Raw genomic sequence first — 57157 nt, forward strand, 5'->3', positions numbered from 1 at the left:
AGATCCTCGTCGACGACGCGGCCGCCGGCGCGAAGGCCGCCCTGGCCGTCGACCTGCGGGTGGTGTACCCGCAGCTGGCCTGACGGAAGCTCCTTCGCCGACATGGTCCGGTGGAACGGCGCCCCACTCCCCCCGGCGCCGCCTGGTCATCGACATCGACCCGTACGGCGGTTGACAACGCACGGCGAGGCGAAGACAGTCATCATCTCCACCGTCCGGTGGAACTTCGCGGGGGCTCTGGAATCGATGATGATGCGTGTCCGGGCGGCGATCGCCGTCGTGCTCGCCGGTGTGCTGCTCGGGGTGTCGGGCTGCGCTCTGCGTCCCTCCGGCGCCGACGGCGACCTGCTCGACGACTGGCAGCCCCTCGCGGCGCCGAAGTTCGACGTGCCGAGCATCGGGACGTGCCTGGACAGCCCGATGAAACCGGCGTTCGACCCGACCTTCGTGCGGGCGGCCCCGATCGAGTGCGACCGCGGCCACACCCTCGAGGTCGCCCTGATCGGCACCGTGGACGGCAACGCCGCGCAGGGATCCGAGCCGCCGGCGTCCGGCAGTGAAGGCTTCCGGGCCGCCTATGCGGCCTGCGACAAGGCCGCCAACGAATACCTCGGCGGAGACTGGCACACCGGCATGCTCGGCATCAACGTGCAGATGCCGAACCAGGCGACGTGGCGGGGCGGGCTGCGCTCCTACGTCTGCTCCATCTTCACGCTGACCGACGCGTACGGCAATATGGCGTTCGGTTCCGCATCGGTGAAGGGAACGCTCACCGGGAGCGCCCCGAACGCGATCAAGTGCCTCGAGGTCAACGGCACCAAGGACGCCGAAGGCTGGTGGGACGACGTCAACGGGCTGACCCCGATCGACTGCACGAAGCCGCACGAGGCCGAGTTCATCGGCACCGCCCAGGTCGGCACCGCCGGCGGCCCGTTGCCTGCCGCCGAGACCATCCGCAAGTCGATGCTCGACCGCTGCTGGACCTTGGGGGCGGCGTACCTGGGCATGACCGAGGCGCAGATGGACGCCCGCACCGAGCTCGGCGTCGCCTGGGACGGCATGGAGAAGTTCCAGTGGGAGGCCGGCGACCGCAACCTTCGCTGCTTCGTGCTGCTGAGCCCGGGCAAGAAGGTCCGCGCCTCGATCAAGGGGCTCGGCAAGAAGGCCCTGCCCTACTGATCGCGGCACCACCAACGACGAGAGGCCCGACGGCTCCATCCGCGCACAGGCCCGGGCGGCGGCTGAGCACGGTTGCCGCCGCCCGGTGCGGGCTTGCGGCTCACTGCCCCCAGTAGAACGATTCGACGTTGGCCCAGAACGACGGGTCGAACGTCCAGTCGTCATTGGGTGCGAGGATCCGGCAGACGCCGCTGTAGTTGATGCCCGAGCAGAGCACGACCGGGTGGGTGGCGTTGTAGTTCGAGGCGCTGCGGGTGTTGTTCGTCGCCGACTGGCCCTGACCGGCACCGCTCGGGGTGAAGATGTTGTCGGCGAGGTTGGCGTCGTTGACGCCGGGCTGGAAGAAGACGTAGCTGCCCTGGTTGAAGCTGCCGTAGAACAGGCACAGGTTCTGGGTGGTGAAGCAGTTCCAGGTCGCGGCGGCGGACCGCGCTGAAGCCTGGGCGGGCGCGGCCGAGGCCAGGACGGCACCGATCGCCAACGATGCCGCCAGCAGCAGCTTGACTCGACGCATGTGACACTCCTTGATCAAAGGGGGCAGGTCGCCCGCCCATGGTTATCGACGGCGACGCCGCCGTGGCACCATTCCGATCGACGCCGGACAATGGCGAACATCGGCGCACAACGATGCGAATGCGAGATCGGAGATGCGAGGCGATGACCCCGCGTGCTCAGCGGCAGCCGCACGACTCCCTGGTGACCAGAACGGCCGGCGTCCAGACCCTCACGGATCTGGCCGGCCTGCTGCGGGCGTTACGGCGCCGGCACGCCCGCGAGCGCCAGGCCAGCCCGCTCACCTACCGGGAGCTGGCCGGCCGCACCGGCTGGTCACAGACGGCCATCGCCGAGTACCTGACCGGCCGCACGCTGCCGCCCACCGACCGGTTCGACGCGCTCGCCGCGCTGCTCGGCGCGACCGCCGCCGAGCTGGGTGCGCTGGCCACCGCCCGCGACCGGGTCGAGGACCAACGCCACCGTCCGGACTCCGCCGGGCCCGCGCCGGTCGTCCCGCGCCAGCTGCCGGCGTCGCCGCACCATTTCGTCGGCCGGAGCCGCGAGCTCGCCATGCTGACCGACTGGTCGCAGCGGCCGTCCGCCGGCGGACCCGTGGTGGTGGCGGCGGCCGGCACCGCCGGGGTCGGCAAGACCACCCTGGTCGTGTTCTGGGCGCACCAGGTCAGCGGGCGGTTCCCGGACGGCCAGCTCTTCCTGAACCTGCGTGGCTTCGAACCGTCCGGTGGCGCCCTGGACCCGGCGGACGCGCTGCGGCAGCTCCTGGACGCCCTGCACGTCCCGCCCGAGCGGATCCCGGCCGGCGTGGCGGCCCGTTCGGCGCTGTTGCGCAGCCTGCTCGCCGACCGGCGGATGCTGGTGGTCATCGACAACGCCCGCGACTCTGCGCAGGTCCGGCCGCTGCTGCCCGCGGCGCCGGGCTGCCTGGTCGTCGTCACCAGCCGCAATCAGCTCGCCGGCTTGGTCGCCACCGACGGCGCCCGGCCGCTCCGGCTGGACCTGCCCACCCGGGACGAGGCCCGGGACCTGCTCGCCGGCCGGCTGGGGGCCGACCGTACCGACGCGGAGCCGGACGCCGTCGACGAGATCGTCACGCGCTGTGCCCGGCTGCCGCTCGCGCTGGCCGTGGTCGCCGCCCGCGGGGGCGTCAACCCGCACTTCTCGCTGCGGGACCTCGCCGCCGAACTGCACGGCGCGCACGACCGGCTCGACGCGCTGGCCACCGACGACGCCGGCAGCGTGGTCCGCACCGTGTTCTCCTGGTCCTACCAGGGCCTCACGCCGTCCGCTGCGGCCATGTTCCGGCTGCTCGGTCTGCACCCCGGCCCCGAGCTGTCACTGGTCGCCGCCGCTGCGCTGGCCGGGCTCGCGCCGGCACAGGCCCGTGCCGTCCTCGCGGAGCTGACCCGCGCGAACCTCGCCGCCGAGCCGGTGCCGGGTCGCTTCGCGGTCCACGATCTGCTGCACGCCTACGCCGCCGAGATGGCGCACGAGGTCGACAGCCCGGCGGACCGGTGGGCGGCCACGGACCGGATGATCGAGCACTACCTGCACACGGCGCGCGACGCCGACCGGCTGCTCCTGCCGCACCGCGAGCCGAGCATCGCGCTCGAACCGCTGACCGACGGCGGCGCCACCTGTCCGCTGGCCGACCGGGACGAGGCGATGGACTGGTTGACCACCGAGCACCACACGTTGGTCGCGCTCACCAGGCTGGCCGCCACCGGCCGCGAACCGCTCGCCATCCGGCTGGCCTGGGTGCTGTGCACGTACTTCCAGTGGCGCGGGCACTGGCACGACCAGGTGACGACCCAGCACCTCGCCTTACAGGCGGCGCAGCGGCTGGGCGAAAGCAGCGGCCAGGCCCACGCGCACCACCACCTCGGCCGCGCCCATGCAAAACTCAGCCAGCAGGACGACGCGTTGATCCACTACGCGCAGGCGCTGCGGTTGTTCGCCCGCGACGGCGACCATGACGGGCAGGCCCAGACCCACCTCGGGCTCGGCGCCGTGTTCGAGCACCGCGGGCAGCATCGCACCGCGCTACGGCACGCCCGCCACGCCCTCGAGCTGTTCCGGCTCGCGCGGAATCTGCCCGGCCAGGCCAACGCCATGAACTCCGCCGGCTGGTGCCACGTGCAACTCGGCGAGCACGCCCCGGCCATCACGGCGTGCCGGCAGGCGCTCGTGATCCAGCAGCGGATCGGCGACCGCGACGGCGAGGCCGCCACCTGGGACAGCCTCGGCTACGCCGAACATCACCTGGGCCGGTTCGCCGAGGCGGTGAGCTGCTACCGGCGGGCCGTCGAGCTGCGGCGGGAGCTGGGTGACCGGTTCTACGAGGCCGCCACGCTCGACCGCCTCGGCGACACCCAGCTGGCCTCGGGCGACCCGGCGGCCGCCGCCGAGGCGTGGCGCGACGCCCAGTCCATCCTCCGCGACCTCGGCCACGCCGACGCCGACCGCATCAACGACAAGCTCGCGGGCACCGGCCCGCACGGTTGACGCGGGAACACACCAGCTCCGGTGCCGGGCGGCGGCAGCCTCGCACGGTTGCCGCCGCCTGGTGCCGGTGGTCAGGCGTTCATGGCAGCATCGCCGGGTTCGCGGCGACGGCGGCCAGCTGCTCGACGCCGAGGAACGCCGCGCCGAGGCCGGGCTTGAGGCTCGGCTGGCGCTGCGGGGTGCCGATGCCGTACTCGGGCACGGTGCGCTGGGCGATGACCGTCAGGAAACCGCCGTGCAGGTAGCGGCGGGCGATGAGCACTTCGCCGCCCACCTCGTCGTCCTCGACGTTGACCCGGACCGGCACGCCGGCGACGTCGATGACGCGGCAGTCGCGGCCGGCGTCGGGCAGTGCGCAGAGGTCACCGGTCGGCAGGGGGTTGCCGTCGTCGACGACCGCGGCCCAGAGCAGCCCCTCGCCGCGCCCGTCGGAGACGACGACCTCGATGTTCGCCCGGATGTACACCGGGGTCGCCGGCGGCGGCGAGTCGATGCGGATCGGCGGGCGGGACGGCTCCGCGAACGGATACCGGGTGCGACCCTCGTAGCCGGCCGGCAGGGCCGCGACCAGCAGGTCGTACATGCGGCGGTCGTGGGACGCGGGAGCGCTCGCCGACGGTACCGACACCGCAGCGGGCGAAGTCGCGGACGCCGCGGGCGCGGGTGCGGCCACGGCGGGCGCCGGCACCGGGGGCGGTCCGGCAGCAGCGCGGGGGTCACCAGCCCCGCGACCACGGTCACTCCGGCCAGCCCGACGGTGGCGGCCACGACCCGGTCGCGGCGGGCGGCACGGGACGCGATCGCGAGGACCTGCTCGGCCTCCCGCAGCGGGGGCGCCTCCACGTCGAGGGTGAGCTCACACAGGTGTCTGACGTCGTTCATGGTTGTCCTCCCGGGATGGTGGGTTCGAAGGCGTCGCCGAGCACCTGGCGCAGGTTGTCGAGGCCGCGGGCGGTCTGGCTCTTGACGGTGCCCGGCGAGCAGCCGAGGATCTCCGCGACCTGCTCGACCGACAGGTCCGCCCAGAACCGCAGCACGAGCACCGCCCGCCGCCCCTTCGGGATGCGCAGCAGCGCGGTCTTGAGCACCTGCCGGTCCTCGGTGCCCCGGTGCTCGGGGGCGATGCTGTCCAGCGCGTCGTCGTGCGGCCCGATCGGCCGCTCCCGCCGCCACGGCCGCCGGTGCTCGTCGAGGAACGCGCGCAGGAGTATCCGCCGCGCGTACTGGTCGAGCACGTCGTGCCGGTCGATCCGCGTCCACGCCCGGTACAGCTTCGTGAACGCCGTCTGTGTCAGGTCCTCGGCGAGGTGCCAGTCGCCGCAGAGCAGGTACGCCGTATTTCGCAGGTGGCCCGCCCGGGCGGCGTAGTACGCGACGAACTCCTCGTCGTGTTCCCGCCGCCCACCGAGCCGCAGCATTCGCATCATCATCGGGTAAGACACGTACACCACCCCGCAACAGGTTGCCCGGCCTCTGCAACCATGACCGGGTGCCGACGACGCCACCGGTCCTCGCCATCGCCGGCGCGGCAGGATCCGGCAAGAGCACCCTCGCCGACGCCGTCGCCGCGGCGCTGGGGGCGCCGGTCGTCCGGCTCGACGACTGCTACCACACCGACCCCGGCCTCGCGCCGAGCGTCGCCCGGTACGACGGTCCCGGCCGCGTCGTCAACTTCAGCGATCCCGCGTCGATCGACCTGGCGAAGGTCCGCCACCACCTCGAGGCACAGCCAGGCCCGGCCCTCGTCATCGTGGAGGGCATCTTCGCCCTCACGCTCGACGCCGTGCGCTCCGCCGCCCGCTGGACCGTGTTCGTGGACACGCCGCCGGACGTCAGCATCGCCCGGAAGACCTTGCGCAAGATCGGCGAGGGGCGCGACCCTTGCCTGGTGTTACGCGGCTATCTCGAGCACGGGCACGCGGCCTACGCCCGGCACATCGCACCGGCCAGGGCTCACGCGGGCCTGGTCGTCGACGGCTTGCGCCCGCCCGCCGAGCTGTCCGCCGAAGTCTGCCGGTACGTCGCGGAGGGCGCACCATGACGCGGGCGCGACGGACGGCGACCGCAGCCAGCCAGGTGATCCTGGGCGCGGGCCTGTGCTTCGCGGGCACGACCCACCTGACGGTCGCCCGCACCGAGTTCCAGGCGCAGGTGCCGTCGTGGGTGCCGCTGGAGGCGGACCTCGTCGTCGTCGCGTCCGGCGTGGTCGAGGTCGCGCTCGGCCTGGCCCTGCTCGCGGTCTGGCGGCAGCCGGCCCGCGGCATCCTCGGCGCGATCACGGCGGCGTTCTTCATCGCCGTCTTCCCGGGCAACATCGCCCAGTTCACCGAGCACAAGGACGGATTCGGCCTGGACACCGACGCCAAGCGGGCGATCCGGCTGGCGTTTCAGCCGCTGCTGGTGCTGTGGGCGCTGGGCGTCACCGGCGCCGTGCGCACCCTGCGGTCGCTGCGACGGCCGCGCCGCGTGTAGGGCCTACCGCGAGTTCCGGCGGCGGTTGCTGCGACGGGCCGCTGCGGCCGCCTCCTCCGCCTTCGCCTTGCTCCGGGCCACGAGCCAGCCGATGAGCCCGCCGATCGTCAGCAGCCCGCCGAACAGCGACAGGATCGGCACCGAGCCGACGAGACCGATCAGGTTGCAGCCCAGCCCCACGATGATCAGAATTCGCCAGACGGTGAACTTGTTGCGTGCGTCGTCCGCCATGTCGTCCTCCCCAAGATCGTGGCGCAACGGTACGCGACGCGCGGGAGCGTGAAGCCGCGGGGGCGCCGGAACACTCCCACGGCTTCACACGTTCCAGTGCGGTTTCTCAGGAGGCGGGCTCGCCTGACGGGACGGCGAGCTGGGTGCCGAGGGCGACCGGGACGCCGAAGTTCGGGGTGCCGTCGGCGTTCCAGGTGAACTTCTGGGCGCGGGTGCTGCGGTTCATGTCGCAGCCGCCGCTGGTGGAGCTGTTGGCGTGGTACACGATCCAGTCCTCGGTGCCGTCGGGCGACTTGAAGAAGCCGTTGTGGCCGGGGGCGTAGACCGAGTTGGCGTTGGAGCGCTGGAACACCGGGTTCGGGGACTTCACCCACGACGAGGAGCTCAGCGGGTCACCGCCGTTGTAGGTGAGCATGCCGAGCTTGTAGTCCGGGGTCGAGCAGTGGCTGGCCGAGTAGATGATGAACGTCTTGCCGTTGCGGGTGAGGACCTCGGCGCCCTCGTTGACGGCGCCGCCGACCGTCTCCCAGCTGTAGGTGGGCGTGGACAGGATGCGGCGGGTGCCGCTGGCCGTCCAGGGGTTGCTCAGCGGGCGGATGAACATCGGCTGGGAGCCGTTGTAGAAGGTGCCGAGCAGGTACAGCTGGCCGTTGAGCTGCAGGATGCTCGGGTCCAGCTCCCACGTGTTGTCCTGGGTCGGGTCGAGCAGGTCGGCCTTGAACGTGTAGGGGCCCATCGGGTCCAGGCCGGCGCTCTCCAGGACGTGGATGCGTTGCGTGCCGAGGTTGTAGGGCTCCTGGCCGGCCGTGTAGTAGAAGTACCAGCGCTGCCCGTTGGGGCCGTTGAGCAGGTGGAACTCCGGCGCCCACATGGTGCCGGCGCCGTTGGGCCGGGTCAGGTTGAAGATGACCGTCTCCGGCGACGTGGCCAGGCCGCCGAGGGTGCGGCTCTTGCGCATCGTGATGGTGCGGTTCCAGGTGGTCGAGGCCAGGTAGTAGTAGCCGTCGTAGTAGGTGAGCCACGGGTCGGGGCCCTGCGGGTCGAGCGGGTTCGCGAACGTGCGGCCCGTCGGCGGCGTGGTGCCACCGTTGTACGACGGCAGCCGCCACACCCGATCCGAAGCGGTACTGCACGTCAGTTGCACGAGACCCGCGGAGCCCGCCGCGATGCACTTGCCGGATTGGACGCCGACGAGGTTGAACGTGTTGGTGACGCCGGAGACGGTGACCGCCTGGAGGCGGAACTGCTGGTTGGTCTGGCCGTTGCAGGTGTACTGGATGATCGTCGCGTTGTCGGCGGTGGAGCGGCCGGTCACGTCGACGCAGGAACCCGCGGTGAGCGTGTTGACGGTGTAGGTGTCGGTCGTGTTCGCGACCGGCACGAACGTGTAGTTCTGGCTGGTCGCGCCGTTGCAGGCGGCCTGCACGAGCTGCAGGACGTTGGTGGGCGCGCCGTTGGGGACGTTCGCGCACTGGCTGCTGGCGCGGTTGACGATCGTGCTGGTGAAGGTCACGGGTGCGGCCGCGGCGGCGGGGGCGTGCAGGATCGGCACGCCCACCGCGACGAGCAGGGCGAGCACAACGGGGCGTTTCATGAGGGTCCTCCCTTGCAACATGGGTTCAGGTCCCGGTGGCGGCGAGGTCGGCGACCTCCGCAGCCGTCAGTGCGCGGCTGTAGAGGCGGAGGCTGTCGACGGCACCGTCGAGGTACGGGTCGGCGTACTGGGAGCGGCCGACCCAGTTCTGCGTGGTCGCGCCGAGGTTCGCCGGGCTGAGCGTCATCGCGGTGTTGCGGGCGGCCTCCGCGCCGTTGACGTACAGCACGCCCAGGTTGGCGTTGCGGGTGACCGCGACGTGCGTCCAGGCTCCGGCGGGCAGGGCCGCGGGCGCGTCGATGCGCTGTTCGCCGCCCGCGCCGGTGGCGGTGATGGCGAAGCGGGCCGTGCCGGAGCCGGAGCGGGCCGTGAGGAACATGTTGACGCCGGTACCGCTGCCGAAATCGAAGACACGGGCCCAGTTCGCGAGCACGTCGACGCGCACCCACAGGGCGATCGAGAAGTTCGTGGCGCCGGACAGGATGCCCGACGGCAGCGCCACGTAACCGTTGGTGCCGTTGAGGTTGACGGCGCTGCCATTGCGCCCGGTCACGTAGGTGCCGTTGGCGACCGTGGCGGTGCGGCCGTTGCCGGTGGCGTCGTTGCCGTTGCCGTCGAACAGGTAGTGCGCGACGAACAGTGGCAGCGGCGGGGTGCTGTTCACGGACCAGTAGACGCTGTAGCGCTGGCCGTGGACCTTGTAGAACGGCTGGAGGGTGACGCCGCCGGCCGTGTACTGCAACGGCGTCGAGGTGGCGGTCAGCGACGACGGGTTGAGCACCGGCAGTGCGCTGAGGTTGTTGGTGCCGAAGAGGCCGCCGAGGACGATCGGGCCGACCTTCACCGCCTGGACGCTGCTGTTGTCGTTCGTGGCCTCACGGGTCAGCGCCATCGGCAGGGTCACGTCGACCACGTCCCCGGACGCCCAGGTGCGGCTGATCGTGGCGAACGTGCCGGGCGCCGGAGCCGTCTGCGCCGTGCCGTTGACGCGGACCGTCGCCCCGGAGGCCCACGCCGGGATGCGCACCTTCATGGCGAACGTGCCGGCGCCGGTGACCGTGAGCCTGGTCGAGGCGGCCTCCGGGAACCCGGTCTCCTGCCGGATCGTGACGCCACGCGCCGACCACGTCAGCGCCGACGGGATGAACAGATTGACGTACAGGGTGCTGGCGCCGTCGTGGAAGTAGATGCTGTCGCCGAACTTGGTGCTGCTCTCCATGCCGGTGCCGTGGCAGCAGACGAAGCTGTTGTAGTCGTTGCTGTAGGTCTTGATGCCGCCGGCGCGCAGCGGCACGTAGTAGCACTGGAAGCCGTGCGCGGAGTTCGGGTCCTGCGAGGCCAGGATGTGGTTGTAGAGCGCCTTCTCGTAGTAGTCGAGGTAGTCCACTCTGGACGGGTCGGTGAAGAACAGCTGCCGGGTCAGCTTCAGCATGTTGTGGGAGTTGCAGCATTCCGCGGTCGTGTCGGACAGCTCGCTGGCGATGCGGTCCGGTGCCTTGAAGTACTCGCCGTTGGAGTTGCCGCCGATGGCGTACGTGTGGCGCCGCGTCACGATGTCCCAGAAGTTGACGGCGATGTCGCGGTACCGGGTGGTGCCGGTCGCGTGGTATTCGCGGATCGCGCCGATGACCTTCGGGATCTGGGTGTTGGCGTGGTAGTTGTTCAGGGCGTCGGTGTTCGCGGCGAGGGGGTCGAAGATCTCGGCGTGGTCGAACTGCTGTGCGGCGGCGAGGTGCGCGGCGTTGCCGGTCAGCTGGTAGAGGTTGGTGAGGACCTCGTTCATCCCGCCGAACTCGGTGTCCAGCATGTTCTGCCGTTGGGTCTGGGTCAGCCGGTCGTTGCGGAACTTGACCCAGGCCGCCATGCCGGTGAGCACGGTGAGCGCCTGGGCGTTGCCGGCCAGCAGGTGCATGTCGAGCAGGCCGGCGAAGAGCTTGTGCAGCGTGTAGTAGGGCGCCCAGACGGCCTGGCGGGCCTCGACCCGGTCGATGAAACTCTCCGGGAAGGCGCTGAGGTAGCCGGTGTTGTAGCCCGCGGTGGCGGCCCGGGACTGGCACTGGGCGAGGACGGTGACGAGTTGGTCGCCCTTGGTCTTGAAGGCGGTGTTGCCGGTGCTGGCGTACGCCTGGGCGAGGGCGGACAGGATGTGGCCGGTGGAGTGCCCGCGCAGCTCGGTGGTCGGTGATTCCCAGCCGCCGCACGGGGTGGCGGAGGACGACAGGCCCACGTTGAGGCGGAACGTGTGCAGCAGCCGGTCGTTGTCCAGGAACAGCAGGTAGGAGTGGATGCGGCCGGCGGCGGCGCTGAACGGGCTGCTGAGCAGCTGCACCGCGGTGAGCGGGAACGCGTAGGCCGAGACGCCGGTGTCGGGCCGTGCGGCCGCCTCTCCGGACAGCAGCAGCGGCGCGACGGCGGTGGCGGCGCCCGCGACGGCGGTGGTCCGCAGCACGGTGCGGCGGGTCACCGGTGGTGAGGACATGGTGCCTCCCGAGGGTATGGGGTGTCCGCGGACCGTCCCTCGTGGACGGTCCGCCGTATTTCCGAAGTCGCGCTATCCGCGCAGCGCGCCCGACATGAAGCCCCGGACGTAGCTGCGTTGCAGGACGAGGAAGAGCAGCAGGCAGGGCACCGCCATGAACGTGACGCCGGCCTCCAGGGCGGCGTAGTCGATGGCGCCGAACGAGGCGGTGCGCATGTTGACCACGGCGAGCATGACGGTGAACTTGGACGTGGAGTTGAGCAGGATGAGCGGGGCGAAGAACTCGCTCCACGAGGTGAGGAACGCGAACAGCCCGACGGTGATCAGCCCGGGCCGCACCGCGTGCAGCATGATGCGGGTCAGCGCGCCGAAGCTGTTACAGCCGTCGATAAGCGCGGACTCCTCCAGCTCCTTCGGGATCGCCTCGAACGCGTTGCGCATCATGAAGATGGAGAACGGCAGCTGGAACATGATGAGGACCAGGCTGAGCCCGACCAGCGAGTCCTGCAGGCCGATCCAGCCCAGCAGCACGTACAGGGCGATGAGGATGGTCGCGTAGGGCACCATCAGGATCGCCAGGGTGAGCAGGAACAGGGCGTTCTTGCCGGGGAACGTGAACCGGCCGAACGCATAGCCGCCAAGGGTCGCGACCAGCAGCGTGCCGCCGACGGTGAGCGCGCACACGGTGAAGCTGTTGACGACGTGCTCGACGCGGATGCCGTTGTCGGAGGTGAACAGCCGGCGGTAGTTCTCGGTGCCGAAGCCGGTCGGGGTGCGCACCGACGCCCACGCGCTCCACAGCAGCGGGAACAGGAACAGGATGGCCAGGGCGGCGCCGGTCACGCCGAAGCTCAGGTTCCGCAGTCTCATCGAAAGCTCCTACTGCGATCGGCGGCGCAGCACGCCGAGCTGGATGGCGTTGAACACGATGAGCACCCCGAGCAGGACCACCGAGATGGCCGCCGCCGAGCCGAGATCCAGCTCGATGAACGCCTCCCGGTAGATGACCATCACCAGCGAGGTGGTGCTGTTGTCGGGCCCGCCGCGGGTGAGGATCCAGAACTGGTCGAACGCCAGCAGCGACCCGGTGATCATGAGGGTGAGCACGAGCGCGATCGTCGGGCGCATGAGCGGCACCGTGATCCGGCGGAAGATCTGGAAGCGGGTCGCGCCGTCCAGCCGGGCCGCCTCGTACACGTCGAGCGGGATCGCCTGCAGGCCGGTGAGCAGGATCAGCATGTTGAACCCGGCGAAGCGCCACAGCACCAGCACCACCGCCGAGCCGAGCGCGGTGTTCGGGCTGCCGCTGGTCCAGGACACGTAGGCGTCCCCGACCAGCAGCTCGTTGACCGGGCCGATCTCATCGCTGAGCAGGCCGAGGAACAGCAGCGACGCGCTGGCGAAGCCGACCGCGGCGGGCAGGAAGAACGCGGTGCGCAGCAGCCCGACCCCGCGCCGGCGGTGCTGCACCATGAGCGCCAGCCCGAAGGACAGCGCGAACAGCAGGACCGTGACGACCACCGTGTACTTCAGCGTGAACCACACGGCGCTGCGCAGCAGCTCGTCGTCGCCGAGCCCGGCGTAGTTCTCCGGGACGTTCAGCGTCGGCGCGCCGAGCAGCGGCCAGTGGTGCAGTGACATCCACACGACCAGCCCGAGCGGCACGACGAAGAACATGCCCACCACGAACGCGGTCGGCGCGGCGTACAGGGCGCCGACCCACTGCTTGTTGCGTTTCCTTCGCGGCGGCGCCGACGGCAGGACCGTCGGTCGCGCTGGCGCCAGCAACGTCATCATCTTCTCCGGGACGGGGTGCCCGCCCTCTTGCGAGGGCGGGCCCGGGTTCACAGCTATTTCTTCAGGGACGCGGTGAGGGCGGTGGCGCCGTCGCCGAGGGACTTCTGCGCGTCGCCGAACAGCGCACCGCGGAACGCGGTGTTCCACGGGCTCTGCGGGTCGTTGTAGGTGGCGTTGAAGTTCTTCGCGTACGGCGTCTTGCCCTTGCCCATCAGGTTGTTGATGGCCACGACGCGCGGGTCGGCGGAGGAGTACTTGTTCGCGGCGAGGTCGGTGCGCGTCGGCACGCCCTTGCCCTTCGCCACGACCTCGACCTGGGCCTCGTCGCCGAGGGTCCAGGCCAGGAAGTCCCAGGCCTGCGCGGCGTGCTTGCTGGTGGCGCCGATGCCGATCGAGTCGCCGCCGACGAACGTCGACTCGCCCCCGTTGATGCCGCTGATCGGCGCGATGCCGACCTTGAAGGCGGCCTTCTCCTCGATGATGCCGAGCCACGCCGACGGCGCCGGCGCGATGCCGATCTTGCCGCTCTGCAGCGCGCCGAGCCAGGTCGGGCCGGCCTCGTCCTTCGAGGCGGGCGCGGCGACGCCCTCGTCGTACAGCTTGCGGTAGAGGGCGAAGACGTCGGCCATCTCCTTGGAGTCGATCGTCGAGGCGGTGCCCTCGGCGTTCATCACGTCACCGCCCGCGGCCCACACCGACGGCCACAGGGTGAACACGTTGCAGCCGCCGCAGTTGCCGCCGAAGTAGGTGCCGTTGATGTCGCCGCCGAGCTTGTCGACGGCGCGGGCGGCGGCGGCGAACTCGGTCAGGGTCGTCGGCGGCTTCTCCGGGTCGAGGCCCGCCTTGGTGAACAGGTCCTTGTTGTAGAGCATCACCGACATGTCGATGGTGTGCGGAACCGCGTAGTTCTTCTTGTTCCAGGTGCCGTTGCGCACGTGCGCGGGGGCGACCTTGTCCTTCACCGGCAGGGCGTTGAACTTCTCGGTGATGTCCAGCCACAGGCCCTGCGAGGCGTACTGCGGGGCGAACACCACGTCGGAGGCGAACAGGTCCGGCAGCGCCTTGGCGCCGGCGGCGGAGGCAAGCTTCGCCGGGTACTCCTCGTTCGGGTATGCGGTGACCTGCACCTGGTTCTTGTGGGTGGCGTTGTAGGCCGCCGCGTAGGCCTTCGACACGGACTCGGTGGCGGCCCGTGTCCACAGGGTGAGGGTGGCCCCGCTGTCCGGGGCCTCACCGCTCGCCGCCGGCGAATCCGAGGAGTCGCCGCAGGCGCCGAGCGCCAGCAGCAGGGTGGCGGCGACGGTGCCGCTCAGTAAACGCTTCAAGGTCGTTTCCCTTCCTGGACACATTGTTTGTGAGCGTTATCAAAAAGCAAGAGCGGAGGTGCTTTCACGCACGACGAGGTCGGGGGCGGACCGGTGCTGCCCGGTCTGCCGCACGCCCGCCGCGATCTGGGTGACGAGCAGGTGCATGCTGCGCCGGCCGAGTTCGGCGAAGTCCTGCCGGACGGTGGTCAGCGGAGGCTGCAGGTACGGTGCCTCCGGCATGTCGTCGAACCCGACGACGCTGACCGCGGCGGGCACGGGCCGCCCGGCCTCGTGCATGGCGCGCAGCACACCGATCGCCATCTGGTCGTTGCCGCAGAACACGGCGGTGACCGCCGGGTCCGCGGCGAGCGCCCGGCCGGCGGCGTAGCCGGACCGTGCGCTCCAGTCGCCGGGCAGCGCGGCCGGCACCGGCAGCCCGGCGTCCTCGAGCGCGGCCTGCCAGCCGGACATCCGCTCGCGGGCCTCCGGCCACTCGGGTGGGCCCGCCACGTGGTGCACGGTGCGGTGGCCCAGTGCGATCAGGTGCCGGGTGGCGAGCCCGGCGCCGGCGGCGTTGTCGACGGCGACCATCGGCACCTCCGGCATGGCGTGGGAGTCGATGCCCATGCCGACGATCGGGACGTGCGCCGGCACGTCGAGCAGCGAGCGGCCCAGCGCCGTCCAGGCCGCGGCGACCGGGGCGAGGGTGATGATCCCCTCGACCGCCTGTTCCCGCAGCCGGCGGATCGCTTCGGAGACGGAAGGCACGTTCAGCTCCCTGGCGCTCGCGATGCTGACGAAGTAGCCCGCTTCCCGGGCCGCGCGTTCGATGGCGTGGACCATGAACGACGGCCCGAACAGCGTGGTGTCGAAGGTGACCAGGCCGACGGTCTGCGACCGGTTGGTGGCGAGGGTCCTGGCCGCGACGTTGGGCTGGTAGTCCAGCGCCCGCATCGCGGCCAGGACTCTGGCCCGGGTCTCCGACCGGACGCTCGGGTGGTCGTTGACCACCCGGGACACGGTCTGGTGGGACACCCCGGCGAGGTGGGCGACGTCCCGCATCGCCGGGGGCCTTCGTACGCTGTGCATGACCTACGGACCGAATGCTTTGACTTCGAGAAGGCCGACCGATGCGGTGCCGCTCTGCAGCAGCACCCGCAGCCTGGTGGTGCTCACCGCGGTGAACGTCACGTGGTTGTACTGGTTGATCCCGAGCGGGTAGCCCGAGGCCCCGGCGACGTCCACGTAGGCGGTGCCGTTCCAGTACTGCAACTTCCACGAGGCGGGCAGCCGCACCCCGCCGTTGTCGTCGAAGAAGTAGACGTCGGCCGAGTTCAGCGTCTGCGCGCTGCCCCAGGTCAGCAGGCCCCACTGCTCCCCCGTGTTGGGCCAGGTGCCCCAGCGCGGGTTGACGGTGTCGTTGGAGCTGGGCGGGTCGATGCCGTCGTTGAGGGCGGCGACGCTCTCCCACGCCGAGGTGTACGACGCGGTCGGTGTGGCGCCGATGGCGAGGTTGCCGCCGCCCGTCGGTGGTGGCACGGTCCCGCCGCGGTTGTAGACCTTCACCTCGGTCAGGCCGGTCTTGAAGCCCGACGCGTGGGTGACCTGCACCCGCAGCCTGGTGGTGTTGACCCCGGTGAAGTTGACGACGTTGTAGTTCGCCCGTGGCGTGCCCGGCGTCTTCACCGCTCCCGCCACGTTCACCCAGGCGCTGCCGTTGTAGTACTGGATCTGGTACGAGCTGGGCTGCCGGTAGCGGTTGGTGGCCCGGTCGTTGCGGAACCACAGCCGCACCTCGTCGACCGTGCGGGCCTGCCCGAGGTTGAGCTCCAGCCAGTCGGTGGCGTTGGGCGAGCCGTAGGTGCCCCACAGCGGTTCGTTGATGGGGAACCCGTCGACCGCGTTCGCGCCGGCGGTGCCGCTTGCCGTGTAGGACGCGGTGGTGGCCACGCCCTGGGCGTAGTTCGGCAGGGTCGAGGTCAGGTCGACGCCGGCCTTGTTGAACATGTCGACCAGCTGGGTGCTGCTCTGGCTGACCTGGGTCGGCGACTGCAGGCCGGAGTAGGCCGCGCTGAACTGCACGGTCGCGCCGCCGCCGGCGGGGAAGGTGACCGCGCCGGTGGCGGGGTTCCAGACCAGGCGGACCAGCTTGTCGACGGTCGCCACGCGGGTGCCGTTGACGAAGATGGAGTAGCCCTGCGGGATGCCGCTGTACTTGACGACGCCGTCGGCCGGGTCGTCCCACACGACGCTGAGGTCGGCGTTGCGGTAGCGCAGGTTGTTGGCCGCGAAGTTCGGCCAGCCGATGTTCAGCGGGCTCAGCTCGACCTGGTTGTCGTTGCGCGGCCGCAGGCCCATCACGTCCTCGATGACGGTCCAGTTGCTGCTGCCGAGGATGTTGTGGTGGATCCAGGACCGGTAGTCGATGTTCTTCGTGCCGGCGTTCCAGTCGGCCCAGAACTCGTTGGCGTCCGGCCATTGCGTGCTGCCGCCGATGTACTGCGCCCAGGCGTTCCAGTAGAGCAGCTTCTTGTAGTCCTCTGTGGACATCCACTGGTTGGGGTAGTTGCGCAGCACCGAGGAGTACAGCCGGAACTGCACCGTGGAGTTGATGGTGGAGAAGTTGTTGCTGCCGGGTGAGCCCGCCGCGGCGGCGGCCGCCTTGTCCTTCTGGTTGGCCGTGAAGAACGGGAACACCGGGTATTCGGCGGGGTCGGCGAACAGCCGCAGCGCCTGCTTGTACTCGTCGGTGTTGGGCATCGCGCCGACCGAGTACGGGTAGTAGTTGTTGATTTCCTTCCACGGCACGAGCGTGTTGGTGGACACGTGCCGGTGCTCGATGAGCTTGTTGGTCGAGTCCCACAGCGTCGACACGATCGCGTTGCGGATGCGGTCGGCGATCACCTGCATCTCGGCGGCCTTCGTGGTGTTGCCGATCGCCGTGTACGCCTGGACGGCGGCGAGCGCTCCACTGTAGACGTACGCCGACTCGGCCCGGTCCATGTTGCCGGAGCGCCAGTGGAAGGACACCGCGTCGGCGTCGTTGCCGGTGAGGGCGCCCCAGTCGTACTCGATGAGGCCGTTGTTGTTGTGGTCGTAGTAGGACAGCTGGCCCTTCACGTCGCCCTCGGCGTACTTCGCGAGGTTGCCGGCGATCGCGGGCTGCCCGCCGTGGATCTGGTAGCTGCGCCAGGCGGCCTCGGCGATGTACTGGGTGTAGCTGTTGGACCAGTTCTCTGGGTCGCCGGGGTTGTCCATGAACCGGCCGCCCTTGGAGGTCTGCCCGACGGACAGCCAGGGGCCGTAGGAGTAGGCGGCGTTGCGCAGGTACTTGAGGTCGTCGATGTGCATCGGCTGGGTGAGCGCGATCGCGTTGTTGTAGCCCAGCGCGCCCTCGACCGACACCGGGAACTGGAAGTCCTGCCCGGGGATGTCGACGTCGAGGTAGTTGAAGCGCATCAGCCACCAGCGGTAGTAGATGTTCTTCTTGATGGCCGGCTCGGGCACGTCGAGGTAGGGCACGTTGGTCGCCCACCAGCGGTTGTACTCCCGCACGTGGGTCGAGAACGCGGTCGCCGCGCTGTAGCCCTTGTAGGCGTTGTACTCCGTCAGCGAGTCCGGGATCTCGTTGGCCACGAAGCCCAGCAGCACCTTGGTCGTGACCGTGGCGCCGGCCGCGATCGTCACCGACCGGTTGAGCCCGCCGCTGGTGGCGGTGAACCCGTCGGCGGACAGCCGCGGGTACAGGGTGGTGAGGTTGTTCTTCACGTTCACCTGACCGGTCAGCTCGTTGCCGCTGCCGGAGGTGGCGTAGGGCGAGGTGACCCGCAGCGCGATCGTCTGCGACGCGGTGCCGGTGTTGGTGATCGCCAGGTTGTCGACCGCGACGTTGTTCTGGGTGATGAACTTCGTCTGGTTGATCCGCAGGGATCCGTTGGTGTGCACGCTCTTCCAGTGGCTCGGCGCCTGCCAGCGCTGCGAGACCTGCTCCGACCAGGTGCCGGTGCCGGCGGTGACCGTGAACGCGCTCTGGCCGTTGATGCTCTCCCAGTAGGCGACGTCGCCGCCGAAGCCGAGCGTCGACGGGGTGTGCGTCTTCATGAACACGCCCCGGCCGCGGCTCATCAGCCAGGTGCCGGCGGGGTCGTTGCCGGGCCGGGCGAGCAGCCGGTCCATCCAGAAGTCGGTGCCGCCGCTCTCCGCGTCGAAGATGGCCTGCATCGTGTTGCCGGTCGTCATGGCGACCGGTGGAGCGGGCACGGCGGGCCCGCCGAACGTCGGGTAGCCGATGGTCTGCGCCGCGGAGGCCGGTTGGGCGGCCAGGATCGCCGCGGCGGTGGAGCCGGTCAGGACGGTCGTCAACGCGAGTGCCAGCCTGAGTTTCCAGCGGGGGTGTGGCATCGCGTCACCTCCATTCGGGTGGGGGCCAGTGGGTCGCCGGGTGGTGGGGTCAGAGGGTGGCGGTGGGCAACCAGATCCGCATCGTGGACGGTCCACGCCGCGCCCAGCGGTGGTAGGGCACGAGGGTGACCACGATCGGTTCCGAGCTTTCGGGGGTTTCGTTGCGGCCGTGGTACGGCCAGTCGCGCTCGACGGGCCGGATCAGGCGGCCCTTGACGGCGGTGGTCTCGGGCGCGACGGACGTGTCGACCTGGAGGTCGTCGAGGGTGACGCCGTCCTCCTGGTCGACGGACTCCGCGCACATCACGACCGGGCCGACCTCGACGGCCGCGCAGCCGCGGGTGGCGTCGACCCGCGGGTCGGGGAACGTCCAGCGCGGCTTCATGGGCAGTTCGAGGCGCACCTGGTCGCCGTCCTGGGCCGGCGCGGTGCCGTGTGCCCAGGCCGGCACCCGCAAGGTGACGGCCGTGTCGGCGGTGACGACGACGCTGCCACCTTCGGGGTAGTCGGTGCTGACGGTGAGCCGCGTCCCGTTCCCCTCGACGGTCATCGGTGCGTAGTGGTGCACCTGAACGCCCGAGTCGTCCTCCGTCACCAGGTAGGTGCCGAGCGAGGCGAGGAGCCGGGCGACGTTGTTGAGGCAGCAGGAGACCTCGAACCACGGCGCGCGCGGCCCGCCGCCGAAGCGCAGCTGCTCCCGGTCCGGCGGCACCGCCTCGGTGGGGGTGCGCTGGTGCAGGGTGTTGGCGTAGAAGAAGGCCCGCCCGTCGTCGGCGACCGCAGTGGCGATCACGTTGTGCAGGACCCGGTCGACGATGTCGCCGTAGCGCATGTCGCCGGTCGCCAGCAGCAGGCGGTGCGCCAGCATGACGGTGGCGACGCCGGCGCACGTCTCGGAGTAGGCGCGGTCCGGCGGCAGCACGAAGTCATCGCCGAACGACTCGTCGAGGTGCCGGGAACCCATGCCACCGGTGATGTACGTGCGCCGGGCCAGGGTCCGTTCGAACTGCCCGGCCACGGCGCCGAGCAGCGCGTCGTCGCCGGTCTCCACGGCGACGTCGACGGCCCCGGCGGCGAGATACAGCGCACGGACCGAGTGCCCGTGGAACACCTCGCCGTCGCGCACCGGCACCGCGTCCTGGAAGTACCGCCACCCGAACTCGTGCTCGGGCAGGCTGCGGTGCCCGCGCCGGTCGACGAACCGGGTGGCCTGGTCGAGGTAGCGCTCGTCGCCGGTGACCCGGAACAGCTCGACGAGTGCCGTCTCGATCTCCGGGTGGCCGCAGATCATCGCATCGGCGAAGGTGTCGCAGATGTGGTCGGCGGCGCGGCGGGCCACATCAAGGAGTCCGTCGGCCCGGCCGGTGCGGGCCGCCGCGACGCCCGCCTGGATCAGGTGGCCGGCGCAGTACAACTCGTGGCCGAAGTTCAGGTCGCTGTACCGCTCCGGCTGGCCGGGCCGCCCGAACGCGGTGTGCAGATAACCGTCGGCGGCCTGTGCCCCGGCGATCATCGCGGTGAGCTCGTCCAGCCGCGCGTCGTAGTTCGTGCCGCCGGGGCGCACCGACTCCCAGCACATCGCCTCGACGTGCTTGTACACCTCGGAGTCGGAGAACTCGCGACCGCGGCGGCGAGAGGTGCCGGTGCCCGTGGTGGCGAAGTTGCCGGTCCAGCCGAGCCGGTCGAGCCAGGTGCGGCAGTGCTCGATCGTGGCGGTGCCGTTCACTGCCTGCCGCTGCGCCCAGAACCCACCGGTGATGCGGACCCGCCGCGGGTCGATGGGCCGCAACGCCCCACGGGAAGGGAACACCGGCCCTCCACTGCCCACCGTCACCGCGGTACCGTCCTTCCGTTCACGAAAACCTTTTCGGAAGGATGGCAGCAGCACATCGTCGTGTCAACGGTCGATTTCCAAAGCGTTCCAAGCAGCTTCTGACCTGCGTGTCGGGTTGTGACAGTTGTGACACGCAACCGGGCGTGTGTATGCTCGCCGAAAAGTTTTCGGAGTTCGGGAAGGACGCTGGTGAGCAGGAAACGCGCGCAGGTCACCCTCACCGATGTCGCCAAGCTCGCCGGCGTCTCGGTCGCGACCGCCTCCAAGGCGCTCAATGCCCGCGACGAGGTGGCGCCGGCGACGCGGCGGCGGGTCCAGCAGGCCGCAGAGGAACTTTCATTCCAGCCCAACGTCCTCGCGCGCGGCCTGATCTCGGGCAACACCCGCACGATCGGCCTGCTCACCGACGAGCTGTCGGCGGCCCGCTTCGCGATCCCGGTCCTGCTCGGCGCGGAGAACGCGCTGGGCAACGAGCAGATGAGCGTGCTGCTGTGCGACGCCCGCGGCGACTCGATCCGCCGCCAGCACTACATCCGCACGCTGCTCGCCCGGCAGGTGGACGGGTTCATCATCCTCGGCGACGCCAACGACCTGCGCCCGTCGCTGACCCGCAGCATCCCGGTGCCGGTCGTGTACGCGTACTGCGAGTCCGACGACCCGGCGGACCTGTCCGTCGTGGCCGACGACGCCGGCGGCGCCCACCTGGCCGCGGAGCACCTGGTGTCGCTGGGCCGCAGGCGCATCGCCCACATCACCGGCGACCACGGCTACCGCGCCGCCCGCGACCGCGCCCTCGCCTTCGCGTCCGGCCTGTCCTCGGCGGGGCTCTCCTTGGTCGGCGAGCCGCTGTTCGGGCAGTGGTCACAGCGCTGGGGGCGGCACGCGACGTCCCGGCTGCTGGCCGCGCACCCCGACATCGACGCGATCTTCTGCGGCAACGACCAGATCGCCTCCGGCGTCACCGAGGCGCTGCGCGACCTGGGCCGCACCTGCCCCGACGACGTGGCCGTGGTCGGCTACGACAACTGGGAGGTGTTCGCCACCGAGTGCCGCCCTCCGCTGACCACCGTCGATCTCAACCTGGAGCAGCTCGGCGCGACCGCGGTGCGGCACCTGTTCGCCGCCCTCGACGGCGACCAGCACTCGGGTGTCGTGCGCCAGCCCGGCCGCCTGGTCGTGCGCGAGTCCACCGGCGTCGCCCCCGCCGCCCGCTGACGGCACGCTCCGGCGGCTGCCGCGGGCACGACCTCAGCCGCCGGCCGCGTGGCGGCCAGCGCCGCCTCGACGATCCGCAGCGCCTCCCCGCGTCGACCCCGACGCTCGCGGCCACGGCCGCGTACTCGGCGGCGGCGCGGCGGACCCGCTCGCGGCCCGCGTCCCCCGTCGCCGACACGAACGAGCCGGCCCTCCCCCGGGTCTCGATCAGTCCCGCCTCCTCCAGCTCCCGGTAGGCGCGGGCGACGGTGTTGGCGGCCAGGCCCAGGTCGGTCGCCAGGCTGCGGATCGTGGGCAGCCTGAAGCCGACCGGCAGCGTGTGGTCCTGGATCTGCCTGGCGTACTGGATGCGCAGCTGCTCGAACGGCGGCACGGGCGAGGACGCGTCGATGACGATCACCGGACGATCATCGCCTGTCGCGCCGCCGCGACACCTGCCGGTGTCCTCGAACGGATGACGACCAGCGCCGACGCGCCGATCACGACGACGGCGACCGAGGCCGCGTTCCACCAGCCCGGCGCGATGCCGAGCAGCAGGACCACCGGCAGCGACCACAGCACCGTCGGCGCGGCCACCTCCCGGGCGTCCTCGATCCGCATGATCACGTCGGCCGTCAGCGACACCTCGTCCTCGGCCACGACCGGCCGCGCCAGCAACCGGCGCAGCTGCAGGCCGGCCCCGGCGGCGACGCCGGCCAGGCAGACCAGCAGGACCACCGCCCCTGCCGGACCGCCGGCCGCTCGACCGTCAGCGCACCGGCCGCCAGCCCACGGCGGCGGCGAAGGCGGCGACCGTGAACGCCGCGTACGCCCGGCCGAGCACGGCCCGCCAGCTGTGCGTGGTCTGGGCGATGCCGGCGCTGTTCCTCATCGCCGGGCTCGGGTCGTGGCATTCGATGCGCCGCCGCGGTGCGGGCGGTTTCGTCCGCGAACGGCTGCTGCGCCTCGGTGTGCCGCTGGTGTTCGCGACGCTGACCATCCTGCCGCTGCCGCCGTGGCTGCGCCTGAAGGCGGCCGATCCCGGCTACGACGAGCCCTACCCGCGGTTCCTGCTGCGGTTCTTCGATGTCCACCTGAGCCTGTCGGACTTCCCGTTCGTCGTGCGGGGCGAATACTTCGAGACCGGGCACCTGTGGTTCGTGGTGCTGCTGCTGGCGTTCTCGTTGCTGCTGGCGGCACTGACTGCGGGGCTGCCGGCCGATCGCGTGCGGCGGATCTGCGACGCCGCCGCCGGCGCGACGGCACGGCGGGGGGTCGTGCTCCTGCCGGCGTTGCCGCTCGCGGTGATCGGCGCGGTCCTGGGCATGGAGGAGTCGTTCGCGGGCTGGAGCCGCTGGGCGTACCTGCTGTTCTTCCTCTACGGATTCGCACTCGCCGCCGACGACCGGTTCCGGGCGGCGATGCGCCGCGACGCCGTGCCTGCGGCGGTTGCCGGGGTCGCGCTCTTCGCGGCCGCCGGGGTGGCACTGGACACTGCCGGCGGAGACCCGTTCACGGACATGACGGCCCACGCGGCCGCCGCTCGGGTGCTGTTCGCGCTGGCCGGCTGGTGCTGGCTGGTGGCGATCCTCGGCCTCCTCGACCGCCCGGCACCGGCCTCCGCCGAACCCGCCCCGGATGGCCGGCGCGGACGAGCATACGCCCACCTGGGCACCGCCGCGCTGCCCCTCTACGTGCTCCACCAGCCGATCGTCGTGGCGGCGGCGTTCGTGGTGGTGCAGTGGCACCTGCCGTCGCCGGTCAAGTACCTGACGATCGTCGCGGCCTCCTTCGCGATCATGTTCGCCGTCTACGAACTCGGCGTGCGGCGCACCCGGCCGACCCGCCTGCTGTTCGGCATCCGCAGCTGACGGCCGTCAGCCGTCGGCGTCGTCGGGGAGACCGCTCACATCGCCGACCGGCGTCGCGAGTACCAAGAATTAACATCCTGACGGTGGTGTTGACAACGATCATGTGATCGCTAACATTCGCTCGGAGCGGAGGCGGTCAATGGGAGCACGCAGATCGGGGTGGCGCTGGGCGGCGGCCCTCGCCGTGGTGCTGACGATGTCAGCCTGCCAGCGCGCCCACGTCGGGCCCGCGCCGACAGGCACCGCCGCCGTCGATGACGCCACCGTCCTCACCATGTGGACGCGGTCGCTGACGGGGGCGTTCAGCCGGGCGCTCATCGACGAGTACAACCGGACCCACCGCAACAAGGTCAAGCTCACGGTCATGCCGGCGGACTCCTACCAGCAGCGCGTCGGCGCGGCCGCCGGCACCCGCCAGCTGCCGGACCTGCTGGCGATCGACGTCGTGTACGCGCCGAACTACGCATCCCAGGGCGTCTTCACCGACATCACCGCGCGGGTCGGGACGCTGGGGTTCCGTGAGTATCTCGCGCCGTCGCACATGCGTGCCGCCACCCACGCCGGCCACGTCTACGGTGTGCCGCACGACATCGACCTGGCCGCGCTGTTCTACAACAAGGACCTGTTCATCCGGGCCGGCCTCGACGGCGACAAGCCGCCGGCGAACCTGCGGGAGCTGCACGAGTTCGCGGCGAAGCTCACCGCGCTCGGCGGCGGCGTGCACGGGTTCAACTTCGGCGGCGCGTGCCCCGACTGCATGTTCGCCACGTCATGGCCGATGATCTGGGCGTCCGGGTCGAAGGTGCTCACCGACGACGGCACCGCCGCGCTGCTCAACAGCCCCGACGCGACGCAGGTGTTCGAGCTGTACCGGCGGATGTACGCCGAAGGGCTGGCGCCGCGCGCCGCCAGGAACGAGAGCGGGCCGTCGTGGACGCAGGCGTTCAGCGAGGGCCTGGTCGGCATCCAGCCGATGGGCGCCACCGCCCTGCGCAACATCGAGGAGGCGTCGCAGTTGCAGGTCGGCGTCGCCGCCATCCCCGGCCTGGAGGGCGGGGCGTCGTCGTTCCTCGGCGGTGACGTGCTCGGCATCAGCTCCAACAGCCGGCACGCGGACCAGGCGTGGGACTTCATCGCGTGGACGCTGTCGGAGCAGGCTCAGGTCGAGGTCGTGGCGAAGAACCGCTACGTCACCGTCCGCAGCGACCTCGACGGCAACGTCTACGCCCAGCAGGACCCGCGGCTGGTGACGTTCACCCAGATCGCGCGCAAGGGCCAGACGCCGTACGCGGTGGCGTTCGGCAAGACCTTCAACGACCCGAACGGGCCGTGGATCTCCGCCGTCGCCGACGCCGTGTTCGGCACCGGCCCGGTGTCGGCCGCCCTGGACCGGCACAACGTGAGCATCACCGCCTCGTTGAGCGGAGGCTGAGCGTGCGGCGCCCAACCGGATTCCTGTACGCACTGCCCATGGCCATCCTGGTGGCGGTGCTGTTCGTCGTCCCGCTCTGCCTGATGGTGTGGATGTCGCTCAACGACTGGCCGCTGCTGGGTGATTCGGCCCCGAACGGGGTGGCGAACTACGACGCGCTGCGCGAGCCGCTCTTCGCCCGCGCGATCGTCTTCAGCCTCAAGTACACGGTGATCGCCACGGCACTCGTGTCGCTGATGGCGTTCGGGCTCGCCCTGCTCGTGCAGCGCCCCGGGCCGGCGGTCGCGGTGTTCCGCACGGTGTTCTTCCTGCCTGCCGCGGTCGGCCTGGCCTCGGCGAGCCTGCTGTTCTACGGCATGTTCAACCAGGACTCCTCGCCGCTGAACGTGCTCGCCCGGCTGTCCGGCGACGACGGCCTGGACTGGCTCGGCGACGGCAACCACGCGCTGTTCTCCACGGCGCTGCTCATCACGTGGAAGTTCGCCGGCTACTACATGGTCATCATCATGGCCGGACTGCAGTCGATCAATCCGCTGCTGTACGAGGCGGCCACCCTCGAGGGCGCGACGCGCTGGCAGATGATGCGCAGCATCACGCTGCCGCTGCTGCGCCCCACGATGGCGCTGGTCCTGGTGCTGCTGGTGACGAGCTCACTGCTCGCGTTCGACCAGTTCTTCATCCTCACCGGCGGCCGGCACGGCACCGCCACGGTCGTCATCGGCATCTACCGCGAGGCGTTCACCTCCCAGGACCTCGGCCGCGCCGCCGCCATCTCCGTGGGCATCCTCGCGGTGCTGTTCGTCGTCAACGGCGCACAGGTACGGTTCCTGCGCGGCCCCGGCACCGACAGGAGCGCCGCATGAAACGGTCCCGGACCCGCGCCGCCGGTTTCCACGCGACCTGCGCGGCGCTCGCCGTGCTCTTCCTGACCCCGATGCTGTGGGCGCTGTACAGCTCGCTGCACGGCCGCACCGGCACCGGCGCGTTCGGCCTCGGCAACTACCGGCGGCTGCTGGACTACGGCAGCGGCCTGCCGGTCTACATGGCCAACACCGCCTTCGTCGCGGTGGTCACCGTCGCGGTGACCGTGGTGGCCACGACCCTCGGCGGCTACGCGGTCGCCAGGTTCACCTTCCCCGGCAAGAACCTGCTCTTCATGCTCACCCTGACGATCCTGATGGTGCCGCACAGCACGATCCTGATCCCGCTGTACATCATGCTGGACTGGCTCGGCCTGCAGAACTCGCTCCTCGGCCTCGCCCTGGTCCTGGCCATGTTCCAGCTGCCGTTCGGCCTGTTCATGATGCGCAACTCCTTCGAGGCGCTGCCCGTCGAGCTTGACGAGGCCGCCCTCATCGACGGCTGCGGCCCCGCCGGCGTCCTGCGCCACATCCTGCTGCGCGGCGTCATGCCGGGCATCGTCACCGTCGCGCTGTTCTCGTTCCTGGCCTCATGGAACGAGTTCGTCGCCCCGCTCATCTTCATCACCGACGACGAGAAGTTCACGCTGCCGGTCGCCTTGTTCAACCTGCAGTCCGGCAGCCTCGGCGCCGTCGACTACGGCACCCTCCTGTCAGGCGTCGTCACCGCCGCCATCCCCTGCGTGCTGTTGTTCCTGCTGCTGCAGCGGTACTACGTCCGCGGCTTCGTCAAGGGCGCCCTCAAAGGCTGACCCGGACGGCCGGTGCGCATGTCCCATCAGATGACGGTGTGGGTCCAGTAGGCGATCCACAGGGCGAACAGCACGCCCTGCAGGCAGGCGAGGACCGGGGCCAGCGCCGTGTCGCCCTCGCGGCGGGCGGTCGCGCCCGCCAGCGCCGCGGCGAGGGGGAAGGCGATCAGCAGATACCGCAGCAGGCTCCGGTACACCACGGGGCCGATCGTCATCGAGGCGAGCACCAGCACGACGGTGTACACCGCGTACGCCGGGTGCAGCCACCACAGGCCGGCGACGGCGAGCGCCAGCACCACCAGCGCGACGTAGAGGCGGGTGCGGTCGATCGGGGCCACCTCTTCGCACAGCCCGGTCCAGATGGTGCGCAGCGGGCTCTGCGGCTCGATCTGCCAGCCGCGGCGCTGCTCGTGCTGGTAGTCGAACCAGTCGCCGGTCCGCCAGCGGGCGTAGGCCATGAACGTCAGCCAGCCGGCCGGGACCAGCAGCAGCGGCCAGCCCACCCGCAGGTGGGCCGCCAACGCCCGGGGTCCGAGCCGGTAGCCGCGCTCGCGCAGCAGCAGGATGGCCAGCGGGATGACGACCAGGAAGCCGACGGACCGGCTCATCGACAGGAAGTAGCCGATGACGCCGACGAGCAGCCACTGCCGGCGCTCCGCGTGGTAGAACGCCGCCACGGCCAGGCACACGAACAGGGACTCGGTCAGCGCGGCGTGGAACAGGAACGCGGCCGGCATGAGCGCCAGGTACCGGCAGGCGCGCCGGGCCGCCGCGTGGTCGTCCGGGTCGCCGAGGACGAGCAGAGTCCAGCGGTACAGGTAGGACAGCAGCACCACGTAGGCGGCGGCGCTGATCAGCAGCATGGCGAGTTCGGTGTCGCCGCCGAGCGGGATCGCGACCGCCTTGGCCAGCACCGGGTACAGCAGGGGAAAGCCGGTGTGCGTCCAGCTGCCCCAGGGCACCTCGGCGAGCTGGCGGTACTGGAAGGCGTCCCAGGCGAACCACATCGAATACCAGACGTGTGGTGAGACCCCGGCCTGGTCCTGCAGCATCTGCGCCTCGGCGGGCGGCGGGCCGACCCCTGCGCCCTCGAGGGCCTGGCGCACCAGGACGCCGAGCACGCTGAGCACGACCCTGGACACGGCGAACACCAGCAGGGCGTACCGCCAGTGCGGCGGTACCCGCGAGATTGTCCGCGCCAGCCACTGCCTCATCGAGTCCGGACCGTACCCATTCCGGAGGCACCGGACACGTCCCATCCGGGGCTTTTGCACTGAGATGTGTCTCACCGTCGATGCCGGCAACCTGCGGCGGCACCATGGCGCTCCGCACCGCTGAGATCACCCCGGATCCCCGGACCGGGGCAGGTGGACGCACTGCCGAATCGCCGGCACGTCCCACCTTTTGATCAAGACCTGACAGTGCCGCGGTCTGACTTGATGCTGCGATGATCGACATCGAAGTGGACGGCGGGGGTCGGCGTGGATACACGGCTTGCATTGGTTGGGCGGGCACCGGAGCAGTCGGCCATCGGCCGGCTACTGGACGGGGCCGACGAAGGCGGCGCCGCGCTGGTGATTCGCGGTAGCCCGGGCGTGGGCAAGTCGGCGCTGCTGGAGTGGGCCGCCGCGACGGCCGGCGACACGTTCCGGGTGCTGCGCGCGGTCGGCTCGTCCACTGAGTTCGGGCTGCCGTACGCCGGACTGCACCAGGTCATGCGTCCCGTCCTCAGCCACAGCAACCGGTTGACTGCGCACTATCGGCAAGCCATGGAGGTCGCGTCCGGCCGGACGTCGGGCGCGCCACCGGACCTGTACACGGTTGCGATGGCGGCGCTCGAGCTGCTGGCGGAGGTGGCGGTGCAGCGGCCGATCCTGCTGCTGGCCGACGACGCCCAGTGGATGGATCCGGCCAGCCAGCAGGCCCTTGCCTTGCTCACGGGAGGCGAGACGGGAGCCGCGCTCACGGGAGGCGAGACCGGGGCGGTGCTCATCGGCGGTGCGGAGAACTGCCCGGCTGACGGCGACACCGGCGCGCTGCCCGCCCCCGGCGAGACCGGCGCGGCGCTCACCGGCTCGGCGCTGACCGGGGAGGCGGCGAACGGCCCGGCGGGCGTCTGTTCCCACGGCGACGGCGTCGCCGGCTGCTCGAACGTCGACGGCACGTCCGAGGACGGCAGCGTGTACAACGGCGCCGCCGGGCCCGCCGCCGCGCCCTGCGCGTTTGCCACCGCCGCGGCGGCTGACGGCCCAGCGACCGGTGACACGGGCACCATCGGCGACACCCCGGCCGCCGGCATCGACGCGCCCGGGTTATGCGATCGTCCACTGCTGGGCGTTGTTGCCGTTGCAGGTCCACTGCCGCACTTCGGCGCCGGGGGCGGTGCCGAAGTTGTAGTTGTCGAGGCAGAGGCCGCTGTGGCGGTTGGTCAGCGTGGAGTAGCCGCCGCCGACGTCGGTGACCTTCCACTGCTGGACGGCGAGGCCGTTGCAGGTCCACTGCTGCACGACCGCACCGGCGGCGGTGGCGAAGTCCTTGTCGTCCAGGCAGAGGCCGCTGTGGCGGTTGGCGATCTGCGCGTACCCGCCGCCGGCGTCGCTGATCAGCCAGTCCTGTACCGGCAGACCGTTGCAGGTCCACTGCCGCACCTCGGCGCCCGGGGTGACGACGTAGTTGTAGTCGTCGAGGCAGAGGCCGCTGTGCCGGTTGCGGATCTTCTTCGCCGCCGGCAGGGTGCCGGTCTCCCCCGACGGCGCCGCGAGGACGGTCGAGGTGGACACGGGGACGCCGAGGTTCGGGGTGCCGTCGGCGTTCCAGGAGATCTTCTGCACCCGCGTGGTGCGGGTGGTGCCGCAGCCCTGGCCGGCCGAGGAGTTGGCGTGGTAGGCGATCCAGGTCTCGGTGCCGTCGGGCGAGGTGAAGAACGAGTGGTGGCCCGGCCCGTACACCCCGTTCGCGTCGCTGCGCTGGAAGATCGGGTTGGCGAACTTGGTCCACGACGCCTGCGCGAGGGGGTCGCCGCCCTTGTACTCCAGCATGCCGAGCTTGTAGTTGGGGCCGTTGCAGTGGCTGGCCGAGTAGGTCATGAACGTGCGGCCGTTGCGCTGCAGCACGAAGCCGCCCTCGTTGACCGCGCCGTCCTGCTTCTCCCAGCTCAGCGTCGGCGCGGAGATGCGCGAGCCGAACGCGCCCGCCGTCCACGCGTTGCTCATCGGCGCCAGGTACAACGACTGCAGGTTGTCCACCGGCGAGAACGCCGAGAACGTCATGTAAAGCGCGTTGTTGAGCTTGACGAGCGCCGCGTCGATGGCCCAGCCGTTGTTCGGCATCAGGTTCAGGATGCCGCGGACGGTGTAGGGCCCGAGCGGGTCGGTGCCGGCGCTCTCCGCGACGTGGGTCCGCCGCGCGGCGTTGAAGCCCTCGACCGAGTAGTACAGGTACCAGCGGCTGCCGACCATCTCCAGGTGCGGGGCCCACATCGTGGTGCCGCCGGTCTGCACGACGACCTGCTCGGGCGCGCTCTTCAGCCCGGCGATGGTGCTGGAGCGGCGCATGACGACGTTGGAGGACCAGGTGGTGGCGACGTAGTAGTAGAACCCGTTGTAGTAGACCAGGGTCGGGTCGCCGCTGTTGGGGGTGCCGACGACCGGGTTGGTGAACGACGGGCCGGCGGCCGCGGCGGGCCGCGGCCCGGCGACGACCCCGACGGCCAGGATGACGATGCCGGCCGCCAGCGCCGACAGGGCTCGGCGTGCTCTACGCCAGTCCACGGATGCTCCTCACGTGCTCGGGGTGGGGGGCGGATCCCGCCCCGTCACCGGCGAGCACGCAAAAGAGCGCGACAAACGTCACGACGCGTCGACGGCATCGGCTGGCGGGCCGATGTGCATGCGCTGGGGTGTTAGCGCTCACATAGACTCAGCCAACGCTCTGCCGTTGTCAATGCCGACCCGCTGATCGCCAGATGTGAGCGCGATCAGTCAGCGGGCGGCGCGTAATGCTGCACGCCGAATGCGATACCCGCGGCGATGTCGTCGTCGCTGATCCCCCAGGCCCGCTGGATCACCGCGCCCCAGGCGTGGCAGCTGCGGGTGGCGAAGTCCTTCACCTCGGGCGCGTCCTCCCAGGTGGCCGGGTCCAGGTCGGCGCCGTGCAGGTGCCGGTCCAGGCCGAGCAGGCTGAGGTCCCAGCCGCCGCCGATGCCGATCGTGCCGCCGGGCCCGTAGGTGCGCAGGAGCTCGTCGACGATCTCGGCGGGCGAGGAGTGCTCCAGCTCCAGCACCGTGTCGCCGTCGGGTCCGGGCGCGAGCCGCAGCTCGACCTCGGTGTCCATGCCCCCGCCGAAGGACCAGGTCACCGCGAGCAGGCGCGGCGCCTCGCAGCGCACGATCCGCCCGCCGGCGTTGTCCTTGATCTGGTACGTGCCACCGGCCCGCAGGTCGCCGTCGACCTGACCGAGCCACCGGCCGAGCCGCTCGGGGTCCGTGCAGGCGTCCCACACGTCCTCGACCGCGGCGTCGTACGTGCGGCGCAGCAGCAGCGAGCGGCCCTCGCCGGTGCTGACCGGGTGGTTGCCGATCTCCCGGTGGATGGCGTTGATCTGGTTCACGATGTCGATCACGATGAATTCCCTCCTTCGAGTCGTTTGCGCTTGCCGCGGGCGAGCTCGGTGCCGAGCGCGTCCAGTCGCTGGCTCCAGAACCCGCGGAAGCGCTCCAGCCAGACGTCGATCTCCTGCAACGGCGCGGCGTCGACGGCGTACAGGCGCCGGGTGCCGTCGGCGCGCACGGTCGCGAACCCCGACTCCCGCAGCACCTTCAGGTGTTGCGAGACCGCCGGCTGCGAGATGCCGAACTCGGCCCGCACGGCGTCACTGACCGCGCCGGCGGGCTGCTCCCCGTCGGCGAGCAGCTCCAGGATCCGGCGCCGCACCGGGTCGCCGAGCACATCGAACGCATGCACGACCCGACAATGTCACCCGCGCCTTATATAAGTCAAGCCTGAAATATGTGCCTCAGAGTTCGAGGCGCAGCGCCACGATGCCGGCGGTGACGCCGACGATCAGTACGTTGCCGTGGGAGACGAGGGCCATCGCCTGGTGGTAGATCGGGATGGTCAGCACGGACGCGTTCAGGCGTAGGTCCCACAGCCGCAGCGTCCGGTCGTTGCTCGCGCTGGCCAGCAGGTCCTGCCCGGACGCGCGGACCACGCAGATGCTGCGGACGGTCTCCGAGTGACCCGCCAGGGTCCCGCTGTGCAGTCCGGTGAACGGGTCCCACAGCTCGATCGAGTGGTCCCGGCCGCCGGTCGCGGCCAGGATGTGGCCGCCGATCGTGACCGCGCACAGCGCCGTGACCTGGTGCGGGTGCGGCAGCCGCACGTAGCCCTGCTGGCTGCCGTCCTGCGGGTCCCACAGCCGCAGGGACTGGTCCTCCCCCGCGCTGAGCAGCCAGTCCTGCCCGTCGATGCGCACGGTCGTCAGCCGGGTGACGCGACCGGCGTGGCCCAGCAGCCGGGCGGTCCGGCCGCCGCGCAGCATCCCGGCGTCCAGCAGCCGGCGGCGGGCGACGTCCCACAGCCGGATCGCACCGTCGCTGTTCGCGGTCGCGATGACCGGGCGCCCGTGGACCAGCAGCGCGGCCATGGCGTTCGGCGCCGTGTTCAGTCCCGGCAGTGGGCGCTCGACCCGGCCGGTGCCCAGGTTCCAGATCTGCACCGACGCGTCGTGCCGGCTCGAACTGGCCAGCAGCGGCGCGCGGCCGACGTGGAACGCGCACAGGCCGCTGAACACCCGCGAGCCGGTCAGGGCGCGCTCCTGCCGGCCGCTGGCGATGCTCCACAACGTCACCGACCGGGTCGTCAGCCCCGCGACGACGGGCTCCTCGCCGGACTCGGGCACCAGCGCCAGCGCCCGCACGGTCTGATCGTCCAGGACCTGCTCCTCGCTCCACGAGGTCGGGTCCCAGACCCGGATGAGCAGATCCTCACCCGCGCTGGCCAGGTACTGACGCTGGTTCACGTCGACCGCGGTCACCGCCACGGCACCGCCGCGTTCGGTGAGCGCGCGGATGTGCTCACCCGTCAGCGCGTCCCACAGGTGCAGGGAGCCGTCCTCGCCGGCCGCCGCCAGCAGCGGCCTGCCGTTCACGACGAACAGTGAGGTGGCGGCGATCTCCTTCTGCTGGCCGAGCCGGACCTGCCGGATGGTGCGCACGCGGGCGGTGCGCAGGCGCACGCTGCTCACGTCGAGGGTGCCGTCCCGGCGCACGACGACGACGTACTCCGGCGTGCGCAGCCTGGTGAAGTCGGCGCCGGCGTCGGTGTGCACGGCGACGATGTTGTGCCTGTGCGCCGACTCCACGGTCACGTAGCCGTCGGGCATCATGGTGCCGTCGGCGGCCACGCTCACGAGGTCGGAGGGTCCCTCGAAGACCTCGCGGAGGGTCGCCTCCCGCCTGCGCACGGCGCACAGGCCCACGATCGCCGCACCGTGCGAGCGATCGCTGGACACCACGTCGGCCGCGGGGTTCCACCGCAGCACCTCGCCGCTGGCCAGGCCGATGGCGAGCTCGGTGTGCGACCCGGCATGCACCTCGCACAGCGCCGTCGCGCTCGGCTGCACCGTGAGCTGGTGCCGTTTCCGGCCGGTGGCGGGGTCCCAGACGATGACCGTCTCGTCGTCCGCGGCGGTGACCAGCAGCTGCCGATTGCTGACCGTCAACGTCGACAATGCGCGGACCTCCCGCGTGTGCCCGCGCAGCACCGCCTCCTGCATGCCGGTGACGGGGTCCCAGAGGCGGACGGTCCAGTCGTCGCTGGCGCTGGCCAGCAGGAGCTGCCCGTCGATGCGGACGCTGCACAGCGCGTTGACCCGGCTCGAGTGCCCTTCCAGGGCGGCCCGCTCCGTGCGGCGGGTGGTCGCCGCCCACACCGCGCCGTACGGCGCCTGCCGCGGCGGGACCATCGGCCGGCCGAGTCGCTCCATCGTCTGCGTGACGCTGAACAGCGCAGCGCGTTCGGCGGCGCCGGCGGAGGTCGCCCGCGGGGTCAGCTGCAGCAGCCGGGCGCGGGCCTTGGCCGCCGGGCTGCGGGCGTGGTCGGCCATCGAGATCAGCCGGAGCAGGTCGGCGTGCAGCAGGTACCGGTCGTCGACCAGCAGCTCGTCGAGCAGGCCGGTGCGGTCGGCGTGCACCGGCAACGCGGTGAGCAGGTACGGGTCGACGCCGGCCCACTGCCGCCTCCGGCCGTATGCGATCAGACCTCTGGTCAGGACCTCCTCGCCGACGCCCCGCACCTGCCGCTCCTCCCGCGCCCGCAGCAGCGAGTCGTTGAGCGCCTGGTGGAACAGGCGGAACCGGGGCGTGCCCTCCTCGTTGCTGGTCTCGACGAGGAAGTTCGCCGCCGCGGACCGGCTGAACTGCTCCAGGTGCGCCGGCCCGACGAAGGCGCTGAGCGAGCGGAGCACCTCGGACCACACCTCGACGGAGAACCCGAGGCCCTGCGCGTACGCCAGCGCCGTGAGCACGAGCTTCGCCGACACGACCCCGACCGGCGCGAGGCGCTGCAGGTAGCCGTCCAGCGCCGCGTCGACCGTCGGCGGGAACTCCAGCAGTGCCGGGTCGACCGGATCGACGTCGTGCAGGCCGTGGGTCCGCGCGACCAGCCCGGCGATGAGGAAGTTCTGCTTCGCGAGCGCGGCGATGCGCCGCGCCACCGGCAGCGCCACCGCCGGGTCCGCGTACGGGCTGCCGGGCCGTTCGTCGCCGACGAGCCGCAGGGTGCTCAGCGCGTACTCGGCGAGGTCCTCCTCGGCGAAGTACTCGGGGTCGTCGAGATTGACGTGCCGGCCGGCCCGCCCGAAGACGGCCAGCAGGTCGCCGCCGTCGTCGTTGCGGCGGGTGCCCACGACGATCTGCGCGCCGACGTCGGCGCACGTCTCCACGACGGGCACCAGCAGTCCCGACGCGATGAGCCGCACCTGGGCCGGAGTCGTCGCCTCGTCCAGCGCGTCGATCACGACGTTGAAACGCTTGCCGGGCCGGTGTTCCAGCGCGTCGCGCAGCGCCGGGACGAGGTCCTCGACCTCGCGTGGCGGCCGGATCGACGCCGCGCGGGCCAGCTCGGCGGCGACGTCGAGCGCGGTCTTGCCTTTGGCGTGGATCGCGCAGGAGACGGAGCCCAGGGGCGCCTTCACGTTGGTGTCGCGCTCGGGCAGCGCGGCCCGGATGGACGCGTCGGCGGTCGTGACGATCCTGCCGAGCACTGCCGACTTGCCGACCCCCGGCGACCCGGTGACGATCAGCACCGAGCGGTCCGGTACCGGCCGGCGCAGCCACCGCACGATCTCCGTCAACGCGTTGGTGCGCCCGCTGAACCGGAAGCCCGCTTCGCGGTCGACCGACACGCCCCGCGCCCGTGGGCGCCAGTGCCGCACGGCCTCGTCATCGTCGTCGAGCGACCAGCCCCACGCCGCGAGGGCGGGCTCGCCGGCGTCGGGCAGCCGCCACGCGGTGAGCGCGGACAGCCGCTCACCGGGCAACGCCCGGTCGACCTCCTGCAGCGTCATGGCGAGGCCGTCGCCGGGATGATCGCGGCCGATGCGGGCCTCGCCGACGATGCCGACGACCGCCTTGAACGTCGGCGACCACAGGCCCGCACCGCTGAAGCCCTCGGTGATCACGTCGTGCGACCTGGTGTGCAGTGACACCCACCCGTAGGCGAGCGGGCCGCCGATGTCGCCGCTGGCCTCGCTGCCGTACCGGGCGTTCGTCGGGAACCCGAACGCCCACCAGGGCTGGTCGCTGAGATCCCGGGCGGACGGGCTGCGCAGCGGCGCGGGCGTGACGCCCGGCGGCACGCCGTCCTCCAGCACGAGGACGGCCACGTCGGCGTCGGCGGCCGCGCGCACCTCGCGGACCATCCTGCGGGTGGTCGGCGCCGTGCTCGCCTTCGGGAAGCTCACCGAGAACGCCGCCCGGCGGCCCTGCACCACGTGCCGGCTGGTGAGGACCCGCGACTCGTCGATCACGACGCCGGAGCCGATCGGCGCGCCGTCGTGCTCCGTGTCGTGGATCCGCGCTACCCAGGGATCCGCGTTGGGACGGCCGAAGGCCGCTTCACTCATGGCCGGCGGGCGCTGTCCCGGCCTCCCGGCTCTCAGTGGGCTGCTGTTGCGGCTGCCCGGGCTGCCAGGACAGCGTCACCTCGAAGTTGCCCTCGGTGGCCGCCTTCGCCACGATCCAGTTCATCGTGCCGGAGACCTTGACGCCGAACTTCACCTCGACGCCGCTCGGGCTGAGCACCCGGACCTGGTCCAGCACCTCGGCGGCGGCGGCGACCGCCGGGCCGAGGGCGAGCCGGACGCGGCCCACCACGTCCCGGGCGCCGGCCAGGGTGAACTCGTCCAGGGGTTCCATCTCGAACATGACCGTCGTGTCGTCATCGAGCGAGTACGTCACGATTTGCGACCCGACCATGCGACCTCCTGGGTGAGCGGAACTTGACCATAGAGGTTACCCAGTGAAGTCGGCGACGGGACTGCCGTCGGCCATCAGGTACGCGACTCCGGACGGTCCACCGTGGATGGTGGGCCGTCCGGTGGTGGAGACGCTCACGTCGAGCTCGCCGCCGGCGATGCGCAGGCCGCGGACGCGGTAGGCGCCGACCGGTGACGGGGCGAGCGGGTCGAAGGTGATCCGGCCCGCGGGCACGTCGACGTCGAGGCCGAGCAGGGCGGTCAGCAGCGCCGGGCCGGCCGCCGCGGCCCAGGCCTGCGGGCGGCAGGAGGCGGGGTAGGGCGCCGGGCCGTCGTCGCCGGCGAACAGCTCCGGCAGCCGGAAGTCGAACCGCGCCGCGGCGTCCAGCAGCGCCCGGATCACCGCGGCCGCCTCCTGCCGGTGGCCGTCGCGGACCAGGCCGAGCAGGGCGATCGCGGTGTCGTGCGGCCAGACGGAGCCGAGGTGGTAGGACAGGACGTTGTACCCGGCCGAGGACGGCGCGATGGTCCGGATGCCGAACGGTGAGCGCAGCCCCGACAGGTGCCCGGCGACCCGCGTGCTCTCCCCGGGCGTGAGCAGACCGGTGCCGAGCAGGTGGCCGATGTTCGAGGTGATGCTGTCGACCTGCACGCCGTCGCCGTCCAGCGCGACCGCGGGATAGCCGCCGGGGCACCAGAACTCGGCGCGGAACCGCTCCGCGAGCCCGGCGGCGAAGTTGCGCCAGCCCGCGGCTCCCGCCCGGCCGAACGATTCGAGCAGCCAGGCGCCGTCCACGGCGGCGCGGTAGGCGTACCCCTGGACCTCACACAACGCCAGCGGGCCCTTGGCGATGCGCCCGTCGGCGTGCTGCACGCCGTCGCCCGAGTCCTTCCAGCCGTGGTTGGCGAGACCCTTCGTGCTGGACTGGTAGGCGATGAAGCCCTCGTGGCCGGCGAGCCAGGCAAGGGCGCGCTCGATGTGCGGCAGGAGCGCCTCGACCTGCGCGGCCGGCATACCCCACCGGTACGCGTCGGCGGCGGTGCTGACGAACAGCGCCGTGGCGTCGACGGTGCCGTAGTAGACCGGTGGCAGCCAGTGGGCGGCGTCGGCGGGGCGCACCTCGTGCAGGATCTTGCCGGGCTCCTCGTCGGTGTCCGGGTCGTGCCGGGTGCCCTGCCGCCGGGCGAGGGTGCGCAGGGTCCCTGCGGCGACGTCGGTGCCCAGCGGCAGGGCGAGCCGCGCCGCCCACAGCGAGTCGCGGCCGAACAGCGTGAGATACCAGGGGCTGCCCGCGGCGTAGTAGACGTCCTCGCCGTCGCTGTGGCGCAGCGCGTCGAGGTCCTCGACGCCGGTGCGCACGAGGGCGTCGAGGCGCCGGTCGTCGGCCTCGACCCGCAACGGGCTGGCGGTGCGTGCGCCGGTCGTCGTTGCGGCGTCGGTACGGCTGAAGCGCAGCGTGACGCTCCAGCTCGACCGGGGCGCGACGGTGACCCGCCACCGCAGCGGCCCGGCGTCCGGCGGCGGGCTGGCCTCGACGGACACCCGCATCCCTGTCGCCTCAACGGCATCGTGGAGGTCCACTGTGGAGCCGTCCGCTGTGGACCCGTCCTTCACCGCGCCCATGGTGGCGAAGTCGGTGCCGGCGGCCACCGCGACGTCGACGATGAGCGTGGCGTGGGACCGGTTGGCCAGGGTGATCGTCTCGGTCCCGCCGCGCGGGCCGGTGAGCCGGTGGCGTTCGAGCGTGACGGTCGGGTCGGGGCCGTCGTCGCCGAGGCCGGGCAGCACCGCGGTGAACCGCGCCGAGGCGGCCCCGGTCCGGCTGACCTGGATCGGGACCGGTTCGGCCCCGCCGACGGTGACGACCAGCCTGGACAGGACCCGGCGGTCGTCGACGTAGAGGCCGTCGGCGCCGCCGCGGAGCTGGCCCGACGGCCCGGAGAGCCAGGTGGCCGGGGCGGCGACACACGTCACGTGCTCGTGCAGGTAGGGCTGCGCCATGTGGTCCTCTTGACAAGCGGTTGGTGGGGTGAGACTGTCCGGACATCCATGTTGAACGTTCAAACCGACAATCCGCAACACCTGATTTGAACGTTCAACACACCAATCGGGAGGGCAAGTGCATCCGCCGACCGTCGAAGACGTCGCACGGGCCGCCGGCGTGTCCCGGCAGACCGTGTCCAACGTGCTCAACGCGCCGCAGCGGGTGCGCTCCGAGACGCGAGCCCGGGTCGAGGCGGCGATCGAGCAGCTCGGCTACCGGCCCAACCGGGTCGCGCAGTCCCTGCGGGCCGCCACCTCACGCATGATCGGCTACCGGATCGAGCCGATGCACCCGCACGCGCTCGGCAGCATCCACGACCGGTTCCTGCACGCCCTCGCCGAGGCCGGCCGGGCCGCTGACCATCACCTGCTCCTGTTCACCGCCGACGGCGCGAGCGACGAGGTCGCCAACGTCATCGCCCTGCACCGTGCCGGCGCCATCGACGGCGTCGTGCTGTACGGCATCCAGTTCGACGACCCGCGGCCCCCCGGCCTGCGGGAGGCCCGCATCCCGTTCGCCGCGTTCGGACGGACCGGCGCCGACGCGGGTCACCCGTGGGTCGACATCGACAACGCCGCCGGCACGTCCGCCGCGGTGGAGCACCTGGTGGCCGGCGGCCACCGGCGCATCGCGTTCGTCGGCTACCCGGAGGGGGCGGCGGTCGGCGACCGGCGCGCCGAAGGGTGGCGCACCACGCTCGACAAGCACGGCCTGCTCGACGGCTCCCGCCACCTGGACCTGCGCGGCGAGGACTCCCTCGCCACCGGGTCACGCCTGGCGGAGGCACTGCTCGATCACTCCACCCCACCCACCGCCGTCGTCGCCGCCACCGACACGCTCGCCGCGGGCGTGCTGCGCACCGTGCAGCAGCGGCACGCCCGGCTGGCCGTCGTCGGCTTCGACGACACCCCGACCGCCGGCGCGCTCGACCTGTCCAGCGTCCGGCAGCCGATCGAGGCCGTCGGGCACGCGATGATCCGTGCCCTGCTGGGCCCGGTCACCGGCGAGCCGACCGGGCAACTGCTGGCACCCGAGCTGATCGTCCGGGCCTCCAGCGCCCCGCACTGAGTTTCTCCGACCCCCTGGGAGCGACCGCCATGATACGAACACCCCGCCTGCTGACCGTCCTGCTGTCCGCCCTGCTGCTCACCGCCGCCTGCGGCGACGACGGCAGCGGCTCCGGCACCGAGGGCAACGCCACCGGCGCCAAGCTGACCATGTACGCGTTCTCCTCCTCCCCCGCGGAGGACGCGGTGCTGCGCAAGGCCGTCGAGGACTACAACAAGCAGGGCCGCAACACCGTCGAACTGAAGGTGCTGCCCGAGTACGACACGGCCCTCACCACCGCGCTCGCCGGCGGCGAACCGCCGGACGTCTTCTACGTCAACGACAACAAGCTGCCCGACTTCGGCAAGAACGGCGTCCTGGAACCGATCGGCGACAAGGTCGACAACCCCGGCGACTTCTACGAGACCCTGAAGCAGTCCTTCACCTACAAGGGCACCTACTACTGCGCGCCGAAGGACTTCTCGACGCTGCAGCTGGTCTACAACACCGCCGACTTCAGCGCCGCCGGGCTTCAGCCGCCCAAGACCTGGGACGAGCTGACCGCGGCGGCGAAGGCGCTGACCAAGCCGGGCCACCCCGGGCTGGTCATCGCGCCGGAGTTCTACCGCTGGGGCGCGTTCATGGCCCAGGCCGGCGCCTGGCCGACGAACGACGACGTCACCAAGATGACGATGGACACCGCCGAGATGCGCACCGCCCTGCAGTACGTGACCGACAACCACAAGGCCGGCTGGTTCGCCACCCCCGCGTCCGTCGGCGCCGGCTGGGGCGGCGAGGCGTTCGGCAAGGCCACCACCTCCATGACGATCGAGGGCAACTGGATCGTCGGCGCCATGAAGAACGACTTCCCCAACACCAAGTACGCCGTCGCCGAGCTGCCCGCCGGCCCCAAGGGCAAGGGCACCATGTCGTTCTCCGTCTGCTACGGCGTGGCCAAGGCGGCGAAGAACAAGGCCGCCGCGCTCGACTTCGTCAAGTTCCTCACCTCCCCCGACGAGCAGTTCGCCGTCACCAAGGAGTTCCCGGTCATGCCGTCGCGCAAGTCCCTCGCGGACAAGTGGCTGGCCGACAAGCCGGAGCTCAAGGCGTTCGTCGCCGGCGGTGACTACGCGAAGAAGTCGGTGTTCGTGCCGGGCTTCAGCACCGCGATCGACACGTTCAACGACGGGATCCAGGGCCTCGCCAAGGGCAACAAGCAGGTAGGCGACGTCATCACGAGCACTTCCAAGGCCGGGACCGACATCCTCGGCTGATCTTCTCGACCGGGGCCGCCGCCGTCCCCCCGTGGCGGCGGCCCCTCCCCCTGGGAGTCCCGCATGTCACGCATCCACGGCAGGCAGGGCCTGGCCGGCTGGCTCTTCGTGTCCCCCGCGCTCATCGGCCTCGGCGTGTTCATGGTCGCGCCGATCGCCCTCGCCCTCTGGGTCAGCTTCCGCGACTGGAGCGGGCTCACCCCGCTCGGCCTGTCCGAACCGGCCGGCACCGCCAACTACGCCGACCTGCTCACCGACCCCGGCGTCGTGCGCGGCGACTTCGCCAAGAGCCTGCGCAACAACCTGTACTACGTGCTCGGCGTGGTGCCCGCGCAGACGTTCCTGGCGTTCCTGCTCGCGATCGTCGTCAACGCCCGGCTGCTCAAGGGCCGCACGTTCTTCCGCACCGCGTTCTACTTCCCGTCGGTGACGAGCTCGATCGCGGTGGCGTTCATCTTCATCTTCCTGTTCAGCCCGTCCGGCGTGGTCAACACCGTGCTGTCGGCCGTGCTGCCCGGCAAGGTCGACCTGGTCTGGCTCGACGACGCCGACGGGCTGCTGCACCTGCTGCTGCGCGCGGTCGGCGTCGACGCCCCGCCGCCGGCGCTGCGCGGCGAGTTCATGGACCTGTCGTGGTGGGACTGGCTGTCCGGCCCCAGCGTCGCGCTCAGCTCCGTGATGATCCTCGCCACCTGGACCACCACCGGCACGTTCATGCTGATGTTCCTCGCCGGGCTGCAGAACGTCCCGGAGGAGCTCGACGAGGCCGCCGCCATCGACGGCGCCTCGGCCCGGCAGCGCTTCTTCCGCATCACGCTGCCGCTGCTCAAGCCGACGCTGTTCCTGGTGCTGACCCTCGGGGTCATCGGCACCTGGCAGGTCTTCGACCAGGTCTACGCGATGACGTCCGGCGGGCCGCAGAAGACCACGCTCACCCCGGCGTACCTGATCTACCGCGAAGGCTTCCAGAACAGCGCGATGGGCCGCGCCGCCGCCATCGCGTTCATCGTGCTCCTCATCATCCTGGTCTTCACCGGCGTGCAGCGTCTCGTGCTGCGGAAGGAGCGCTGACGTGCTGGTCAGAAAGGTGCTGCGCTACGGGCTGCTCATCGTGTTCGCGTCGTGTTCATCTACCCGTTCGTCCTGTCGCTGGGGACCTCGTTCAAGTCCCGCCCCGAGGTCGCCGCGCACTCCACGACCCCGTGGCCGCGCTCCTTCGACCTGCGGGCGTGGACCGACGTCCTCCTGCACAGCGACTTTCCACTGTGGACGTTCAACTCGATCCTCGTCACCGTCACCGCGACACTCGGGCGGGTCTTCATCGACTCGCTGGCCGGCTACGCCCTGGCCCGCCTGCAGTTCCGCGGCCGGGGCATCGTCTTCGCGGGGATCATCTCCGTCCTCGCGGTGCCGCCGATCGTGCTGACCGTGCCACGGTTCCTGGTGCTCAAGGAGATGAGCCTGCTCAACTCCTACACCGGCATGATCCTGCCGCTCGCGGTCGACGCCATGGGCATCTTCCTCATGCGGCAGTTCTTCGTCGAGCTGCCCCGGGAGCTGGAGGAGGCCGCGCGCATCGACGGCGCGTCGATCTTCCAGGCCTACTGGCACGTCGTGCTGCCGCTGGCCCGCCCCGCGCTGCTGACCCTGACGATCCTGTCGTTCCAGGGCGTGTGGAACGAGTTCCTGATGCCGCTCATCGTGGTGCGGGCAAGCCCCTCGCACTGGACGCTGCCCTTCGGCCTGTCGACCCTGGGCCGGGGCGGCGCGGGCGGGCAGAGCTTCGACTACCCGGTGATGATGGCCGGCTCCATCCTGACCATCATCCCGGTGGCGATCGTGTTCGTCATTTTCCAGCGGTACTTCGTCCGCGGCGTCGCCAGCAGCGGCGTGAAGGGCTGACGGCCGCTACAGCAGGCCCAGCGAGGCGGTCACGGGGTCGACGTCGGCGGGGACGGCGGGGCCGATCGCGCAGCAGGTCGCCGTGCCCGCGGCGACCTGCGTCCGGCCGGCGTCGCGGATCACCTGCACCGGCAGGCCCGCGGCGCCGGCCCGGGCGCACAGGTCGGCGAGGTCGGCCTCCCCCGCGATCTTCAGCACGACCTTGGGCTGCCCGGCGCGCAGCCAGTCACCGAACACCGCACCGTGCGGTCCCTGCAGGACCGCGGCGACCGCCGCGTGCGCGACCTGCGCCGCGATCTTGCCCTTGCCCATGCCGAGGTCGGTGCGCACGACGAGGACCATCTTCGGTTCGGTGTTCACGAGCAGCGATGCTAACCGGTGGTGAGACCGGCGAGCATGCGCATCGCGGCGGGCAGGTCGCCGGCGCGGCGCTGGCGGTCGGCGCCGGTGCCCTCGGTGCGCAGCCGGGCCAGCTCCAGCGCGACGACGGCTTCGTCGCCGTGCCGGCGCAGGGCGGGTCCGGCGGTCTCGGTGAGCAGGTCCACCATGTCCCAGGCCGGCACGGCGCGCCGCCCGCGCAGATCCATCAGGGTGCCGCCGAGACCCTGGTGCGCCGCGTTCCAGTGGGCCGCCCGCAGCAGGTGCTCCGGCGGCCGGACCGCCGGGCGGCCGGCGGCGATGTCGTCCAGGACGGTCGCGACGAGTGCCCGCACCAGCCCGGCGACGAGGACCGTGTCACCGGCGGCCGGGCACACGTCGGCGACGCGCACCTCGACGGTCGGATACCGCCGCGACGGCCGGGCCCACCACAGGACCATCGAGTCGTCCAGCATGACGCCGCTGCCGACCAGTTCCGCCACGGTGCGCTCGTAGTGCGCGACCGACGTCAGGAACGGCGACGGCCCGAGGCTCGGCCAGCGCTCCAGCTGGATGCTGCGCCAGCTGGCGTGGTGGGTGTCCGCGGCGGCGTGGAACACCGAGTTGGCCGTCATCGCCTGCACCACCGGCAGCCACGGCCGCAGGTGGTTGCAGACCTGCACGGCGACCTGCGGGTCGGGCACGCCGACGTGGATGTGGCAGCCGCACAGGGCCGGGTCGTGGGCGATGGGGCCGTAGTGGCGGGAGATCGCGTGGAAGCGCGGCGTGTCCTCGACGGTGCGGTCCGGCTCGGCGACCGGCGTGGCGGCGACCGCGACGAGCCGCGCGCCGGCGGCGTGCGCGGCCGCGGCGGCCGCGGACCGGTTCGCGGCCAGGTGCGCCCGCAGCTGCGGCAGCGACGAGCACACCGGCGTGACCATCTCCATCATGCTGCGGCGGAACTCGACCCGGGTCAGCTCCCGCACCTGCGGCGCGAGGGCATCGCGGGCCGCGTCGGCGACCGGCGCGTTGCGCCAGGTGCCCGGGTCCAGCAGCAGGAACTCCTCCTCGACCCCGACGGTCAGGCGCTGCCCAGCGATGGTGCCGGCGATCTCGGCGGGACTGGACGCGGTCAGCGACATCGGGTGCCTTTCAGCGGCGGGTGGCGGTGAGCACGGCGACGGCGATCCGCTCGGCGTGCGTGTAGGACTCGTCGAGGTTCTCGCTGTACACGTCGGGGTCGACCTCCCGGTACGTCCAGTCCAGGTCCGTGCCGGCGAGCCGGGCGGCGGCCGCCGCGAGCAGCGGGTCGTGGCCGTCGACGACACCGGTGCCGCTGAACAGCACCAGCGAGCCGCCGGGCGCGAGGCGGCGCACGGCCGCGTCCAGGACGGCGAGCGGCAGGTCGTGTCCGTGCTCGCCGCCACCGTCGCGGTATGCCCGGCGCTGCGGGTCGATCATGAACGGCGGGTTGGAGGCGATCAGGTCGAACGCCCCGTCCACGCCTGTCAGCAGGTCGCTGCGGACCGGCGTGACCCGGTCGCCGACGCCGGCGAGGGCGGCGTTGACGGTGGTGAGCCTGAGCGCGGCGGGGTTGATGTCCACTGCGGTGACCTCGGCGTCCGGGACGTGCCTGGCGACCGTGACGGCAACGGCGCCGCTGCCGCACCCGACGTCCACGACCTGCCGCGGCGGCCGGGGGCGGGTCGAGAGGTGCGCGAGCACGGCGTCGCAGGTGCGGTAGGTGTCCGGGCCGAAGAACACCGCGTCCGGCGCGGTCGCCGGGAACGCCGAGTGGAAGAACAGGTCCCCGCCGTACGTGGAGCAGCGCACCAGGCTGCGCCACGTGTCGCCGTCGCGCTGCAGGACGCCGGCCTCCTCCAGCAACGCCACCATCCCGTCGGGCAGCACACCGGGCCCGAACGGGCGGCTCCAGCCGAGCACGTCGGTCAGGGACCGGCCGTGTGCGCTGCCGGGGCGGCGGTTGACCCGCTCGTACGTGGCGGGCGTGACCGTGGTGAACCGGTACCCGGCGTCCTTGAGCGCCGCACCGAGCCGCAGCAGGGCCTCGGCAGCATAGGCCGGTGCGCCGGTGAGTGTGGTCATGACCTCCGGTATCCCCTCAAAGTTCCTGCTTAACCGGCTCTTCTGGGGGAACACAACGGCCATGCGCCTGCCTCGCCCACGAGGACCCGTCTCCGAGATCCTGACCGCGACGCTGGCCGGACCGCCGCGTGACCTGCCCACCGCCGCGTGGCGGGAGCTGTCCACCGGCGCCGACGCCTGCACCGACGAGGACCTGCACATCAGCCTGCACCTCTGCTACGAGCTGCACTACCGCGGGTTCGACGGCGTCGACGAGCGGTGGGAGTGGCAGCCGTCGCTACTGGCGCTGCGGCAGGCCGCCGAGGAACGCTTCGAGGACGCGCTGCGCGGGCTGGTATCCGTACCCCGGCAGCCGGAGCCGCACGAGGTCCCGCACGCGCTCACGGCGCTCGTCGAGGCGGACGACAGCCCGTCGCTGTCGAAGTTCCTGGCCGGCCGGGCGACCATCGAGCAGTTCCGCGAGTTCGTCATCCACCGTTCGATCTACCACCAGCGGGAGGCCGACCCGCACACCTGGGCGATCCCGCGGCTGTCCGGCGGGCCGAAGGCGGCGCTCGTGGAGATCCAGGCCGACGAGTACGGCGGCGGCCGCGTCGAACGCATGCACGCGGAGCTGTTCCGGACCACGATGCGGGAACTGGACCTGGACGACACCTACGGCGCCTACCTCGACGTGGTCCCGGCGGTCACCCTGGCCACGAACAACCTCATGTCGCTGTTCGGGCTGCACCGTCGCCTGCGTGGCGCGATCCTCGGCCACCTGGCCGTGTTCGAGATGACGTCGTCGCTGCCGAACCGCCGCTACGGCAACGGCCTGCGCCGCCTCGGCGGCAACCCGGACGCGACCCGGTTCTACGACGAGCACGTCGAGGCCGACGCGGTGCACGAGCAGATCGCCGCGCACGACCTGTGCGGCGGGTTCTGCGCGCAGGAGCCGCGGCAGGCCGCGCAGGTGCTGTTCGGGGCGGCGTCCGCGCTCGCCCTCGACGGACGCTTCGCCGCGCACGTGCTGGACCGCTGGGACGCCGGTCAGTCGTCGCTGCGCGCCGCCGGCTCGCCGGACTCCTCGGACAGGGGCCGCTCGCCGGTCGGCGCGCTGGGCGCCTGAAACCCGACGACCTTGTGGGTGCCGTCGCAGAACGGCTTGATCGCGGACCGGCCGCAGCGGCACAGCGCGACCGTGGCCCGGCCCGGGTCGATCTCCTCGCCGTCCTGGGTGAGCAGCGTGAACGGGCCGCGCACCAGCAGCGGCCCGTCCTCGCAGACGGTCACGGACGCATCTTCCATGCCTTGGGGTTGCCCGCCGGCCCGACGCGCAAACGATCAGTGGCGGCCGCCACGCAGGAAGCCGGCGTCGAGGAACTTGAAGTTGGTGTTCTCCCGGTCGCCGTCCGCCGGCGTGTTCTCCCCGTCGTGCACGACCAGCAGCCCGCCCGGGAAGCCGGGCAGCGCGGTGGCGGTCACGGCCGCGCCGTCGCACGCCTGGGACCCGTCGGCGCGGGCGCCGTCGACGACCGCGAACCGGCCCGTCGGGCGCAGCGTCAGCCGGTCATAGGTGTAGAACGTGTCGTCGCCCTGGCTCGACACCAGCAGGGTGCCGGTCAGCGCGCCGGTGCGCAGGATCGTGAGGCCTTCGACGTCCGCCGCGATACGGCCGCCGTAGCCGGGGTCGGCGGCGTAATCCACGACGCAGTCGTCCTCGGCCTCGTCGAAGCGTGCCGGGACGCCGAACTCGCGGGTGCGTTCCACCGGCTGCGGCGCGCCGTGGAAGCGCCCACCCCACACCGCGACCCGCCACAGGCCGACGGTCTCCTGCGCCAGGTACGCCACCCGCGTCACCGGGTCCACGACGCTGCCCTCCACCTGCGGCCCGTCGCCGGGGTCGGCGCACGGCGACCACGCCGAGCCGTCCGGCAGCCGGAACGTCGAGGGCATGCTCAGCCGGTCGACCCGCTGGTAGGTCACCGCGGCGCCCTTCGCGACGAGCTTGAACAGCCCGACGTCGCTGGTGCTGCGGCGGCTGACGACCGCGTACGGCGTGCCGTCGAAGTCGCGGTACGTGGCCAGCCCGTACGCGGTGCGCTGCTCGTTGACCTCGGCCTGCCCGGCGCTGAACGCGAACGGGACGTCCGGCGCGGTCACGTCGGTGAGGGTCCCGGACGCCGGGTCGATGCGGTAGAAGCGCAGCTGGTCGCGGCCGCGGTCGGTGACGACGGCGAGGTCGACGCTCCTGCCGCCGAGCCGGAAGCCCTGCACCAGGTCGACGTTGTTGAACCGTCCTGCCTCGTCGTCCCCGCCGGGCGCCGGCGGGGTCGCGATCGCCTGCCGTTCGCGGCCGGCGAGGTCGTAGACGCGCAGGCCGCCGTTCTTGGCGGTGGCGATGACCCGGCTGGCGCCGCGGTCGCGGTCGTTGACCCAGATCGCGGGGTCGTCGGCGTTGGCGTCGCCGCCGGCCTCGTCGTCGTACAGGGGCGGTGTCTCCACGGCGGGGGTCACGGTCCGCAGCCCCGTCGCGGGCCCTGTCACGGGCGCGGCCGGTGCGGCGTCGGCGGCCGCCGGGACGAGCAGCAGCGGCACGGCCACCGCGGTGAGCGTCAAGAGTCGTCGCATCGACCGAAGCTATGATGCGCCGCCGTCCGGCAGGCGAACGCTGATGGAACACCGGCGTTCGCCGCGCGGACGTCTGCCCGGGGGTTCAGTCGGTCGGCGGGTCGGCGAGGGGCCAGCCACCGGCGGCGAGCCGCGCCGACACGCGGGCGACGTCCTCGGTCGAGGCGGGCTGCAGCACCGCGTCGTTGACCATCGCCTCGATGTCGGCGGTGCTGATCGGGTCGGTGGTCCGCTGCGACTGGTCGGCGAGGTCCTGCGCGATCTTGTGGATCTCCTCGTCGGTCAGTTTGCGGCGCAGCAGCCCGAGCAGCGCCACGTAGTCCTGGCGGGGCACGCCGGTCGGGTACCCGGCCCGCAACCACTCCACGGTGCGGGTCAGGAAGTTCGAGCGAAGCTCACCCACGAGGGCTCCTCACTTGTCCACGATGGTCGGGTACACGTGCTCGAAGCTGATCGCCTTGCCGAAGCCCGACGCCACGATGAACGTGATGCCGAGGGCCACGCCGAACAGCACGACGGCGAAGCAGAGGTAGCCGGCGACCGTGCCGATGATCGAGGTCGCCATCGCGTTGGCGGTGTCGTGGAACCCGTTCGTGAAGTCGAACCCGAGCGCCGTCACGATCACCAGAATCAGGACCACGGTTGTTTCGGTCACAACCAGATCGTCGCCCCGCCCACACATCCCGGCCACCGCTGCGACCGTGCCAACCCATGAGTTCGCCGACCTGTCACGCGCCGGTCATGACGACCTTGCCGGTGCCGTCGCGGCCGGTCAGGGACGGTCCGTGGCGGGGGCGAGGCGGCGGGCCGACTCGACGAGGTGGCTGCGGCCGGGCCGGGCGGCGAGCGCCCGCAGGTCGGGCAGGTCCAGCGACCGCCCGCCGCCGGCGTCGGCGGCGAGCGCGATGAGGTCGGCGAGGCCGGGCCGGGGCTTCGCGGCCAGCAGCGCCGGCAGCGCCGCCGTGATCGCCTGCCCACGGCGTCGCGGGCGCCGGCCTTGAACGCCTCCGTGAGCGGCTGAACCGTGCGCTGCAGCACGATCCGGTCCGCGCCGGCGGCCACGCCGAGCTCCGCCCCGACGAGGGTGCTGTCCCAGTCGGGGCGGGCGGCGAGCGTGACGAGCGCGTCGGCGGACGCCAGCCGCACGTCCTGCCGGCGGGAGGCGAGGGTGTACGCGAGGATCAGCGACATCGCCGGACCGGGCGGCCCGTCTGCGGCCGCGAGCCCTTCGAGGAACGCGGTGCCGGGGCTGCCGTACGCAACGAGCAGGTGGGGCTGGATGTGCGCGGCGGTCACCTCCCGGTGCGACGGCGCGACCATCGGCCACAGCGCCAGGCCGGGCAGGTGCGAGGCGCCGGTGACGCGCTGCGCGGCGGTGCGCGGGTCGGCGACCTCGGCCGGCAGGCCCGCGGGGTCCAGCATGGCGATCCGCCGGCCCGGGTAGTAGGGCTGGTCGGGCACGTCCTCGATCCAGGTCCGTGGCTCGGTGCCGTCCGCCAGCCGGTCCGCGAACCGGCGCCCGGCCGGCGACGTGAGCCGGTCGGCGGCCGCGTGGACGGCGGCGTCGACGGATCGGGGCAGCCGCAGCAGCGCCTGGGCCAGGTCCGTGTGGCCGGGCTGCCAGCCGTCGCGTTCGGCCTGCTGCAGCAGGCCGAGGACGCGACCGGGGTCGACGTGCCCGGCGACGGTGGCCGGGGTCGCCAGCAGCGCCGGTGGCGGGTCCGCGGCCAGCCGCGCGGCGAGTTCCGTGGACCGGCGCTGGATGAGCACGCCGAACGGGGTGACGTAGCGGTGCGCGTACGGATCGTCGTACCGTGGCGGCGCCGGCAACCCGGTGACCGCGGCGATCAGGTCGGCCCACGGTCCGGGCCACTGCGGCATCACCGGTCCCAGGACCCGGGCGGCGGCGGCGCGGTCGCCGCGGGCGGCCCACCGCAGCCCGTCAAGCAGCAGCTCGTGCCGGACCGGGTCGTCGTCGCCCCTGCGCAGCACGGTGGCGGTCACCGGCGAGCACCCAGGTCCAGCGGTGGCGGGAACTGCGCCGGCAGCGCGGCGACGAGCACCGCGACGGGTGCCGGGGCGGCGCGGCCGTGCCGAGGAGCGCGGCGAGGCGTTGCCCGACGGCGCCGTCAAGGGCCGGCACCTCGTCGCGCAGCCGCTCGCGGGCCGCCGGGGGCAGACCCGCCAGCCGCGGCTCGATCAGGTCGAGGGTGCGCCCGGCCAGTTCGGCCACCGGGTGGTGCAGGCCGACGACAAGCCCGTCGAGCAGGTCGTCGAGCGAAAGCCGGCGCAGCCAGGTGAGGTGGGCGCGGACCAGTTTCTTCTCCGGCCGGCTGAGCATCCCGGCGGTGATCTCGGTCAGCGTCGCCGCGTCCAGCGCGGCGGCGCCGTGCAGCGTCTGCAGGGCGGTGTACGCGTGCTCGGCGATCGTCGACAGCGGCGCGGCGAGCAGCCCGGTCAGCTCCTGCCGGTGCGCGGCCAGCTCGGCGGCGCCGGGCTCGAGCTGCTTGAGCACGGCGAGGTACGGCTGCAGCCCGGCCGGCCGCCGGCGCGCAGGCGGCGCAGGCACCCGGCGATGAGCGTGTCCCGCTCGATCCTGCCGGTAGCGGCGAGCTCCAGCAGCGCCGCCGGCCAGCCGGCTGCGGCGCCGGGGCCGACGAGCGCGGCGGCGACCTGGTTGTCGTCGAAGAGGTGCGGCAGCATCCGGTCGAACCAGGGGTCCTCGGCGAGGAACTCGGCGAGCGGGGTCCGGCGCGGCGTCGCGACGTAGCAGGCGACGGCCGCGGGCGCCTCGGGGGCGTCGGCGCCGACGGCACGCAGCAGCGGCTCCGTGAACGGCCACTGCGCGGCGGCGGCCCGGGACCGGATGCGGCGCAGCATGCCCCGGCCGAGGGTGGCGCACCAGTCGGCGCCACGGATCTGGAGCAGGCCGGGCACCGCGGCGGGCACCAGGTGCGCAGGCCGGCCGCGGGTCCACGGGGCGTGCAGCCGCTTGACCGCCTCGGCGGCCGTGCCGACGCACGCGACGACGGCGAGGGAGTAGGCGGCGTGCCGCTGCTCGTTGCGCCGGCGGGCGGCCTCGGCGGCCTGGGCGCGCAGGTACCAGATGTTGCCGCCGCTGCGCCGGATGCGTTCCCGCTGCCGGACGACCTCCTCGTCGAGCACCTCGAGCAGGCGTGGCGGTTCACCGCCGATCGGTGCGGCGCCCGCGTACGCGCGCAGGACCAGGAACCCGGAGCTGACCTCAGGCTCGGGTTCGGGCTCCGGGACCGGCTCCGGCTGCACGGGGATCAGGGTGTGCGCGTCCAGCAGCGGCAGCAGCGCCGCGCGGTCCTTGGCGTCCAGCGCGGCCAGCGTGCCGGCGAGCGCGTCGAGGTCGCCGTCGTCGATCTGTTCGAAGACCTCACGCACCCCGTTGTCCCGTCTGCTCGCTGATGATGGCCGCCACGACGTGCTTGCACGGGCCGCGGCGGCCGTGATGCTCCGCCCACCAGGCGCAGGTGCACGCGTGTTCGCCGCCGCGCCGGTGTACGAGGTACGTCTGCTCGCCGGAGACGACCTGGAAGCCTTCCGCGGTCGGCACGACCTTGCCGGTCGTGGCGAGGATGCGGGCGGCGGCGAGTCTCGGGTGCAGGGCGGCGACGAGGTCCGCCCGGAACGGCAGCGGCCGGTGGAACGACGTGGCCTCGCCGACGTCGTAGCCGACCTGCCCGGCGGTGGCAAGGGCGGCGAGCGCGGCGGTGACCCGCCGGGGGTCCCAGCCGGTGCGGGCGGCGACGGACGCACGGTCGACGACCGGGTCGGCGGCGAGCAGTGCGTCCAGCGCCGAGGCGTCCCCGGAGCCCTCACCGGAGGCGTCACTGAAGGCGTCGCCCGCGCCGAGGTCGGCCAGGAGCCGGCCGTCGCCGGCGAAGCCGTGCTGGGTCGCGGTCGACAGCAGGAGCGTGAACCGGGCCGTGCCGAAGTCCAGCACCCAGCCGCACACCTGCGTCGCCGCGCCGGTGACCGGCGGCGCGTACAGCGTCACCGTGCGCGCGAGGGGCAGCAGCGGGCGCAGCACCGACAGCCGGAACCCGTCGGCGACGCACACCGCGCCGGGTCCGGGCCGGGTCGTGGAACGCCATCCGGGCCCGGCGGGGACGAGCCAGCGGACCTGCCGTCCCCGGGCGGCCATCTCGGCCAGCAGCGCGACGGCCCGCCCGGCGGGCAGCGCCAGCCGGGCGTCCATCGGCAGCGCGTGCACGGCCACCTCGGCGAGCCCGCGCAGCCACCGGGCCGGCAGCGGCACCCGCTTCTCCACGATCGCGCCGTCGAGGGTGGCGACGGTGAGCTCATCGGCGCCGACGGACAGCCGCAGCGGGTCCTGCCCGCCGACGCGGGTCAGTGCCTGGTACAGCGGCGGGTTCACGTCGACGTTGGTGGTGCCGCGCCCGACCGGCACGTCCTCCAGCTCCGCGGCGGTGAGGTCGAGCCGGCCGTAGACGCCGCCGCACGTCGACAGCGCCTCGAACCGCAGCCGCTCGCCGTCGCCGGTCACGACCGGGTCGCGGCCGCGGCCGGTGCGGGCCGGGCGGAAGTCGGCGCCGGCGATGTCGGCGAGGGCGAGCAGGCCACCGGCGACGACCCGTGGAGTGCGCACGAACCCGGTGAAGAACGTCTGCTCCTCGACCCGGTCCGGGGTCGAGGTGGCGAAGGCGAGGTGGCCGCCGGCGAGCCCGGACGGGTGCCGGTAGACCTGGGTGTCGATGGCGGTCGCCGTGTCGGCCAAAACTGATCCCTCCGGGCCCCCGTGCGTGGACCCGAGCATCCTGCCACGCCGGGGCGCGCCGCACTGTCCCCTCTCCGGCCGCCGTTACGCCGGGGACGCCGCAGGGTGCGGCAGCACGTAGCGCACGCGGGTCCAGCCGTCGTGGTGGCTGACGGCGAACGCCTCGCACAGCTGCCGGGCGATCCACATGCCGCGCCCGCCGAGCGTCGTCTCGTCCGGCGGGCGGTAGCCGGCGAGAGGGTCGGCGGGGCCGGGGCCGTCGTCGCCGACCTCGCACACCAGCGCCGCCGGCGACACCCAGACGCGCAGCTCCCGGCGCTCGCCGCCGTACAGCACGGCGTTGGCGACGATCTCGCTGGTGACCAGCAGCAGCTCGTCGAGGCGGTCGGTGCCGTCCCAGCCGTGCTCGACGGCGAGGCGGCGCACCAGGTGCCGGGCGTCGGCGCCGTAGAGGAACGCGTCGTGGGTCAGCGTCGGCCGGTCCCCCATCAGCGCCTCCACCGGCATCCGTGCCAGCACGCCCGATCGACGAGGTCCAGCTCACCGGGCTCCACCGTACCCCGGTCGCGGCCGGCCCCAGCAAAGGGCATATGGACCATTCCGCACCATTCGGCCCGTTTTAGAGCGATCATGGCTGGGTGAGCGAGCACACCGAGGCACCGATGGCATCTGACAGCGGTCACTTCGTGCACGTCGCCCGGCAGCCGATCTACGACCGCGACGGCATCGTCGTCGCCGACGAACTGCTGTTCCGGGCGAGAGCGACCGCCACCGGCGCCGACCGCAGCGACTCGTTCGCCACGGCCCGCGTCCTGGTCGCGGCGTTCACCGAGTTCGGGCTGCGGGAGCTGTCCGGCGGGCGGGTCTGCTTCGTCAACCTGACCCGCGACTTCCTCACCGGCCGGCTGCCCCTGCCGTTCGACGGCACCCAGGCCGTCCTGGAGGTCCTCGAGACCACCGCCGTCGACGCCGAGGTCATCGCCGGCGTCACCGCGCTGGTCGAGCAGGGGTACACCATCGCGCTGGACGACTTCGTGCTCGGCGGCGGTCAGGAGCCGCTGCTGCCCCTGGCCACCTACGTGAAGATCGACATGCTGCACGCCTCCGAGCCCGAGGTCCGCGCCGCGGTCGCCGAGTGCCGCCGCCATGGGCACCTGCAACTGGTCGCGGAGCGCCTGGAGACCCCCGACGCGCTGCGCCTGGCGTTCACGCTCGGGTTCGAGCTGTTCCAGGGCGACATCCTGGGCCGCCCGCACGTCAACTCGACGGTCACGCTCGCGCCTGCGCGGCTGACCCGGCTGCGGATGCTGCACACGCTGAGCACCGACGACGTCGACATGGACGAGGTCGTCGACCTCGTCGGCCAGGACGCGGCGCTGAGCCTGCGCCTGCTGCGCGCCACCAACGCCGCCGCGACCGGCCTCAACCGGACCGTCTCGTCGATCCGCGACACCGTCGTCACGCTCGGGCTCAACCGCATCCGCCAATGGGTGACCCTGATGCTGGTCGCCGACCTCACCGAGGCCGACCCCGAACAGCTCAGCGGCGTGCTGGTCCGGGCCCGGTTCTGCCAGTTCCTCGCCGCCGGCGCGGGCGTGTCCGGCGACGTCGCCTACATGGGCGGGCTGCTGTCGGCGATCGCGGACCTCTTCGACGAGCCCGCCGACCGGATGCTGCAGGACCTGCCGCTGGACGCCACGCTCGTGGACGCCATCACCACCGGCCGCGGCCCGCTCGGCGCCGTCCTCGCCACCGGCCGGGCGTACATGGCCCCGTCCGCCGAGATGCCCGCAGCGGGCGCCCTGCCGGCGCAGGCGTCGATGGACACCGCGGACATGGCCATGGCGTACCTGTCCGCCGTCCGCGCCACCAACGTCACCCTCGCGGAGCTCACGGCCGACGTGTAGCCGCACCTGCTAGCGTCCTCGCCCATGTCGGCTTCAGGGGTGGTACTGGTCACCGGTGCGTCGCGTGGCCTCGGGGCGTCGATCGCGCGGACCCTGGCCGCCGCGGGCTGGGCGGTGGCCGTCAACTACCGGCACGGCGCCGAGGCGGCCGGTCAGGTGGTCGCCGGCATCCGTGCCGGCGGTGGCACCGCCGAGGCGTTCGAGGCCGACGTGACCGATGAGACGGCGGTGGCGGCGCTGGTCGCCGCGGTGACCGACCGGCTGGGCCCGGTCACCGCGGTCGTCGCCAACGCCACCGGCCCGCAGCCGGAGGTGGCCGTCGAGGACCTCACCTGGGACGACCACCTCGGGCAGCTGCTGTTCTTCGTCAAGAGCCCGACCCTGCTGGTGCGGGCTGCGCTGCCGGCGATGCGGGCCGCCGGCTCCGGCCGGGTCGTGCTGATCGGCTCCGACATGGTCGACCGGGCGCTGCCAGGCTGGTCGGCGTACGTCGCGGCGAAGGCCGCCCAGGTGGGCCTGGCCCGCACCTGGGCGCGGGAGCTCGGCCCGCACGGCGTGACCGTCAACGTCGTCGCCCCCGGCTGGGTCCCGGTCGAGCGGCACGCCGGCGTCGCCGAGGACGAGCTCGGGCACTACGTCGCCGAGGTGCCGCTGGGCCGTATCGGGCGCCCCGAGGACGTCGCCGGCGCGGTGCGCTGGCTGCTGTCGGACGCGGCGTCGTTCGTCACCGGCGAGCGGGTGACCGTCAACGGCGGGCACACCATCGGCTGACGTTCACCGCTGGATCGACTTCGTCTCCAGGTACTCCTCCAGGCCGAAGCGGCCGAACTCGCGGCCGTTGCCGGACTGCCGGTAGCCGCCGAACGGCGCGAGCGGGTTCCAGTGTGCGCCGTTGACGTCGACCTGGCCGGTCCGCAGCCGCCCGGCGATGCGCAGCGCGTGCTCGTCCTCGCCGAACACGGCGCCGCCGAGCCCGTACACGGTGCCGTTGGCGATCTCGACCGCGTGGTCGTCGCCGGTGTACGGGATGACCGCCAGCACCGGCCCGAAGATCTCCTCCTGGGCGATGACGGCGCGCGGGTCGACGTCCGCGAAGACCGTCGGCCGCACGTACGCGCCGGTTTCGAGCCCGTCGACCGGGCCGGGGCCGCCGAACGCCAGGGTGGCACCTCCGGCGATGCCGCGCTCGATGTAGCCGGTGACGCGTTCCTGATGGGCCCGTGTCGCCATCGGCCCGATCCGGGTCGCCTCCGACAGGGGGTCGCCGACCGTGTACCGCGCCGCCGCCGCGACCACCATGTCGACGATCTCGTCGTGGCGGGCGGCGGGGACCAGCATCCGTGACAGCGCGCCGCAGACCTGGCCGCCGTTGGCGAACGCGCTCGCCAGCCCGTGCTCGACGGCGCGGGGCAGGTCGGCGTCGTCGAGGATCACGTTGGCGGACTTGCCGCCCAGTTCGAGGGTGACCCGCTTGACCGTCTGCGCCGCGACGGCCGACACCCGCCGGCCGGCGCGGGTGGAGCCGGTGAAGGACACCATGTCGATGCCGGGGTGCGCGGCGATCGCCTCGCCGACGACCGGTCCGGTGCCGTGCACGACGTTGAACACGCCCGCCGGTACCCCGGCCGCCGCGACGACCTCGGCGAGGATCTGCGCGGTCAGCGGCGCGACCTCGGACGGTTTGAACACCATCGTGTTGCCGGCCAGCAGCGCGGGCGCCAGCTTCGACACGATCTGCTGCAGCGGGAAGTTCCACGGCGTGATCGCCCCGACGACGCCGATCGGCTCGCGCAGCACCAGCGACGTGCCGATCTCCTCCTGCCACGGGAAGTCCGCGGCGAGCCCGGCGAAGGAGCGGGCCACCGCGACCGGGAACGCGGCCTGCGCGAACCGGGACAGCGTGATGGGCGCGCCCATCTCGGCGGTGATCGTGGCCGCGAGCTGCTCCGCACGGGCTTCCAGCCCGTCGGCGACGCGGCCGACGAGCCGGGCGCGTTCGGCCGGTGGGACGGCCGCCCAGCCGGGGAAGGCCGCGGTGGCCGCGGCGACGGCGGCGTCGACGTCGGTGGTGGTCCCGGCCGGTACCTCGGCGACGACCTCGCCGGTGGCCGGGTTGACGACGGGAATGGTGGCGCCCGTGCCGGCGACGGCGGTGCCGCCGATCCAGTGGGCGGGTGCGGTGCGTGTCGGTGTGCTCATGCCGTCGACCGTGCCACCGGTCCGCGGCCGTAGGCATGCCACGCCGATCCGCGGATCCGCGGTGCTGTGACGCCGATCGCAGGACCGCCGGTACATGGATCCGCGGATCGTGCGGGGGCAGGCTTCAGGGATCTGATCGGGAGGAGACTGGACGTCGTGGACCGGGCCAGACTCGCGGACTTCCTGCGCACCCGCCGGGAGGCACTGCAACCTGAGGACGTCGGCCTGCCACGTGGCCGGCGGCGACGCACCGGCGGGCTGCGCCGCGAGGAGGTCGCGGTGCTGGCCGACATGTCGATCGACTACTACAGCCGCCTGGAGCAGCAGCGCGGCCCGCACCCTTCCGGGCAGATGCTCGCCGCCCTGGCCCGCGGCCTGCGGCTGTCGCTGGAGGAGCGCGACCACCTGTTCCGGCTCGCGGGGCACGCCACACCGCACCGTTCCCTGCGCGCCGACCACGTCAACCCCGGCATGATGCGCATCCTGGACGGCCTGCACGACGCGGCGGCCCGCGTGGTGAACAACGTCGGCGAGACGCTGCGGCAGACCCGCCTCGCCGCGGCGCTGCTCGGCGACGACAGCGTGCACACCGGGCTGGCACGCAGCATGCACTACCGGTGGTTCACCGACCCGGCGACGCGGCTGATCTACCCGCCGGAGGACCACGCGACGCACTCCCGGCTCATCGCCGCCAACCTGCACGACGTGCACACCCGCGACGGCCGCGACTCCCGGGCCGCCGCGATCGTCGACGCGCTGCTCGCCGCCAGCCCCGAGTTTGCCGGGCTGTGGCGCGAGCATCCGGTCGCGGGGCCCTACTGCGCCCCGAAACGCATCCAGCATCCGCGGCTCGGCGTGCTGGACCTGCACTGCCAGACACTCGTGGACCCCGACCAGTCGCAGCTGCTGGTGGTGTACACCGCCGCGGCGGGCAGCGAGTCGCACGAGAAGCTGCAACTGCTCGGCGTCATCGGCGACCAGCGCCT

At 72.1% G+C, this 57157-nt stretch carries 51 protein-coding genes and 2 pseudogenes (2 of these 53 cut by a window edge); 19 read left to right on the forward strand and 34 right to left on the reverse strand.

Features of this window, described 5'->3' with window-relative positions; translation table 11 throughout:
* Both OHA72_RS43750 and OHA72_RS43755 read left to right on the forward strand, forming a co-directional pair.
* On the forward strand, positions 1–83 hold the final stretch of the coding sequence (locus tag OHA72_RS43750) for an SDR family oxidoreductase (protein ID WP_327001994.1). The gene continues 616 nt to the left of window position 1, outside the view; only the last 83 of its 699 coding nucleotides appear in the window; its start codon lies beyond the left edge, outside the window; it ends in the stop codon at positions 81–83.
* 163 nt (positions 84–246) lie between these two features.
* Entirely contained in the window at positions 247–1179 is a 933-nt protein-coding gene (locus OHA72_RS43755; protein ID WP_327001995.1) for a septum formation family protein, read from the forward strand.
* Positions 1180–1279: 100 nt separating this feature from the next.
* On the opposite strand, the gene OHA72_RS43760 is transcribed toward OHA72_RS43755, so the two are convergent.
* On the reverse strand, positions 1280–1693 hold the full coding sequence (locus tag OHA72_RS43760; RefSeq protein WP_327001996.1) for a hypothetical protein: 414 nt from the start codon (positions 1691–1693) through the stop codon (positions 1280–1282).
* 143 nt (positions 1694–1836) lie between these two features.
* Here OHA72_RS43760 and OHA72_RS43765 point away from each other — a divergent pair, with 143 nt between their 5' ends.
* Positions 1837–4197: an ATP-binding protein gene (locus OHA72_RS43765; RefSeq protein WP_327001997.1), complete on the forward strand. Its 2361-nt coding sequence runs from the start codon at positions 1837–1839 to the stop codon at positions 4195–4197.
* Between the two features lie 79 nt (positions 4198–4276).
* On the opposite strand, the gene OHA72_RS43770 is transcribed toward OHA72_RS43765, so the two are convergent.
* Positions 4277–4780: a hypothetical protein gene (locus OHA72_RS43770; RefSeq protein WP_327001998.1), complete on the reverse strand. Its 504-nt coding sequence runs from the start codon at positions 4778–4780 to the stop codon at positions 4277–4279.
* 295 nt (positions 4781–5075) lie between these two features.
* Positions 5076–5615, reverse strand: a complete 540-nt coding sequence (locus OHA72_RS43775) for a SigE family RNA polymerase sigma factor (RefSeq protein ID WP_327001999.1) — start codon at positions 5613–5615, stop codon at positions 5076–5078.
* Positions 5616–5686: 71 nt separating this feature from the next.
* Here OHA72_RS43775 and OHA72_RS43780 point away from each other — a divergent pair, with 71 nt between their 5' ends.
* Positions 5687–6238 (forward strand): uridine kinase family protein, encoded by a 552-nt coding sequence (locus OHA72_RS43780; protein WP_327002000.1) that lies wholly within the window; start codon positions 5687–5689, stop codon positions 6236–6238.
* A complete protein-coding gene (locus OHA72_RS43785) occupies positions 6235–6669 on the forward strand; it encodes a DoxX family protein (RefSeq protein WP_327002001.1) in 435 nt (144 codons plus the stop codon). The genes OHA72_RS43780 and OHA72_RS43785 overlap by 4 nt, the downstream gene beginning before the upstream one ends.
* A gap of 3 nt (positions 6670–6672) precedes the next feature.
* Here the strand turns inward: OHA72_RS43785 and OHA72_RS43790 are convergent, their stop codons facing one another.
* The 9 genes from OHA72_RS43790 to OHA72_RS43830 form a co-directional block, all read right to left on the reverse strand.
* Positions 6673–6900, reverse strand: a complete 228-nt coding sequence (locus OHA72_RS43790) for a hypothetical protein (protein ID WP_327002002.1) — start codon at positions 6898–6900, stop codon at positions 6673–6675.
* A gap of 106 nt (positions 6901–7006) precedes the next feature.
* Positions 7007–8494, reverse strand: coding sequence for a family 43 glycosylhydrolase (locus tag OHA72_RS43795; RefSeq protein ID WP_327002003.1), 1488 nt, complete (start codon positions 8492–8494; stop codon positions 7007–7009).
* 25 nt (positions 8495–8519) lie between these two features.
* Positions 8520–10973: a glycoside hydrolase family 127 protein gene (locus OHA72_RS43800; protein ID WP_327002004.1), complete on the reverse strand. Its 2454-nt coding sequence runs from the start codon at positions 10971–10973 to the stop codon at positions 8520–8522.
* A gap of 72 nt (positions 10974–11045) precedes the next feature.
* Entirely contained in the window at positions 11046–11843 is a 798-nt protein-coding gene (locus tag OHA72_RS43805; RefSeq protein ID WP_327002005.1) for a carbohydrate ABC transporter permease, read from the reverse strand.
* Positions 11844–11852: 9 nt separating this feature from the next.
* Positions 11853–12767, reverse strand: a complete 915-nt coding sequence (locus OHA72_RS43810; RefSeq protein WP_327002006.1) for a carbohydrate ABC transporter permease — start codon at positions 12765–12767, stop codon at positions 11853–11855.
* Between the two features lie 56 nt (positions 12768–12823).
* Entirely contained in the window at positions 12824–14095 is a 1272-nt protein-coding gene (locus OHA72_RS43815) for an ABC transporter substrate-binding protein (RefSeq protein WP_327002007.1), read from the reverse strand.
* 39 nt (positions 14096–14134) lie between these two features.
* Positions 14135–15139 carry a LacI family DNA-binding transcriptional regulator gene (locus OHA72_RS43820; protein WP_327002008.1) on the reverse strand — a complete coding sequence of 335 codons (1005 nt, stop codon included), beginning with the start codon at positions 15137–15139 and terminating at the stop codon, positions 14135–14137.
* 30 nt (positions 15140–15169) lie between these two features.
* Positions 15170–18478, reverse strand: coding sequence for a discoidin domain-containing protein (locus OHA72_RS43825; RefSeq protein ID WP_327002009.1), 3309 nt, complete (start codon positions 18476–18478; stop codon positions 15170–15172).
* 49 nt (positions 18479–18527) lie between these two features.
* Positions 18528–20288, reverse strand: coding sequence for a glycoside hydrolase family 127 protein (locus tag OHA72_RS43830; RefSeq protein ID WP_327002010.1), 1761 nt, complete (start codon positions 20286–20288; stop codon positions 18528–18530).
* A gap of 213 nt (positions 20289–20501) precedes the next feature.
* Here OHA72_RS43830 and OHA72_RS43835 point away from each other — a divergent pair, with 213 nt between their 5' ends.
* Positions 20502–21527: a LacI family DNA-binding transcriptional regulator gene (locus tag OHA72_RS43835; RefSeq protein ID WP_327002011.1), complete on the forward strand. Its 1026-nt coding sequence runs from the start codon at positions 20502–20504 to the stop codon at positions 21525–21527.
* A 235-nt stretch (positions 21528–21762) separates the two neighbouring features.
* On the opposite strand, the pseudogene OHA72_RS43840 reads toward OHA72_RS43835, so the two are convergent.
* A pseudogene (locus tag OHA72_RS43840) lies at positions 21763–22038 on the reverse strand (GntR family transcriptional regulator); the annotation flags it as partial.
* Positions 21924–22244 carry a hypothetical protein gene (locus OHA72_RS43845; protein ID WP_327002012.1) on the reverse strand — a complete coding sequence of 107 codons (321 nt, stop codon included), beginning with the start codon at positions 22242–22244 and terminating at the stop codon, positions 21924–21926. The gene OHA72_RS43845 and the pseudogene OHA72_RS43840, both read right to left, overlap by 115 nt.
* A gap of 77 nt (positions 22245–22321) precedes the next feature.
* On the opposite strand from OHA72_RS43845, the gene OHA72_RS43850 reads away from it, so the two are divergent.
* From OHA72_RS43850 to OHA72_RS43865, 4 genes are all read left to right on the forward strand, one after another.
* Positions 22322–23377 carry an acyltransferase family protein gene (locus tag OHA72_RS43850; protein WP_327002013.1) on the forward strand — a complete coding sequence of 352 codons (1056 nt, stop codon included), beginning with the start codon at positions 22322–22324 and terminating at the stop codon, positions 23375–23377.
* A gap of 139 nt (positions 23378–23516) precedes the next feature.
* A complete protein-coding gene (locus OHA72_RS43855) occupies positions 23517–24809 on the forward strand; it encodes an ABC transporter substrate-binding protein (protein WP_327002014.1) in 1293 nt (430 codons plus the stop codon).
* 2 nt (positions 24810–24811) lie between these two features.
* Positions 24812–25672, forward strand: coding sequence for a carbohydrate ABC transporter permease (locus tag OHA72_RS43860; RefSeq protein ID WP_327002015.1), 861 nt, complete (start codon positions 24812–24814; stop codon positions 25670–25672).
* Positions 25669–26481 carry a carbohydrate ABC transporter permease gene (locus OHA72_RS43865; RefSeq protein ID WP_327002016.1) on the forward strand — a complete coding sequence of 271 codons (813 nt, stop codon included), beginning with the start codon at positions 25669–25671 and terminating at the stop codon, positions 26479–26481. The genes OHA72_RS43860 and OHA72_RS43865 overlap by 4 nt, the downstream gene beginning before the upstream one ends.
* Positions 26482–26507: 26 nt before the next feature.
* On the opposite strand, the gene OHA72_RS43870 is transcribed toward OHA72_RS43865, so the two are convergent.
* Entirely contained in the window at positions 26508–27695 is a 1188-nt protein-coding gene (locus OHA72_RS43870) for a hypothetical protein (protein WP_327002017.1), read from the reverse strand.
* A gap of 267 nt (positions 27696–27962) precedes the next feature.
* On the opposite strand from OHA72_RS43870, the pseudogene OHA72_RS65125 reads away from it, so the two are divergent.
* A pseudogene (locus OHA72_RS65125) lies at positions 27963–28364 on the forward strand (AAA family ATPase); the annotation flags it as partial.
* Positions 28365–28793: 429 nt separating this feature from the next.
* On the opposite strand, the gene OHA72_RS43880 reads toward OHA72_RS65125, so the two are convergent.
* The 6 genes from OHA72_RS43880 to OHA72_RS43905 form a co-directional block, all read right to left on the reverse strand.
* On the reverse strand, positions 28794–30251 hold the full coding sequence (locus OHA72_RS43880) for a family 43 glycosylhydrolase (RefSeq protein WP_327002019.1): 1458 nt from the start codon (positions 30249–30251) through the stop codon (positions 28794–28796).
* Between the two features lie 206 nt (positions 30252–30457).
* On the reverse strand, positions 30458–31102 hold the full coding sequence (locus OHA72_RS43885) for an SRPBCC family protein (protein WP_327002020.1): 645 nt from the start codon (positions 31100–31102) through the stop codon (positions 30458–30460).
* Positions 31099–31443, reverse strand: coding sequence for an ArsR/SmtB family transcription factor (locus tag OHA72_RS43890; RefSeq protein ID WP_327002021.1), 345 nt, complete (start codon positions 31441–31443; stop codon positions 31099–31101). Before OHA72_RS43890 ends, OHA72_RS43885 begins: the two co-directional genes overlap by 4 nt.
* Positions 31444–31495: 52 nt before the next feature.
* Complete coding sequence (locus tag OHA72_RS43895) at positions 31496–35605, reverse strand: WD40 repeat domain-containing protein (RefSeq protein ID WP_327002022.1); 4110 nt, start codon at positions 35603–35605, stop codon at positions 31496–31498.
* Positions 35598–35957, reverse strand: coding sequence for a CU044_2847 family protein (locus tag OHA72_RS43900; protein ID WP_327002023.1), 360 nt, complete (start codon positions 35955–35957; stop codon positions 35598–35600). Before OHA72_RS43900 ends, OHA72_RS43895 begins: the two co-directional genes overlap by 8 nt.
* Before the next feature lie 36 nt (positions 35958–35993).
* Positions 35994–37958 (reverse strand): amylo-alpha-1,6-glucosidase, encoded by a 1965-nt coding sequence (locus OHA72_RS43905; protein WP_327002024.1) that lies wholly within the window; start codon positions 37956–37958, stop codon positions 35994–35996.
* Positions 37959–38076: 118 nt separating this feature from the next.
* Here OHA72_RS43905 and OHA72_RS43910 point away from each other — a divergent pair, with 118 nt between their 5' ends.
* From OHA72_RS43910 to OHA72_RS43925, 4 genes are all read left to right on the forward strand, one after another.
* Positions 38077–39069 carry a LacI family DNA-binding transcriptional regulator gene (locus OHA72_RS43910; RefSeq protein WP_327002025.1) on the forward strand — a complete coding sequence of 331 codons (993 nt, stop codon included), beginning with the start codon at positions 38077–38079 and terminating at the stop codon, positions 39067–39069.
* Positions 39070–39098: 29 nt separating this feature from the next.
* Complete coding sequence (locus tag OHA72_RS43915; protein ID WP_327002026.1) at positions 39099–40322, forward strand: sugar ABC transporter substrate-binding protein; 1224 nt, start codon at positions 39099–39101, stop codon at positions 40320–40322.
* 63 nt (positions 40323–40385) lie between these two features.
* The gene (locus OHA72_RS43920; protein WP_327002027.1) at positions 40386–41393 is read left to right on the forward strand and encodes a carbohydrate ABC transporter permease; all 1008 of its coding nucleotides are present in this window, start codon (positions 40386–40388) and stop codon (positions 41391–41393) included.
* A gap of 51 nt (positions 41394–41444) precedes the next feature.
* The gene (locus tag OHA72_RS43925; protein WP_327002028.1) at positions 41445–42224 is read left to right on the forward strand and encodes a carbohydrate ABC transporter permease; all 780 of its coding nucleotides are present in this window, start codon (positions 41445–41447) and stop codon (positions 42222–42224) included.
* A 6-nt stretch (positions 42225–42230) separates the two neighbouring features.
* Here OHA72_RS43925 and pth2 read toward each other — a convergent pair whose 3' ends face one another.
* From pth2 to OHA72_RS43940, 3 genes are read right to left on the reverse strand one after another with little or no spacing between them, the layout of a single operon-like run.
* A complete protein-coding gene (pth2, locus tag OHA72_RS43930; protein ID WP_327002029.1) occupies positions 42231–42584 on the reverse strand; it encodes a peptidyl-tRNA hydrolase Pth2 in 354 nt (117 codons plus the stop codon).
* A gap of 11 nt (positions 42585–42595) precedes the next feature.
* Positions 42596–43723, reverse strand: coding sequence for a carboxylate-amine ligase (locus OHA72_RS43935; protein ID WP_327002030.1), 1128 nt, complete (start codon positions 43721–43723; stop codon positions 42596–42598).
* 10 nt (positions 43724–43733) lie between these two features.
* Positions 43734–44687: a methyltransferase gene (locus OHA72_RS43940; protein WP_327002031.1), complete on the reverse strand. Its 954-nt coding sequence runs from the start codon at positions 44685–44687 to the stop codon at positions 43734–43736.
* A gap of 61 nt (positions 44688–44748) precedes the next feature.
* Between OHA72_RS43940 and OHA72_RS43945 the strand changes: the two genes are divergently transcribed.
* Complete coding sequence (locus OHA72_RS43945; protein ID WP_327002032.1) at positions 44749–45795, forward strand: iron-containing redox enzyme family protein; 1047 nt, start codon at positions 44749–44751, stop codon at positions 45793–45795.
* Here the strand turns inward: OHA72_RS43945 and OHA72_RS43950 are convergent.
* The 9 genes from OHA72_RS43950 to OHA72_RS43990 form a co-directional block, all read right to left on the reverse strand.
* Entirely contained in the window at positions 45717–45959 is a 243-nt protein-coding gene (locus tag OHA72_RS43950; RefSeq protein WP_327002033.1) for a CDGSH iron-sulfur domain-containing protein, read from the reverse strand. The genes OHA72_RS43945 and OHA72_RS43950 overlap by 79 nt on opposite strands.
* Before the next feature lie 51 nt (positions 45960–46010).
* Entirely contained in the window at positions 46011–47297 is a 1287-nt protein-coding gene (locus OHA72_RS43955) for a phytase (protein WP_327002034.1), read from the reverse strand.
* Positions 47298–47382: 85 nt separating this feature from the next.
* On the reverse strand, positions 47383–47700 hold the full coding sequence (locus OHA72_RS43960; protein WP_327002035.1) for a DUF3349 domain-containing protein: 318 nt from the start codon (positions 47698–47700) through the stop codon (positions 47383–47385).
* 9 nt (positions 47701–47709) lie between these two features.
* A complete protein-coding gene (locus OHA72_RS43965) occupies positions 47710–47952 on the reverse strand; it encodes a hypothetical protein (RefSeq protein ID WP_327011971.1) in 243 nt (80 codons plus the stop codon).
* A complete protein-coding gene (locus OHA72_RS43970; protein WP_327002036.1) occupies positions 47949–49301 on the reverse strand; it encodes a hypothetical protein in 1353 nt (450 codons plus the stop codon). Before OHA72_RS43970 ends, OHA72_RS43965 begins: the two co-directional genes overlap by 4 nt.
* The gene (locus OHA72_RS43975) at positions 49240–49812 is read right to left on the reverse strand and encodes a hypothetical protein (RefSeq protein ID WP_327002037.1); all 573 of its coding nucleotides are present in this window, start codon (positions 49810–49812) and stop codon (positions 49240–49242) included. The genes OHA72_RS43970 and OHA72_RS43975 overlap by 62 nt, the downstream gene beginning before the upstream one ends.
* The gene (locus OHA72_RS43980; RefSeq protein ID WP_327002038.1) at positions 49755–50708 is read right to left on the reverse strand and encodes a hypothetical protein; all 954 of its coding nucleotides are present in this window, start codon (positions 50706–50708) and stop codon (positions 49755–49757) included. Before OHA72_RS43980 ends, OHA72_RS43975 begins: the two co-directional genes overlap by 58 nt.
* Entirely contained in the window at positions 50701–52065 is a 1365-nt protein-coding gene (locus OHA72_RS43985; RefSeq protein ID WP_327002039.1) for an SWIM zinc finger family protein, read from the reverse strand. Before OHA72_RS43985 ends, OHA72_RS43980 begins: the two co-directional genes overlap by 8 nt.
* Before the next feature lie 84 nt (positions 52066–52149).
* Positions 52150–52584 carry an ATP-binding protein gene (locus OHA72_RS43990; RefSeq protein WP_327002040.1) on the reverse strand — a complete coding sequence of 145 codons (435 nt, stop codon included), beginning with the start codon at positions 52582–52584 and terminating at the stop codon, positions 52150–52152.
* A gap of 143 nt (positions 52585–52727) precedes the next feature.
* On the opposite strand from OHA72_RS43990, the gene OHA72_RS43995 reads away from it, so the two are divergent.
* A complete protein-coding gene (locus OHA72_RS43995) occupies positions 52728–53972 on the forward strand; it encodes an EAL and HDOD domain-containing protein (RefSeq protein ID WP_327002041.1) in 1245 nt (414 codons plus the stop codon).
* 24 nt (positions 53973–53996) lie between these two features.
* Positions 53997–54743 (forward strand): SDR family oxidoreductase, encoded by a 747-nt coding sequence (locus OHA72_RS44000; protein ID WP_327002042.1) that lies wholly within the window; start codon positions 53997–53999, stop codon positions 54741–54743.
* A gap of 3 nt (positions 54744–54746) precedes the next feature.
* On the opposite strand, the gene OHA72_RS44005 is transcribed toward OHA72_RS44000, so the two are convergent.
* Positions 54747–56171, reverse strand: coding sequence for an aldehyde dehydrogenase family protein (locus OHA72_RS44005; protein WP_327002043.1), 1425 nt, complete (start codon positions 56169–56171; stop codon positions 54747–54749).
* A 156-nt stretch (positions 56172–56327) separates the two neighbouring features.
* Between OHA72_RS44005 and OHA72_RS44010 the strand changes: the two genes are divergently transcribed.
* Positions 56328–57157 carry the 5' portion of a helix-turn-helix transcriptional regulator gene (locus OHA72_RS44010; protein WP_327002044.1) on the forward strand. 7 nt of this gene lie beyond the right edge of the window, so only the first 830 of its 837 coding nucleotides appear in the window; it begins with the start codon at positions 56328–56330; its stop codon lies off the right edge, out of view.

The organism is Dactylosporangium sp. NBC_01737 (assembly GCF_035963215.1).
Taxonomy (GTDB): Bacteria; Actinomycetota; Actinomycetes; order Mycobacteriales; family Micromonosporaceae; genus Dactylosporangium.

Bases quoted from the DNA above. Each gene is read 5' to 3' on its own strand.
- OHA72_RS43790 (WP_327002002.1), bottom strand. From the start codon at position 6,900: ATGGCGGACGACGCACGCAACAAGTTCACCGTCTGGCGAATTCTGATC.
- OHA72_RS44005 (WP_327002043.1), bottom strand. From the start codon at position 56,171: ATGAGCACACCGACACGCACCGCACCCGCCCACTGGATCGGCGGCACC.
- OHA72_RS43810 (WP_327002006.1), bottom strand. From the start codon at position 12,767: ATGACGTTGCTGGCGCCAGCGCGACCGACGGTCCTGCCGTCGGCGCCG.
- OHA72_RS43855 (WP_327002014.1), top strand. From the start codon at position 23,517: ATGGGAGCACGCAGATCGGGGTGGCGCTGGGCGGCGGCCCTCGCCGTG.
- OHA72_RS43905 (WP_327002024.1), bottom strand. From the start codon at position 37,958: ATGGCGCAGCCCTACCTGCACGAGCACGTGACGTGTGTCGCCGCCCCG.
- OHA72_RS43765 (WP_327001997.1), top strand. From the start codon at position 1,837: ATGACCCCGCGTGCTCAGCGGCAGCCGCACGACTCCCTGGTGACCAGA.
- OHA72_RS43920 (WP_327002027.1), top strand. From the start codon at position 40,386: ATGTCACGCATCCACGGCAGGCAGGGCCTGGCCGGCTGGCTCTTCGTG.
- OHA72_RS43795 (WP_327002003.1), bottom strand. From the start codon at position 8,494: ATGAAACGCCCCGTTGTGCTCGCCCTGCTCGTCGCGGTGGGCGTGCCG.
- OHA72_RS43755 (WP_327001995.1), top strand. From the start codon at position 247: ATGATGATGCGTGTCCGGGCGGCGATCGCCGTCGTGCTCGCCGGTGTG.
- OHA72_RS43770 (WP_327001998.1), bottom strand. From the start codon at position 4,780: ATGTACGACCTGCTGGTCGCGGCCCTGCCGGCCGGCTACGAGGGTCGC.
- OHA72_RS43940 (WP_327002031.1), bottom strand. From the start codon at position 44,687: ATGACCACACTCACCGGCGCACCGGCCTATGCTGCCGAGGCCCTGCTG.
- OHA72_RS43805 (WP_327002005.1), bottom strand. From the start codon at position 11,843: ATGAGACTGCGGAACCTGAGCTTCGGCGTGACCGGCGCCGCCCTGGCC.
- OHA72_RS43785 (WP_327002001.1), top strand. From the start codon at position 6,235: ATGACGCGGGCGCGACGGACGGCGACCGCAGCCAGCCAGGTGATCCTG.
- OHA72_RS43900 (WP_327002023.1), bottom strand. From the start codon at position 35,957: ATGGTCGGGTCGCAAATCGTGACGTACTCGCTCGATGACGACACGACG.
- OHA72_RS43820 (WP_327002008.1), bottom strand. From the start codon at position 15,139: ATGCGGGACGTCGCCCACCTCGCCGGGGTGTCCCACCAGACCGTGTCC.
- OHA72_RS43760 (WP_327001996.1), bottom strand. From the start codon at position 1,693: ATGCGTCGAGTCAAGCTGCTGCTGGCGGCATCGTTGGCGATCGGTGCC.
- OHA72_RS43915 (WP_327002026.1), top strand. From the start codon at position 39,099: ATGATACGAACACCCCGCCTGCTGACCGTCCTGCTGTCCGCCCTGCTG.
- OHA72_RS43945 (WP_327002032.1), top strand. From the start codon at position 44,749: ATGCGCCTGCCTCGCCCACGAGGACCCGTCTCCGAGATCCTGACCGCG.
- OHA72_RS43895 (WP_327002022.1), bottom strand. From the start codon at position 35,605: ATGAGTGAAGCGGCCTTCGGCCGTCCCAACGCGGATCCCTGGGTAGCG.
- OHA72_RS43865 (WP_327002016.1), top strand. From the start codon at position 25,669: ATGAAACGGTCCCGGACCCGCGCCGCCGGTTTCCACGCGACCTGCGCG.
- OHA72_RS43870 (WP_327002017.1), bottom strand. From the start codon at position 27,695: ATGAGGCAGTGGCTGGCGCGGACAATCTCGCGGGTACCGCCGCACTGG.
- OHA72_RS43800 (WP_327002004.1), bottom strand. From the start codon at position 10,973: ATGTCCTCACCACCGGTGACCCGCCGCACCGTGCTGCGGACCACCGCC.
- OHA72_RS43955 (WP_327002034.1), bottom strand. From the start codon at position 47,297: ATGCGACGACTCTTGACGCTCACCGCGGTGGCCGTGCCGCTGCTGCTC.
- OHA72_RS44000 (WP_327002042.1), top strand. From the start codon at position 53,997: ATGTCGGCTTCAGGGGTGGTACTGGTCACCGGTGCGTCGCGTGGCCTC.
- OHA72_RS43995 (WP_327002041.1), top strand. From the start codon at position 52,728: ATGGCATCTGACAGCGGTCACTTCGTGCACGTCGCCCGGCAGCCGATC.
- OHA72_RS43935 (WP_327002030.1), bottom strand. From the start codon at position 43,723: ATGTCGCTGACCGCGTCCAGTCCCGCCGAGATCGCCGGCACCATCGCT.
- OHA72_RS43825 (WP_327002009.1), bottom strand. From the start codon at position 18,478: ATGCCACACCCCCGCTGGAAACTCAGGCTGGCACTCGCGTTGACGACC.
- OHA72_RS43775 (WP_327001999.1), bottom strand. From the start codon at position 5,615: ATGCTGCGGCTCGGTGGGCGGCGGGAACACGACGAGGAGTTCGTCGCG.